Below are 56,608 nucleotides of genomic sequence, written 5' to 3'. Positions count from 1 at the left end.
CAGGCCATAAACGATTTCCTGAAATGCCGGATCGTCCTTGAAGCAGGACAGAATGCGCCCGATCGAAAACTTGCTGCTCAGGTCTTCCAGTGCGGCGATGTCCGCGGCCTCGGCGTCCTTGAGGCGCTTGAGCTCGCCCATCAGCTCGTACGCCTTGTCGTCATCGAAGCTGTCATGCGCCTGACGGATCGCCGCACGCAATTCGCGGATCTGGTCGCTTTCGCGGGTCGACTGGAACGCGTCCAGGACCATCTCGCTGATGATTTTCGCTTGTGGCAAATGTTGTGAAAGATTGATGGAGTTTTCGTATTCCGCTTTGGACGACTGGGTGACTACGGATTCAGCGGTGTTGAAATCGGACATTGAAATTTCACTACTTTTTTAACTTGAGTTGAGACGAGAAAGCACGAGGTCTTTTTCAGGCCGACTAATTTAGGGGAGCGGGGCAGCGTTGTCACGGAGCAACGGGCTGGCGGTCGGGTTTTTTCCCGAAGCGTGCTATTTCAGACGCGGACGCTCCATGGCAATCACCGACGTCTCGAAGCCCAGGCTGGCGAAAAAAGCTTCAGCACCCTCGCGTCCAGCGCGCAGCACCCAAGTGATATCAGGGTTGTCGCCCATCACATGCTCGACAAGTGCGCGGCCGATTCCCTTGCGCCGATGCTGGTCATCGACCACAACCATCGACAGATAGCCGTTGGAGACCTCATCGGTAATCGCTCGAGCGAAACCGACAATCTGCCCGCCCACCAGGGCAACAGCCGTGCGCTGCGAATTTTGCACCAACCGCGCAAATGACTCGGCACCACCGGTGCGATGGCCCCAGCCATGCTGGCCGAGAAACAGCCTCGCTACCTCTGTTTCGCTGGGGTGCAAGTCGCGCACGGTCAGGGTGTCGTTCATGGGAGGTACAAGTCCTTGTTCAGTTTTCAATCGTGAATGATTACGTCCGACCGACGTCAGGTTTGCCCCACGTACGCATCGCAAACTCGACAAAGCGTCTGAGCTTCGGCAATCGATAACGATCCTGCGCATACAGCAGATGCATCGGCCGGCTCGGCGGTTGGTAATCCGTCATTACCCTGATCAGTTTGCCGTCGCGCAGATCCTGTTCGACCAGCGCATCGGGCAGCATCATGATGCCCATGCCGTTGCGCGCTGCCTGATGCAATCCGGCGGAGCTGTTGATCAGCATCGGTCCGCTCACGTCGACGAGGACTTCGCCTTCCGGCCCGCTCAGACGCCAGCGTTTTTCAACCGATTGCCAATCATCGCCGGCCGGGTAGGCGAAGGACAGGCAATCGTGCTGCTGCAAGTCCTGTGGCGTGTGTGGCATACCGCGTCGCGCCAGGTAATCCGGCGACGCGCAGACCGTCAGGGTGTAGTCGATCAAGGGGCGAGCGATCAGGTTGGATTGATCGAAACTGCCCAACCTGAAGGCGACATCGAGTCCGTTCTCCAGCAGGTCAGGACGGCCGTTGGTCAGCACCACGTCGAGTTTCACTTGCGGATACAGCAAAGAATATTCGCTGAGTGCCGGAGTCAGCCGTTCAACGCCAAAGGTCAGCGGTGCAGCAATACGCAGCAAGCCGCGCGGCTCGTCCGAAGCTTGTTCGGCAAGGCGTTCCGAGTCGGCCACCAGGCCAAGAACTTCGAGGCAACGTTGATAATAGAGGCTACCGAACTCGGTCAGTCGCTGACGCCGCGTGGTGCGTTGCAGCAGTTGCACACCGAGGCGTTGCTCCAGCGCGCGCAGGTGGTTGCCCACCATGGTTGTCGACATTTCGCACTGCAATGCGGCTGCCGTCATGCTCCCGGTTTCCACCACTTTGACGTAGACGCCCATCGACTGGAACAAATCCATTATCAAGCTCAGCTTTTAAATGATTGAAGTTTTTCCGAGTTTATCCAGCTCAGGTGGCTAACCATACTGCAAACATCCCGCCCTGTAATGGAGTTCCACGTCATGACCGCCGCCCTGATGAACACCTACCAACCACTGGCCCTGAGTTTTACAAAAGGCCTGGGCACGCGCCTGTGGGATCAGGCGGGGCGCGAGTATCTGGATGCCGTTGCCGGAGTGGCAGTGACCAACGTCGGCCATTCGCATCCGCGCATTGTTTCGGCGATCAGTGAGCAGGCAGGATTGTTGTTGCACACCTCCAATCTGTACTGCATCGACTGGCAGCAACAACTGGCGAAGCGCCTGACTGCTTTGTCCGGGATGGAGCGGGCGTTCTTCAACAACTCCGGCGCCGAAGCGAACGAAACGGCGCTGAAACTGGCGCGTCTGTACGGCTGGCGCAAAGGCATCGAGCAACCGCTGGTGGTGGTCATGGCCAACGCTTTTCATGGCCGTACCCTTGGCACTCTGTCCGCCAGCGATGGCCCGGCAGTGCGGCTGGGCTTCAACGAGCTGCCGGGGGATTTCGTCAAGGTGCCGTTCGGCGATCTCGCGGCGCTGGAGCAAATACAACGCAAACACGGCGCGCGCATCGTCGCGATTCTGGTGGAACCGATCCAGGGCGAAAGCGGCGTACAAGTCGCACCGCCGGGTTATCTCAAGGCCCTGCGCGCCCTGTGCAACAGCCACGCTTGGCTGCTGATGCTCGATGAAATCCAGACCGGCATCGGTCGCACCGGGCAATGGTTCGCCTTTCAACACGAAGGCATCGTGCCCGACGTCATGACGCTGGCCAAAGGCTTGGGCAACGGCGTGCCGATCGGTGCGTGTCTGGGCCGCGGGCGAGCGGCGGACCTGTTCACCCCAGGCAGTCATGGCAGCACCTTCGGCGGCAACCCGCTGGCCTGCCGGGTTGGCTGCACCGTGCTGGACATCATCGATGAGCAAGGGCTGTTGGAAAATACGCGGGTGCAAGGCGCACGGTTGCTGGAGCGCCTGCGCGCCGAACTGGCAGACAATCCGAATGTGCTGGCGATTCGTGGGCAGGGCCTGATGATCGGCGTCGAGCTCAAACAACCGGTGCGCGACCTGACGCTGATTGCGGCGCGGGACCATGGCTTGTTGATCAACGTGACTCGTGGCAAGACCATCCGGCTGCTGCCGCCGCTGACGATTGATGAGCGCGAGGTGGGGATGATTGTCAGAGGGGTTGGGCGGGCTCTGGCCGCACATTGATTGGGCTGCGCAAAACCTTGTGGGAGCGAGCCTGCTCGCGAAAGCGGTCGATTATTCAAAGTAGATGTCGACTGATATTGCGCCTTCGCGAGCAGGCTCGCTCCCACAGGTCAGCGCATAGATTTAGTCCGGCGCATCTTCTAACTCCGGCGCCAGCATCCTCGTCTTCTCCGCCCCATTCGAGTTGTGCTGAACAATCTCGCTCGGCTGCCCCAGTTCATTGAAAAACACCTGTCCAATACCCGCCGAATTCCACAGCCGTTCCCCGGCCTCGGCGTGTTCCGGCGTGTACGGGACGATGCGCATCAGGCGGCGTTTGGTAAACCAGTTCAACGGCGAGCGCGGTGAGTAGAGCCAGCGGTTGAGGCGGTCGAACCATTCCAGCAGGGTCGGTGGAAACTCATTCTTGATGCCGCTGCTGGTGATCTGCCAGATCCGTGGGCCGGCCTTACGGTGACGGATCAAGACTTCGTAGACGAAGGAATAATGCACATCGCCGGACAGCACCACGTAGTTCCCCGGTGTGCGCGAGTGTCGGAAAATGTTCAGGATCACCTGCGCCGCGCCGCGATGGGCCATCCAGTTTTCCGCGTCGACCAGCAGCGGATAACCGCACCAGCTGAACACCTTCTGCACGGTTTCAATCAGCTTCACGCCGAAGATCGGCGCTGGGGAAACGATGATCGCTGACGGATGATCGAGCAGTTCCTGCTGCAGCTCGCTCAACGCTTCCCAGTCGAGCAGCCCCGACGGTTGCTTGAGGGCCATCTCGCTGCGCCACCGCCGCGTCCGCGTATCGAGCACTACCAGCGCCGGACTGCTCGGCAGCACGAAGTGCCATTGCTGAAAACGCAGCAACTGATCGATCAGATCGTCCTGCACCGGCATGTCCAGATAGCCGTCATCACCGCTGGCGCTCAGTTGCGCAGTTTTCTCCAGCATGCCCTGGAAGGCATTCGGATTATTGCCCCAACCCTGGCACAGCATGTAAGCAATCAGCGCGTTGCCGATGATGCGCTTGGAGAACGGATGGCCGTAGGCAGTTTCTTCCCACTGCGCAGAAAGATTCCAGTCGTCGGTGATGTCGTGATCATCAAAGATCATCAGGCTCGGCAGATGCGCCAGCGCCCGCGCGATATTGCCCAAGCCAGCCTTGAAGGCATCGATGCGCGTCTGTTCCACGCTGTAACGCTTGCGGCGTTCAGGCGTCAGCGTCGGCGCGCTCGGATCGATCAGTGACCACGGCGTCGGCGACCACACCAGCATGTACATCGCCATGACTTCGGCAAATGTCACCAGATGATTGTCCGCGCTGCTGCTGGTGAAAATCGGCTTACGCGCACCGCCGAAAAATCGCTCGCGCAACGTCTCGTTGCTCTCAAGCGCCGGTAACAAATCCGCGCGGTGGTAGTAACTGGCCGGGTGCTCGTAGAGTCTGGCGCTGTCGCTGACCACGGCACCGTCCAGGTGCTCATCGAACAGGCCCAGGCGCCCGATCAAGGCATGAATCGCCCGCAGCGTGGGCCCGGCGACGTCGTCGGCGTAAACCTGATCGCCGCTCATCATCAGCAACGCCGGGCGTTGTTGCGCGTCGGTTTCTTCGGCCAGCAATTGATCGACGCAGAGCAAACCATCGGTTGCCGGATGATGCGGCTTGCGGCAAGAGCCGTGGAGGAGTTGGTCGATTCGCGAACGCACCACGAGGTTCGCGCAGGCGCCGTCGGCGTACAGCAGATGCGGCGCCCATTCGGCGATACCGCGGGTGCCGTCAATCAGCAGGTCATAGTCGATGCGCGTGTCGCAGGGCAGGGCGTTTTCAAGTGGAACATCAATCAGATGTACGAACGCATGTCGACCTACGGCAATGACCGTGCATTTCTCGCTATCGAGCGGAATCTCTCCTACACCCTGCAGGCGCAAGGTCAGCGACAATTCACGCGTCCCCACCAGCCACAGCACCACGCGCTTCGGCTCCAGCCTTCGCAACAGCGGGCCGGTAACAACGGCGGGCAATGGGGTCATGTCATCTAATGTTCGGGGCATCCGCTTCATAGCTCAGGGCGCACAGCCGGCGATGATAACGCAGCTGGCGTTGTGAACGCTTAAGCGAGGCTTAAGCCGAGAGGTCCAACGTCAACAGTCGCCGCCCGCCAGATGACGTCTGGTTCCGCACCAGGCAGTCGAAACGCTTTGCCATCGACTTCGCCCCGATAAGACAATAAAAGGCTATGCCCGATAACGCCGCAGTAGACTGCGCCACGGTCGAATCGAGTGAATAATTCATGAACATGAGAGAGCGAAGCATGGAAGCCGAAATCAGCGTATACGAGCACTATTGCGAGCAGGTCAGACATCATCAAGACGAGCGCCGCGCAATAGCGAATACATTGACGGTCGTCATTGGAGCGTTGATTGCGGTGATGGCTATTGATCAACGGCTGGACGAGCAAGACAGCTGGCTTGTCTACGCGCTGATGGTTGTTGGTGTTCTGGGCTCGGTGTGTATGGTCAAGTGCCATGGACTGATCAGGTTTTACAAGGCCATGTCTGAAACCATGGCACTGCGTATCGGATACCGCACGCCAGGCCCGTTTGATGTGAAAGTGCTGGAAGAAACCGTAATGCTTGCCCAGTCCGAGTTCTGGCAAGCAGTGGGTAAGATCAGGCTGTGGAAATTGTGGTTGGCATTTTTCATATTCGTCATTATTGCGGCCATTTCACTGTATTTCTCTCTGCCGGCAAGTGGCTGGATTCCGCTGAATAACGCACCAGGCTCATGATCGGTTGAAAGGGAAATAACCTTTTTGGCTAGAGGACATCTTTCAGATATCCCTTCAGCGCGAGGAGCGGCTGATCCAGTTGCTCCAGCGATTGCGCCTGAGCGAGCTCTTCCGACAACTTGCGCAGCTCCCGCCCCAACGGCTTCTCGACCCCGCCCAGCGCATCCAGCGCCAGGTTCAGGCATTCGTTCATCTTGAACTGAATGGAGTGCATATCGCCACGCTTCACCAGTAGCTCGAAAACGTCTTTCTGGTAATCGCCCATGACCATGTCATCGCGCAGGATCGGGCTCAGGCCTTCTTCTTCATAAGCGAGTTTGAGAGAGAAGAGGGCGACGGTTTCCAGTGAAGTTTCCATGGGGTGTCTGTCCTTTGGAGTGGAGGACTTGAAGGCAGCGCGCAAAATACCAGCGGAGGTCTGTGGTGCGGGCGTGATTATACGGGCGGTGGTCGCATTCGGGGCAACGCTCCGGTGAACAGGAACAAATCGATCTGGTCGACGGAGTAAGTGTTGGAGCGGGGGCGGCAGATTGTTGAACGAATGTTTGGAGAAGCGGTGCAGGGTGGGTGCGTTTGTGATCATGAAACATGAGTTTGTGCCGAGGTGGTAAACGGCAGCTAAGTACCCACCATATCAACCGGAACAACAAGAAGGCCGGCGCGCTATCCGAGCGCTTTTTTGAATGATAGGTTTACCTCTCGAAAAGGATTTTTTGACAGGAGTCATCCATGGCTAACCCAGCCGCTCGTAAAAGCGATCCCTCCAGCTGTCCTGTGCCTGGGCACGGAACAAATCCCATCGCGACAGGTTCGCCTGACGTGTTTTTCGATGGTTTGCCCGCCGCTCGCCAAGGTGATTCATGCACCTGCGGCAGTGCGCTCTCTTCGGGGCTTTCCTCAACCGTTTTCATAAATGGCAAAAACGCTGCCACGATCAATACGGGCGGTACGCACGGCAGCATCGTAATAGGCGGGTCGAGCACAATCATCATCGGTGATACGCACACCCCTTGCGCCTTTGTTCCACCGGAACCTTTAATCGGACAAGCCAGATGGATTGGCTTCAAAATCCCTGCTGAGGAAAGCTATGAGGGACTGTCTTGCGTGGCGCACTTTGATGATGGTTCATCATTACCGGGCGTCTTCAACAAGGACAACACGGTTAAATTCGCAAATCCATCCGGCAAGACCTGCTTGATGCTCAAATTCGAGGAAGAACAGCCCGCAGAAGGCTCGTCTCTTACTGAAAGCCTTTTGAGCAAAATATTGGGATAAGGACCATCCTATGACCGAGCCGTACATTGTGACAGGCAGCTATGTAGTCCAGCGCGAGCACGCCCTGCAAGACTCGCCGCTCGACAGGGCGTTAGAGCTGATGGAGGGCACTGCGCTGAGGTTTTCACTGGATGCGATCTCTGATGAAAAGATAAGGGCGAGCTATCTCAGAAATATCAAACGCATGTCTCTACAAACGATAGAGGATGTTAAAGCGGGAAAGATTACCGCTCAAGAAGGGGTCGCGTTCAGTCATGAGATGCGAAACAAAATCTTGATCGAACACCGCAAATTGACGTCTGCGCAGGGCTTGGCGGTGGTTCAAAGGAAGAAGCAAGATGGCAGGACGCTGAAGTGGCTACTGGATCGCTACTCAAATGATCTCTTCAAAAAAAGTTACGAGACCCTTTCAGCGGCAGAGCAGCAGAAGGTTCATTACACCATTCTGGAAGCTGCCGGTCGGGATGATGCCAAATTCACCAAGGGCACAAAAAAAATGGTGATTATGGGCAAGCTTGGCGTTCTCGTGACCGCCGCCTTGGCGACTTATCAAATCCTGGAAGCTGATAACAAACCTAAAGAAGCGGCTCGGCAAGGGATGATCGTGGGCGGCGGCGCCGCAGGCGGCCTCCTCGCTGGCGCAGGAGTCATCGCATTGTGTGGTCCCGGCGCTCCTATATGCGCAATTGCGGTGGTATTGGTCGGATCTGTCGCCGGCGGAGTTGCTGGAGGACTGGTCGCGGACTCGCTGGATGAAGAACTGGAGGAGTTTTCTCATTGGGACATCTTCTGACTGAACCACAACTGACAAACGTCAGAGCCGCACTTTCAGAGCCTTTTAACCATTTTCCTACTGATTACGACTATGTCGCTCGTCAGCTCAAAGGCGTTGATCCAGCGGTGCTCTACAAGATTTTTTTTTCAGAAGTAGCGCCAGTGTGCTTCACAAACATTGCGGCAGTCCTGCCGACTGTGTGGACTGGATTCGACCCGAATTGGCTCAGGGCCGAAATAGAGGAAAGGCTCGCGGCGAGACGGCGCAATTGGTTTCGCAGGCAGTACGACAAATTATTGGTACGTTGGTTGGAGTACAACTATGACTACATGTGGAAGGAAATAGCCTCTAGGCTGTGAGGTCGGGGTCACGCGTTAGGTAGGTAACGTTTGGTGTCCCGCGACTGGGGGGAAGCAGCATCTGAGGTGTCTGCGATGCAGTGATTCCGACTGCTTCAACTGCTCCCAGTCAGTACGGGGCTTAAATGATCAGCGTTGCACCAACCACTTTCCTCCAGACGAAAAAAAGGCCCTGCTTTCGCAAGACCTTTTTCTCTGTGTTGGTGCCCAGAGGGAGACTGTAGTGTTCCAGTAAACTCAAGGCCTCCAGAGAGGTTTGCTATCTCGGGATACATGTAGGGATACATGATCGCGTTTGCTGGCCAAGTATGAAGAGTCTTTACGGCATCATGCAAACCCTTAGTAAGCTTGGCGTCGTTCGTCTCTCTTTAAGGGGCGATACTAAGTATCGTTAGCCCAGAGAGCGGAGATCTGCTTCGAACGTCTCATAAAAATCCCATCCCAGCAAAGTCACGACCTCAAATGCAAGATTCTGAGTTTTGTAGGGGGCGAACTGTTCGCCAGCTTCTGCAATGAGCAGATCGAAACAAGTCGTAACCGCTTTGTGAGGCTTACCTTCCTCCCAGTGTATGGATTGATTCCTACCCTGCCAGATCACTTGCTTCAACACTTGGGTGCCGATAGCGTAACCGTCAGGACAAGCATCTAGGCTCGATTGAGCGATCGAAATTCCCTGTTTTGCATATTGCAAAAGGCTGGCGGCCATTGAAGATCGTGAAAATGCTCGCGCGGCGAGCTGGTCGTGCGCCTGGGTTAGACGATCCGTCACACCGTGACGCTGTTTATCTGGGCCAAAGTAGGTTCCCCACTGAATCCCTGCTCCCGCCATGACATCGTCAGGGTCTTCAGAATCCTTCCAAGCTGCGGCTCTTCGATAGCCATCACGAGCTTCAGCGTTGAGCTTCTCAACTTGGGCTCGAAGCTCTTCAACCTGTCGATGCTCCTCCCAGAGAAGGCCTATAACCGAGCGAGCAGCGTGCTCAATTTCTGAAAGGTAAGAATTGATGTTCATTGTTCTCGTTTCTTTCGAGGTTTCCGGCGAGCCAATTTTCGAGCCGCTAGCTGCCGGATAAGTGAGGAAGGCACTGAGAGCACATCGCTAGCTCTCAGAGCGAGATCGCAGTGCTTTGCGGAAAGCTACGGTTTTTCTGACCGAGTGTCTATCGACAGCTCTGCGCACGAGGTCGCTCTGCACTCTTCAGGTTTGTAACGGGTTTGGGCACTCAGCGTGAAGGATAGGGGTGGCAAATTCTGCCGGGGCCCCTGAGGAGTTCTAACCAATACGGGGTCGGAAACCCGCGGGCCTTGGTTAGTGGAAGGTTTTCAAAGTTACTGAAATTTCAGTCATTGAAATCGATAGAATTCTGCTGAAAAGAGGCCATCGTTACCGCATTGGTAACGATGGCCTTTTGTGTTGATGATTATGGAAACCTTGGGCCGTCAACCGAGTCAACCTGTCAACCAATGTAGAAAAATCAGCCACTACCAAGATCGCGCGGGTTTTGTGCCCCGTGTCGTTCAGAAATGCTCAGGGTCCCCCGGCGACCTCCCATCATCTTGTGCAATTGCACAGGTGAACTGTGTGTTCACCCAGTTCACCTGTTCACTAAGCTGGGTACCTGTCCGCTAACAAGGTCCGGCGGATTTCCTACCCCGTGGGGGGCATATTCCCTCAGGGGCCCCGCCCCCGCTCTCGCTGAAGTGTTCATCGCGGTGGGAGCTTTGATTGTGGGGGGCGGGGGCGGATACCTAACAAATGTCGTGTTACAGGTGTTACTGGTGTAGCAAGCGGTCTCAACCTATTGAATTTAAACGATAAATTATGAGTAACACTGGTCAGGAGCAATCCCGGTATTCGGTGTAACAACGCGGATCGGTGTAACATATCGGTCGATAGCAGAGAGGAACAAAGCTCGACTTTTTATGGGCTTCCGATCAGCGATATGCGCTCACCTCCAACGGCCGTTGATAAGGTGACGACCGAGCGTCCAACCCTCACCGATGATAGGATGCGTTCCTAAATGGCGGCTCTGACTACATCGAGCCTTGCTAAGCGTATTTTACAAACGATCAAACAAACGGAAAAAACCTTGCCAGCTTCTTTTGAGTGCTTCGCTAGAGCAAACGGGAATGAATAAATTCGTCCAGTGGCGAGGTAAGGGGTATCCGTTCTCCACTGATGCCATCCTTGACAGCTTACTTGCCAACTTCAAAAATTCGGGAGAGACTCAGGAGGTGTCCTTCCGAGAGCTCGTGCCATGGATGAAGGTGGGAGAGCGTGCGACGCACTACATTCATAGTTACCCAGCGAAGCTCTTGCCGCACATTGCGCATTTCTTCTTGGCGTCAGATCGAGTCTGCCCCCTAGCAGGTCGGGTGCTTGACCCTTTCTCAGGTACAGGAACAGTTGCGTTAGAGGCAATGCTATCCGGTCGTGAAGCGTTCTATGCGGATGCTAATCCATTAGCGCGTTTGATAACCTCAGCAAAGACGACCCTTGTAAGTGAAGAAAATCTTAACGAGGCGTTCAAACAGTGCCTTTCAGACTTCAAAAAAAATCGTACACGGTCTCATCCTGAAATCGTGAATATCGAGCACTGGTACACTCCTGAAACCATCAAGCATCTTAGTCGACTTAAAGCAGCTATAGGCCATCAACCTAATGGCATAATTAAAGACTTTCTTCTGGTCACGTTTTCATCGGTTACAAGAAAAAGCAGTTTGGCGGATCCACGATTATCCGTCCCAGTAAAAATCAAAGACTATCCAGGTCGAAGGGATCGTAAATCTACAAGCGTAATTGATCTTTTCTCGGAACAGTTCGAATCAAACCTAAAACGCATGCGCGAATTGTCCGCCATGGACAGCGGCACGCATAGACCCTGTCTGGCGGGAAGAGACGCGCGCAGATTAGTTGTTGAGTCGGGACAGCCCTTAGCTTCTAGCTCTATAGACCTAGTGATAACTTCTCCGCCGTATGCGGGAGCGCAGAAGTACATTAGGGCGACTAGTCTTAACTTAGGCTGGCTAGAATTTGCGAAGCCTTGCGAGCTTCGCGGTCTTGAAGACCAAAATATTGGAAGAGAGCACATACCAAAACAGAAATACGTTAGCTTTTCGAGTACCGGCATAAAAGAAGCTGATAAAATCTTAAAAAATGTATACGAAGTAAACCCGCTGCGAGCATCTATCGCCTCCACCTATTTGATCGAGATGCGACAGGCTCTGACAGAAGTATTTAGAGTTTTAAAGCCAGGCGGACAACTTGTCTTGGTGATTGGGAATAATATTGTATGCGGGCATGAGTTTATGTCTTCAAACTATTTGCTAGAGATTTGTGAAAGTTTGGGTATGGAGCTAAGGCTGAAGCTGATCGACTCGATCAAATCAAGAGGTTTGATGACCAAGCGTAACAAAACCGCCAGCCTTATAACTCGTGAGTGGGTCTTGGTTTTGAGGAAGATTGTTTAATGGAACTAAAAGACATACTAAAGCGTAAGATTGAAATTCTTTCTCAGCAAGCTTGGGACTCTCGGCTCACTTGGCCCGATGTTGAAGCTTGGCTAGAAAATTTTAATGGCCAGTTCAAAGATGAAAGTAATGAGAAGTTGCACGCATTACACCTGCTTTCACAAGTTAACTATTTTGGGCTTGATCTGCTTAGGGAGATGCTTAAGTGTGTATACCAAACACTCTACCGGCACCCAATAATATCTGAAATACGTCGTGCTAATAACGATACTTTAGATCCCGAAATTATCGAGCCCCTTTTTTTAGAAGAGCGCCTCAAAACTCGATTCGTCGGGGTAGGCAATCCTTCTGAAAGCGGCCCTCATCTTCTTTACTATTTCAGACAGATAAATAATCTCGGGAAGGATTTGTTTATTGATAGCGGTGATATCTTTAAATTATCCCGTGACACTCAAGGGCAAATTCAAATTTCGCAGCACGATAAAAATATAAAGCGGTATGTATTTATTGATGATTTGCTAGGATCTGGCTCGCAAATTGAAGAATATCTCTCGCACAAACTTGAAGAGATTCGCCGCTTTCCAGGTGTCGAATGTCACTACTATGCCTTATTTGCTACGACTAAAGGTTTGAAGACCGCAAGAAAACCAGAATACTTTGGGGATAACGTTTCTTGCGTGTTTGAATTGGATGAAACATTTAAATGTTTTTCACCCAATGCAAGAGCATTTGCTAACCTTCCCAATGGTCTAGACAAGCAAAGTGCGCAAGATGTCGCTGCTGGATACGGCGCTAAGCTACTCCCTAGCGATCATGTTTTAGGCTATAAAAATGGTCAGCTGCTACTCTCATTCTTGCACAACACCCCCGATAATTCTTTACCAATTATGTGGTTCGATAATCCACTATCAACCTCTTGGGTGCCGATTTTCAAACGATTCGATAAAAAATACGGAGTGTGATCTTGGAAAATAATACTAATCCATTTGATCTTATTCGGGCTGCTGACTATTCCGACCTCCAGATAAAAGATTTTTGGGTTGATTTTAAAGGGCAAGAGCTACAGGCTTTGCTCGAGCCAACTTCGATTACGTCAATGCATATTCTCGGAGGTAAGGGGAGCGGTAAGACTCACCTGATGCGATATTGCTCCTACCCCGTGCAAAAACTCCGATTTCCTGATAATTCGATAAAAGGTCTGATAAGCGAAGGCTATATCGGGATTTTCCTCCGTGCTAACACTCTAGATACGGGGAAGTTCTCCGGGAAAGGCCAGGACGGAGAAAAGTGGGGGACGCTGTTTAATTATTATTTTGAGCTAAGATTGGTTGAGAACTTGGTACTTACCTTGATAGATATATCAAAGTTCGATAACAAATTAATGCTTGAGCTCAACTCCTTGGTCGGCGATGTGTTGTTGCTGCTGGACGAGCAGCCAGCCCAAGAACCAGATACCCTAATTGGTCTTTTGGATTTTATAGTTTCACTTCGGAAAGCTGTCGACCTGAGTGTAAATAACTGTGTATTCACTAGATCGCTCAATGTAAATATACTGCTAAGTCCTGGCTCTTTACTCTTTGGTGTGCCGGCGCTCGTAACGAAGCGAATAAAAATATTCGAGAAGCTTCGATTTATATATTTGGTAGATGAGGTTGAGAACTTAACCGAAGATCAACAAAAGTTTTTGAATACGCTAATTCGTCATTCAATGGACCCCTGCAGCTTTAGACTTGGTGCTCGATTGTATGGTATCAAAACCCTTGCTAATTACGGTACTGATGAGGAAAACAAAGAAGGCTCAGAGTTTAAAGCGTTGTATTTGGATCAAATTCTGAGGTCTAAAGGGGAGGCGTTCAAGGAGTTTTCAAGAGAGTTGTGCGCCAAGCGTTTAGAGGACGGCGGTTTCGCGAACAAACCGGGTGAACAAAAACTTAAGGGCGTGCTGCAGAGTCTTTTTGAAGCGTATAGTTCGGACGATTACTATCGTAGCCACACTAAAGAGCTAGTCGGAATAGCCAAGTCATCCGACCGTCCGTACTTTAAGAGGCTTCGTGATCAGCTTCATTCAAAAGGTACAAATAATGCCGTGGCAACTGCTTCTGACGCTAAAAGAATAATCTCTTTGCTCAGCATCTATGAGCATCCCCTGGTTGAGAAAGTTAACATTTTTATGCTTTACCAAGACTGGTATCGCGGAAAAGACCTGATTAAGTCAGCGGAATTAATTTCCGAAGAATGCAAAGGTTTTCTTGCTGGTGAGCCCGGTCGGCACAAAACTTTATACGGGCACTTCGCTATAGATTTGTTGGCTCAGTTATATCGAGATTACAAACAGTCACCGACTCCAATGTATGCTGGGTTCGACTCGTTCGTCAGGATGTCAGCCTGTGTCCCAAGAAATCTGTTGGTAATACTGCAAAATGTTTACAAATGGGCATCGTTCAATGGTGATCGCCCATTCCGAGAGGGGCCTATTCCAATCCTCACTCAAGCCGAAGCTGTCATACAAAGTGCCGGGTTTTTCTTTGATGAAGACGCTAGGCCAGGTGCGGACGTTCCTAACGTTCAGCGTGCAGTAGAACGTTTGGCCGAATATCTCCGCGAGGTCCGCTTCTCCTCCAAACCAGTTGAGGTATCTCCATTAGCCTTCAGTTTGGATGTGTCTAAGCTGTCAGAAGCCGCCAAATACAATCTCAAGCGAGCAGAGAATTGGTCATATATTTTCCGCCATCCTAAAGGCCGTCCCAACGCAAACTCCAAGCGCGTCGATGAAAAATATCAACTCAACCCTATGCTGTCGCCGAAGTGGGATCTACCCGTATCTGTTCGCGGAGATGTCCGCTTGCCCCACAGCGTAGCGGAAGCCATATTCGGTACGCTTGACAGCTCAGGCTTTCAAAAAGAGTTGAACGAGGCAACCTTAGGCATGAAGGCTCCTAATTTTGGCAAGTCGAGAGCTCAGCTAAATCGTCCGCATATGGAAGAGCTATCCACCAACGGTACTCTTTCACTGAATTTTGGTGACGATGATGCGATTTGATTACTTTTATAAAACTCGCTTGCCCCTAGAAGGAAGCTGGCCGCTCGACGCCCAGTATGATGTATTCATTTCTGCATATAATTTGAGCGATCGAATTGGAGTCGTGTTCGATAAATGTCAAGCGCCGCTAAAGCTATGGCTAATTTTTCCACAATACCAATTTAACGAATCTGAGTACCCCGAAAGCGGAGAGGTGTTCTATTCGTCGCAGATGGAAGAGTCTGAGTTTTTAAACGAGTTTTTTCAGAAGTATGCTGAGTCTCTGGCAGGCAAGCGATTGTGCATTGATATAACCGGATTTATGCGGCCGCACTTATTGTTTTTGATCAAGTTGCTACAATATTATGGTCTTCTGAAATTTGACGCAATTTATTCTGAGCCTGTTCGATATCAGAAAAAAGACGATACCAATTTTTCTGCGGGTCCTGTAACGCTAGTTCGATCAATAGCCGGATTTGAAGGTGAGCCAAACAATGAAAGCTCAAACGATATTCTACTCCTCGGTATTGGCTATGATCATGAACTGCTCAAGCAAGTGGCTGAGCATAAAGACTTCGCAAATATAGTTACATTGTGGGGGTTTCCTTCTCTTAGAGCAGATATGTATCAGGAAAGTGTTGTTCGGGCTAGCAAGGCTCCAGAAGCAGCATTTCCGACTGGGAGAGGTAAGCAGCGATATTATGCTCCCGTTAACGATCCATTTTCTACCGCTGAGCGAATCCATGAAGTAGTGCAAGCGGAATCATTAAAAAAGCCTATCACGAATTTGTATTTGAGCCCTCTTTCCACTAAGGCGCAAGCACTAGGCTTTGCTTTATATTACCTCTATGCAAAAAATAACGCTTCGAGCATAGTATTCCCTTTTGCGAATGGCTATGAACAAGAAACATCTATAGGTACCGCGGAAATATGGAAATATTCAATAGAGCTACCAGCATGGACGATTTAAGATGAGTTAGCGGTGGCAGTACTGAGGTTCCGATGAAGGTTGCAGGGGCTGCCATAACTGGTTTTTTTAAGAAAGAGGGAGCTAATCTGGTGTTCTGAGGGTGTCCGCGTCACTTCGAAAAAGGGCCCCGCATGGGCCCTTTTTTAGGCGAAGCAGATTTACTTTTTCAGCCATCCTTCGACAACGTCGGTACCGTGTTTGGCTTTCCAATTTTTCAAGGCTTTGTGATTTCCTCCCTTCGTTTCGATCATTTCACCGGTATTCGGATTTTTGTAGACCTTGAGTTCGCGTGGTTTGCGTGTTCTGGCGGCCGGAGCTGCGCCTTGACGCTTCGCCGTGGTCTGCGGCTCTAGAATGTTGACGATGTGCTTCAGGCTAAACCCATACTGTCCGAGTAGCTTGCGCAGCTTCGTTTCGAACTCGATTTCTTTCTTCAGCCCATCATCACTTTTTAGAGCTTCCAGTGCCTGGAGTTGCTCGGCGAGGTGTTTTTCCAGCTGACGGTATTCTGCGAGTTTGGACATTGTCTTTCTCTTTACGAAGTGGTCGTGCTTAGTTATTAAGATAAAACGAGCTGGTTATAGTTCAGCGCTATTTTCGACGGCTCAGTTGGCTGTCAATGTGCGTCATTTCCGATTTGATCGCGTTAATCGTCAGCGTTTGTATCGGGCTAGCTTTTCCCGGCCCTGCGTTGATGGTTTTCAGCAGGGCATTGAGGTGGGCCTGCCGAGTTTTGAGCGTTTCAGACCACCTGGCGCTGTTCTGCATTGGCTTGTTCATTACCTTCATCCTTGCATTGTTCTTGAGTGCTCACTTCTTCGGATCGTTGAGGGCTTAGCAGACCGTCAAGCTGCACCAAGTCGAGTGCGCTGTATTTACGGGCACGGTCGGACAGTTCACGCCACGTCCAATTGCCGAAGCGTTCACCTTCTTCGGGAACCGTCAGCTTCATCAGGTTCACTTGATCCAATCCGAGTAAGTTGTAGTTCGCCCACAGCTTTCCGCCTACCTCAAATAACGCTTTTGCGGCCTCATTCCACTTCTCTTCCAGCACCGTGTAAGAGAGCCACAGGGCGGTTCGTTCGATCTCTTTATACTTTTCCTGTGCTTCGGTGATGTATTTATCTACTGTCACCAGCTCCTGCTCTAACGCTGCCATGATCAGGGTTTGCCGACGGTTATGTTCGGTGGCGGCTGTCAGGTTCTTCGCGGCCTTTTGTGCGTCGGCGTTCGCGGTCTTCTCGCCTTCGGTGTCACCCCAGGCGACTGCCTGCGCGTATGCCGTGGCAGCGTCTGTTTCGGCCTGACGTGCCTTGGCCATGTCTTCAGCCGCTTGTTGTTGAATCTGCTCAAGGCGGGTGCTGAGGCTACGACGCTTTTCGTTCAGCTCCTGCTCATCCGCTTTCCAGTTGTTCATCGCCTCGACGTAATCCGCCATCAGCGAATCGCAATTCGCGAGGTCTTCACGGCGAATGATCTTCCGATTTATTAAGTCGGCATTGTGCTTGCGCGAGTGAAATTTACTTTTCACCTCGCTGTACTTCTCCCGTAATTCGCGTTTGCGGTCTGGTTCAATGAGTTCTTCACTTTCCAGCGCCGACTCAAGTGGCAACATTTCGGCTTGTAGTCGCTCTGCCTCGCTCAGCAGTTCGTCACGGCGGTCTTTCAGTTCTTGAATCTCGTTCATGTGTTTGGTCTCTGTTCAATTCGATTGTGGGTTGGTTGAGTGGCTGGCGAGGCCGGGAATGAGCCGGTGCTACCTCGATCAGCAAAGATGCCCTCAGGCAGCCCGAGCCTCGCTCTCATCCATTCCTGGAATCGTCTTAACGATGTAGCAACGTTGCGTGCCGAGACCGGGTAACCGGATCAGGCTCGACGCCTTACCGTCCTTCCCGGGTTCCAGAACACCGCGCTGCAGCAGCTCCTTGTTCACCGCGTTGATGTTCATGCCTCGGAAGATCTCCGAGCGCCATAACTCGGGGAGCACGTAGTAGGTGTTGGTGGTGTGCAGGGCATCGCCTAGACCGTGCTCCAACGTCTTACGAAAACCGAGTCGGTCGATGGTGCGCGGCCCGTGCTCATCGATTTTTGCCGCCGCCGATTCCCAGCGCGTGAAGCGGCTTTCACCGAAGCGCTCGATGACCTGGCGCAGCCGCGCCAAGATCGCATCGCCCTCGAAGTTGCCTGCGCCGCCGCGCTCGTTCATCCATGCATTGAGACACACTCGAGCAGCGGTGGTGGCAGTGCCGTCGGGCCAGCCTGTGATGCCCATCGCCGTGGCCAGCTCGCCCGCTGCTGCGGCGAGACCGAAGCGAGCGGCGGCACGGTGCGCTTGTCCACTGGCCGATGCTGGTAAAGACTGGGCAATAAAGCCTTCCAGCGTGCGGCGCAGGATGGCGGACCATCCGTGACGCTTACCGGGTTGACACAGCGCCGTCAGGAAGACCGTGAGCGGCGTGCCGTAGTACTTCGCTACGCGTGCCTTGAGCGCGTCGGACAGTGCCGCCGCATCCTCAAAACCGTTAAGCACATCGAACATGCCAATGCCTTTGCTGGCATCGGCCGGGGCAGCGAGCATGCGCACTTCCATACCCGCTTTCAGTTCCTTGTTCGCTTCGGCCATGTGCTGGGCCAGCGTCTTCTCGCCAGTGGAGAGAAACAGCAGGCGCCACTCCTGTACCTATCGGCCAGCTTGGCCTCGATCGTTGGCGCGTGCCTTGCCTGTGCCGTTGCCGAGCATGTACACCGTCTCGCCGATGATGCGCGGGTCGCACATGCCGATTTCGTCCAAGACCAGAAGGCCGTCGGAATGGGCGGCGGCGATGGATTCGAGCGCGTTGTCGGTTGACCGCCACGAACGCACCAGACGCGGTCCGCCGTAGATCGAGGCGGCGACCTGCAAATGGGTGGTCTTGCCACCGGAGCTGTCGCCGTACAAGTGGAAGCCACCCGACTCGTGGCCGAGCATGTGCAGCAGCGGTCCCGCGAAAGCCACGCCGACGACAAACGCCAAACGGTGATTGCCGATGCACAGCGCGCCGATCTGCTCCTGCCATTGCTCAAGCGTGCCCGCTTCGCTGATTGGCGGAAGTTGCGAACCGGCTTCGTAGAAGTGCAGGTGCTCGCTGTGCGCGCCGACCTGCTGCTCGGGCAGAAGAAACGCGGTGTCATGCCAACCCAAGCGCGTGACCAATCGAGCCCGTTGCGCGCTGTAGAAGCCGCCGAGATAACTCTGCAGGTCATTGCGTGCATTGCGTCCTGAACGACTTCCTGCAAGCCGCAGGCCCATATCTACCAGCGGGCCGAGTACGTCTTTGCCGAAGTCACCCGTCATGGTGCGCGCCGGGATGTTCCAGCGTTTCTTGACGCCCTCGGGTCGTCCAACTCGACCAGTTTTGTGAGGACAGCTTGGCTTCTGCTTCAGGCTTGGGTTGGCACTCAGGCGGCGGGCCAGCTTCTGGCGAGCGCGGGGGGAGATAGGGGAGTAGCAGGTAAACAGACAGGCACAAAAAAACCGGCCAAGTGGCCGGTTTCTCTGGGTCTGAGAGGCTGGTAGAGACTCTCAGATACTGCTATGTGGTGCCCCGAGGGAGACTCGAACTCCCACTCCTTTCGAAAACGGATTTTGAATCCGCCGCGTCTACCAATTCCGCCATCAGGGCTCAATGGCGGCGAAGTATAGAGAGGTGATTACCGTTGGTCAATCACGTTTCATGGTCAATTTTCGATAATTCCGCTAGACTTTCCGGCCCTGCTAGACGAACCCCATCATGCGCGTTGCTGACTTTACTTTCGAGCTCCCTGATTCGCTGATCGCCCGCCACCCGTTGGCCGAGCGTCGCGCTAGTCGCCTGCTGACCCTCGATGGGCCGAGCGGCGCCCTGGCACACCGTCAATTCACTGATTTGCTTGAGCATTTGCGCCCGGGCGATTTGATGGTGTTCAACAATACCCGGGTGATTCCGGCGCGGCTGTTCGGGCAGAAAGCGTCCGGCGGCAAGCTGGAAATTCTCATCGAGCGCGTGCTCGATGCGCACCGCGTACTGGCGCATGTGCGCTCCAGCAAGTCGCCGAAACCGGGTTCGAAGATCCTTATCGACGGCGGTGGCGAGGCCGAGATGCTCGCGCGTCATGACGCGTTGTTCGAGCTGGGTTTTGCCGAGGAAGTGTTGCCGCTGCTCGACCGCGTCGGGCACATGCCGTTGCCTCCTTATATAGACCGCCCGGATGAAGGCTCGGATCGCGAGCGTTATCAGACTGTTTATGCCCAGCGCTTGGGCGCGGTGGCGGCGCCGACGGCGGGGCTGCATTTCGATGAGCCGCTGATGCAGGCGATTGCCGCCAAGGGCGTCGAAACTGCGTTCGTTACATTGCACGTGGGCGCGGGGACGTTTCAGCCGGTGCGCGTGGAGAAGATCGAAGACCACCACATGCACAGCGAGTGGCTGGAAGTCGGCCAGGACGTGGTCGATGCGGTTGCTGCCTGTCGTGCGCGTGGTGGTCGGGTGATTGCTGTCGGCACAACCAGTGTGCGGTCGCTGGAAAGTGCGGCGCGCGATGGTGTGCTCAAGCCGTTCAGTGGCGACACCGATATCTTTATCTACCCGGGCCGGCCATTTCATGTGGTCGATGCCCTGGTGACCAATTTCCATTTGCCGGAATCCACGCTGTTGATGCTGGTTTCCGCGTTTGCCGGTTATCCCGAAACCATGGCCGCCTACAAAGCTGCTGTCGACAACGGTTACCGCTTTTTCAGCTACGGTGATGCGATGTTCATCACCCGCAATCCCGCTCCAACTGCCCCTGAACAGTCGGGCCCAGAGGAAACAGAATGAGTCGCGAATGCCGAATGTCCTTTGAGCTGTTGGCCACCGATGGCAAGGCTCGCCGTGGTCGCCTGACCTTCCCCCGTGGCACCGTCGAGACCCCGGCGTTCATGCCGGTCGGCACCTACGGCACGGTCAAGGGCATGTTGCCGCGTGACATCGTCGCCACGGGTGCGGAGATCATTCTGGGCAACACCTTTCACCTGTGGCTGCGCCCCGGCACTCAGGTGATCAAGGAGCACGGCGATCTGCACGATTTCATGCAGTGGAAAGGCCCGATCCTCACCGACTCCGGTGGCTTCCAGGTGTTCAGCCTCGGCGCGATGCGCAAGATCAAGGAGGAGGGCGTGACCTTCGCTTCTCCGGTCGACGGCGCCAAAGTGTTCATGGGCCCGGAAGAATCGATGCAAGTGCAGCGCGATCTCGGTTCCGACATCGTGATGATCTTCGACGAATGCACGCCGTACCCGGCTGACGAAGACGTCGCGCGGGTATCGATGGAGCTGTCGTTGCGTTGGGCGCAGCGTTCGAAGAATGCCCACGGCGACAACACCGCAGCACTGTTCGGCATCGTTCAGGGCGGCATGCATGAAAACCTGCGCATGCGCTCGCTCGAAGGCCTCGACAAGATCGGCTTCGACGGCCTCGCCATCGGCGGTCTGTCGGTGGGCGAACCGAAGCACGAAATGATCAAGGTGCTGGATTATCTGCCGGGCCAGATGCCCGCTGACAAACCTCGTTACCTTATGGGCGTTGGCAAACCGGAAGATCTGGTTGAGGGTGTGCGCCGCGGGGTGGACATGTTCGATTGCGTGATGCCAACCCGTAATGCCCGCAATGGGCATCTGTTCATCGATACCGGTGTGCTGAAGATCCGTAACGCGTTCCATCGCCATGATGAATCGCCGCTGGATCCGACCTGCGATTGCTACACCTGCCAGAACTTCTCGCGCGCTTATCTGCATCACCTGGACAAGTGCGGCGAAATGCTCGGCAGCATGCTCAATACCATCCATAACTTGCGCCATTATCAGGTGCTGATGGCTGGTTTGCGCGAGGCTATTCAACAGGGTACATTGGCCGCCTTTGTCGATGCCTTCTACGCCAAACGCGGACTTCCCGTCCCGCCTTTGGACTGAGTTTTCTGACCCCAAGATTCAACATTTGCAACTGGAGTGCTAAATGAGCTTTTTTATCTCTAACGCCATGGCTGACGCAGCTGCACCGGCTGCTGCGAGCCCAATGGGCGGCGGCTTCGAGTGGATTTTCCTGGTCGGCTTCCTGGTCATCTTCTACCTGATGATCTGGCGTCCACAGGCCAAGCGCGCCAAAGAGCAGAAGAACCTGCTGAGCAGCCTGCAGAAAGGCGACGAAGTCGTGACCACTGGCGGCATCGCCGGCAAGATCACCAAAGTTGCCGATGACTTCGTGGTTCTGGAAGTCTCCGACACCGTGGAAATGAAGTTCCAGAAAGGCGCCATCGCCGCCACGCTGCCAAAAGGCACGCTGAAAGCGATCTAAGAGCAACAACTTCTACTCAATCGACGGGGCGCGCAAGGCGCCCCGCGTTCATAACGGGCGGCGTGATGCTGAACAAATACCCTCTGTGGAAATACATTCTGATCCTGGCGGTGCTGGCGATCGGTCTGATTTATTCCGCTCCCAATCTTTACCCCGATGACCCGGCCATTCAGATCAGCGGCGCCAGCACGGCTCTGCAGGTCAATGACGCCGATCTGGCTCGCGTCAGCACAGCGCTGAAAGAGTCCGGCATCAACGTCAAGGCGGCCACGCTGACGGCGGGCGGCAAGGGCGGTCTGATCCGTCTGAGCAAGGCTGAAGATCAGCTGCCAGCCAAGGACGTTGTGCGCAAGGCGTTGGGTGATGACTACGTCGTCGCGCTGAACCTGGCACAGACCACTCCGCAATGGCTGCGCAACCTCGGTGCGCACCCGATGAAGCTGGGTCTGGACTTGTCCGGTGGTGTGCACTTCCTGCTCGAAGTGGACATGGACAAAGCCCTCGATGCGCGCCTGAAAGTCTACGAAGGCGACGTCAAGAGCCTGCTGCGCAAAGAGAAGCTGCGCTATCGCAGCCTGCCGCAACTGGGCGGTGCCATTCAGTTGGGCTTCAGTGATGAAGACTCCCGCGAACAGGCCCGTGCGCTGATCCGCAAGAACTTCAATGATTTCGACATTGTTCCGGCCGACCTCAACGGTCAACCGGTGCTGCGTCTGGCGATGACCCCGGCCAAGCTGGCGGAAATCCGTGAATACTCCATCAAGCAGAACCTGACCACGGTGCGTAACCGCGTCAACGAGCTGGGTGTTGCCGAACCGATCGTTCAACGTCAGGGCGCCAACCGCATCGTGGTTGAACTGCCGGGCGTGCAGGACACTGCCGAAGCCAAGCGTATTCTCGGCAAGACGGCCAACCTTGAGTTCCGCCTGGCCGCCGAGCCGGGCGCTTCGAAAGCCACTTCCGAATCGTTCGAATTCCGTGAAGGCAACCGTCCTCCAGCGCAGATCGAGCGTGGTCTGATCATTACCGGTGACCAGGTCACCGACGCCAAGGCCGGTTTCGGCGAACACGGTACGCCTGAAGTGAACATCCGCCTGGATGGCCACGGTGGTGAGCTGATGAGCCGCGCGACCCGTTCCAACGTTGGTCGCAGCATGGCGGTGATCTTCATCGAACAGCGTCCGGTCACCACTTACACCAAGCAAGTGGTTGATGGCGCCGAGAAAGACGTTGCAGTGCAGACCTTCAAGGAAGAGAAAAAGATCATCAGTCTGGCGACCATCCAGTCGCCGCTGGGTGCGCAGTTCCGCATCACTGGCCTGAACGGTCAGGGCGAGTCGTCCGAACTGGCGCTGCTGCTGCGTGCCGGTGGTCTGGCGGCGCCGATGTACTTCGCCGAAGAGCGCACAATCGGTCCGAGCCTGGGTGCTGACAACATCACCAAGGGTATCGATGCGTCGCTGTGGGGCATGCTGTTCGTGTCGCTGTTCATCATCGCCATCTACCGCTTCTTCGGCGTCATTGCCACCGTCGCGCTGGCGGTGAACATGGTGCTGCTGCTGGCCCTGATGTCGCTACTGGGCGCCACGCTGACCCTGCCGGGCATCGCCGGTATCGTCTTGACCATGGGTATGGCGGTCGACGCCAACGTACTGATCTTCTCGCGGATTCGTGAAGAGATCGCCGCTGGCATGACTGTGCAGCGGGCAATCAACGAAGGCTTCGGCCGGGCATTCACCGCGATTCTCGATGCCAACCTGACCACCTTGCTGGTCGGCGGCATTCTCTTCGCCATGGGCACCGGCCCGGTGAAGGGCTTCGCAGTGACCATGTCCCTCGGGATCTTTACCTCGATGTTCACGGCCATCATGGTGACCCGCGCAATGGTCAACCTGATCTTTGGCGGACGTGACTTCAAGAAGTTGTGGATTTAAGGGGCTGCCATGTTACGTACAATCAACTTCATGGGCGTTCGCAACTTCGCGTTCGGCGTCACCGTGTTGCTTACCGTCATTGCCTTGTTCAGTGTCGCCACCAAGGGCATGAACTGGGGTCTGGACTTCACCGGCGGTACGCTCATCGAGCTGACCTACGAGCGTCCGGCCGATGTCACCAAGGTGCGCGAGCAGCTGGCGACTTCCGGTTATCACGAAGCCGTGGTGCAGAATTTCGGCGCCACCACCGATCTGTTGGTGCGCATGCCGGGTGAAGACCCGCAGCTGGGCCATCAGGTGGCCGAAGCGCTGCAGAAGATCGGCGGCGACAACCCGGCGACGGTCAAGCGTGTCGAGTTCGTCGGCCCGCAGGTCGGTGAAGAGCTGCGCGACCAGGGCGGCCTCGGCATGCTGCTGGCGCTCGGCGGCATCCTGATCTACCTGGCGTTCCGCTTTCAGTGGAAGTTTGCGGTCGGCGCGATTGTGTCGCTGATCCACGACGTGATCGTGACCGTAGGTATCCTCTCGTACTTCCAGATCACCTTCGATCTGACCGTATTGGCGGCGGTGCTGGCGATCATCGGTTACTCGTTGAACGACACCATCGTCGTGTTCGACCGGGTACGTGAGAACTTCCGCGTGCTGCGCAAGGCGTCGCTGATCGAGAACATCAACATCTCGACCACCCAGACCCTGCTGCGCACCATGGCGACGTCGATCTCGACTCTGCTGGCAATCGCGGCGCTGCTGTTCTTCGGCGGCGACAACCTGTTCGGCTTCTCCATCGCACTGTTCATCGGTGTACTGGCGGGTACCTACTCGTCGATCTACATCGCCAACGTGGTACTGATCTGGCTGAACCTGACCACCGAGGATCTGATTCCTCCGGCCAACACCGAAAAGGAAGTCGACGACCGTCCATAACGGCCAGCGATTTTCCGGCCGTCAGGCTACAAAAGGCGCGAGTTGAACTCGCGCCTTTTTTTGTGCTCCAAGGCTGGGAGAAGCGCGGGCGCGTCCCGCATGTGATGGTCAGGAGGTTCATGTGAACAAGTCGTTGCTGGTTGGTGCGGTATTGGGTGCTGTCGGTGTCACAGCCGGGGGTGCTGTTGCCACCTACAGCCTGGTTAAAAGCGGCCCTGAGTATGCGCAAGTATTAGCCGTTGAGCCGGTCAAGACACAGATCAAGACTCCACGTGAAGTTTGCAAGGATGTAACGGTGACCCGTCAGGCGCCGGTCAAGGATCAACACCAGATCGCCGGTACGGTGGTGGGGGCGCTGGCCGGTGGCTTGTTGGGTAATCAGATTGGTGGCGGCACCGGCAAGAAGATTGCCACGGTCGCCGGTGCGGTCGGTGGCGGTTATGCCGGCAACAAGGTGCAGGAGGGCATGCAGCAGCGTGACACCTACACCACCACGCAAACACGCTGCAACACGGTCAATGACATCAGCGACAAGGTCGTTGGCTACGACGTGCGTTACTCGCTCGATGGCAAGGAAGGCAAAGTGCGGATGGATCGCGATCCGGGCAACCAGATCCCGGTCGACAAGGAAGGCAAGCTGATCCTTTCGCAGAATGAGCCGGGTCAGTAAGGCTCGAACGTTTTAAAAGAAGCACCCTGCGGGGTGCTTTTTTTTGCCCGTAATATTGCAGGCGCCCGGTCTCCTGCTGATTCAGCCGATTACCCCTGTAGGAGCTGCCGAAGGCTGCGATCTTTAGATCTTGCTGAAAAGATCAAAAGATCGCAGCCTTCGGCAGCTCCTACAGGGGCGATGTCGAATTTCAGGCATAAAAAAAGCACCCCGAAGGGTGCTTTTTTGGTTTCGCGGAGAGCTTAGCGCTTCAGCGAAGCCGGCAGGTGCGGCTGGATCGCCGTCAGCACTGCCTTGAAGCATTTGGTGTTGCCGGCAACGATGTGGCCCTTCTCAAGGAAGTCGTGACCGCCGGTGAAGTCACTCACCAGACCGCCGGCCTCCTGGATCAGCAGGGCGCCTGCAGCCATATCCCACTCGGACAGGCCCGACTCCCAGAACGCATCGAAACGACCGGCGGCCACGTAGGCCAGATCCAGGCTCGCCGAACCGGCGCGGCGGATGCCGGCAGTCTGGCCAACCAGGGCGCGGAACATGCCCAGGTAGTTGTCGAGATTGTCCATCTGATCGTCACGGAACGGGAAGCCGGTGCCGAGCAGGGCGCCGTCGAGACTGGTGCGACCGCTGACGCGCAGACGACGACCGTTCAGTTGGGCGCCGCGACCACGGCTGGCGGTGAATTCTTCCTGGCGAACCGGGTCCAGAACCACTGCGTGTTCCAGGCGGCCACGGTATTTGCAGGCGATGCTGACTGCGAAATGAGGAATGCCACGCAGGAAGTTGGTGGTGCCATCGAGCGGATCGATGATCCACAGGTACTCTTCGCCTTCGATGCCGGTGCCGGCGTGCAGGCCGGTTTCTTCGCCCTGGATCGAGTGATTCGGGTAAGCCTTGCGCAGGGCATCGATGATTTTCTGTTCAGCGGCGCGATCAACCTCGGATACATAATCCTTGGCGTCTTTTTCGTCGACCTTGATGGTATCCAGGCGCTCGATGGAGCGGAAGATCAGTTCACTGGCGCTGCGGGCGGCGCGCAGCGCGATATTCAGCATGGGCTGCATGGATGTGTCACCTAAGGTTGTTAAAGAAAGCCGCGCATTCTATCAGAACTTTTCTTCAGGTGAAGGACACTGTTCGCTTTCATAGCTTAACGGTAGGCTGTTCTGTAAGATTTGCCCCCCTTTCCTGTGTCCGAGAGCGCCTCCCTTGCTGCAGAACATTCGTGTCGTCCTGGTCAATACCAGCCACCCCGGCAACATCGGCGGGGCCGCGCGCGCCATGAAAAACATGGGTCTGTCGCGGCTGGTGCTGGTCGAACCGCGGGTCTTTCCGCACCACGAGGCCGATGCCCGCGCCTCCGGTGCCGGGGACATCCTTGAAAGCGCGCAAGTCGTCGCCACTTTGGAAGATGCCTTGGTCGGCTGCAATCTGGTGCTCGGCACCAGCGCCCGTGATCGTCGTATCCCTTGGCCGCTGCTGGATCCGCGCGAGTGCGGCAGCAAAGTGGTAGAGGAAGCCGGGCAGGGCGCTCAGATCGCTTTGGTGTTCGGTCGTGAAGACTCCGGCCTGACCAATGATGAGCTGCAGCGATGTCACTTTCACGTGCATATCCCCTCCGACCCGACGTTCAGTTCGCTGAACCTCGGCGCGGCGGTGCAGGTGTTGAGTTATGAAGTGCGCATGGCCTGGCTGGCCGCACAGGGTCAGCCGAGCAAGGTCGAGAAGGAGGAAGTGGCCTCGGTGAAAAGCGCTGAGCTCGCGACCATGGATGAGCTGGAGCGGTTCTATGAGCATCTGCAGCAGACGCTGGTCGCCATCGAATTCCTCGACCCGGAAAAACCACGGCACTTGATGGCACGCTTGCGCCGGTTGTACGGACGCAGCTCGGTCAGCCGGGCGGAAATGAATATATTGCGTGGCATCCTCACGGAAACCCAAAAAGCGGCCCGTGGCGAGCTTCTGAAGCGGAAGGATTGAATGATGTTCGAGCGTTTGCGTGAAGATATCCAAAGCGTATTCCATCGAGACCCGGCGGCGCGTAACGCTTTTGAAGTCCTGACTTGCTATCCCGGTATGCATGCCATCTGGATTCATCGTCTGGCCGGCATGCTCTGGCGCAACGAACTGAAATGGCTGGCGCGACTGGTGTCGAACTTCGGTCGCTGGCTGACCGGAATCGAAATTCACCCGGGCGCCAAGGTTGGACGCCGGTTCTTCATCGACCACGGCATGGGCATTGTCATTGGTGAAACCGCGGAGATCGGCGACGATGTGACCATCTATCAAGGTGTGACCCTCGGCGGCACCAGCTGGAACAAAGGCAAGCGCCACCCGACTCTGGGTGACGGCGTGGTGGTCGGTGCCGGTGCCAAGGTGCTTGGTCCGTTCATGGTAGGCGCCGGCGCCAAGGTTGGCTCCAATGCCGTGGTGACCAAAGAAGTGCCGCCGGGCGCCACTGTGGTCGGGATTCCGGGGCGGATCATCATCAAGACCGATGAAGAGCAGGATGCCAAGCGCAAGGCTATGGCAGAGAAGATCGGTTTCGATGCCTACGGCGTCGGCGAAGACATGCCTGACCCGGTGGCTCGCGCCATTGGCCAGTTGCTCGATCATCTGCAGGCTGTTGATGGACGTCTGGAAGGCATGTGCGGCGCGCTGAAGGATCTGGGCAGCAATTACTGTGCGAAAGATCTGCCTGAGCTGCGTGAAGAAGACTTCGCCTGCGTCAAAGGCAAAGATGAATCGAAAGCCGGCTGAAGCGCAGCGCTTTTCGCGAGCAGGCTCGCTCCCACATTGAAATGAGTCTTCCCTGTGGGAGCGAGCCTGCTCGCGAAGAACGATCACGCGGTTGCGCTGGCTGTCCACAACCCGTCTTTGCTATAGTGCGCGCGCTCTTTTGCGGGTAAACCCGACTAAAGCACTAGGTCTTATAGTTGACTTAAATGCTCGGGAATTGCATACTCCCGCCCATTCCGAACTCCGTGGTAACTGTCCATGCGACTGACTACAAAAGGCCGATACGCCGTGACCGCCATGCTTGACCTGGCGTTGCACGCGCAGCACGGGCCGGTGTCTCTGGCCGATATCTCCGAGCGCCAAGGCATCTCCCTGTCCTACCTCGAACAGCTGTTCGCCAAACTGCGCCGCAGCAACCTGGTTTCCAGCGTTCGCGGTCCGGGCGGTGGCTACCAGTTGTCCCGCGACATGCAGGGCATCCAGGTCGCCCAGGTGATCGATGCGGTGAACGAATCGGTCGATGCCACCAAGTGCCAGGGCCAGGGCGATTGCCATTCCGGCGATACCTGCCTGACCCATCACCTGTGGTGCGACTTGAGCCTGCAGATTCACGAATTTCTGAGCGGTATCAGCTTGGCCGACCTTGTGACTCGCCGTGAGGTACAGGAAGTGGCCCAGCGTCAGGACCAGCGCCGTTGCAACAGCAAGGCGCCACGCCTGGACAAGATTGAAGCGTCCGCCGTCGAATGACAGCCGAAGAGCTACCCGCGGCACGCCAGCCCTGATTTAGGAGATAGTCCATGAAATTGCCGATTTACCTTGATTACTCTGCAACTACCCCGGTCGATCCGCGTGTTGCGCAAAAAATGAGTGAATGCCTGCTGGTCGACGGAAACTTCGGTAACCCGGCGTCCCGCTCCCACGTGTTCGGCTGGAAGGCTGAAGAGTCCGTCGAAAACGCTCGTCGTCAGGTGGCCGATCTGGTCAATGCCGACCCGCGCGAAATCGTCTGGACCTCCGGTGCGACCGAATCCGACAACCTGGCTATCAAGGGCGCGGCACATTTCTACGCCTCCAAGGGCAAACACCTGATCACCAGCAAGATTGAGCACAAGGCTGTCCTCGATACCATGCGCCAGCTGGAGCGTGAAGGTTTCGAAGTGACCTATCTCGAGCCTACCGAAGATGGTCTGATCACCCCGGCAATGATCGACGCAGCCCTGCGCGAAGACACCATTCTGGTGTCGGTGATGCACGTCAACAACGAAATCGGCACCATCAACGACATTGCCGCCATCGGCGAGATGCTGCGCGCCAAAGGCGTGCTGTTCCACGTCGACGCTGCTCAGTCTACCGGCAAGGTCGAGATCGATCTGCAGAAGCTGAAAGTCGACATGATGTCGTTCTCTGCCCACAAGACTTATGGTCCTAAAGGCATCGGCGCGCTGTACGTCAGCCGCAAGCCGCGTGTGCGCATCGAAGCGACCATGCACGGCGGCGGTCACGAGCGCGGCATGCGCTCCGGCACCCTGGCGACCCACCAGATCGTCGGCATGGGCGAAGCGTTCCGCGTGGCCAAGGAAGACATGGCTGGCGAGAATGTGCGCATCAAAGCCTTGAGCGATCGCTTCTACAAGCAGGTCGAACATCTGGAAGAGCTGTACGTCAACGGCAGCCTGTCCGCCCGCGTTCCGCACAACCTGAACCTGAGCTTCAACTACGTTGAAGGCGAGTCGCTGATCATGGCGCTCAAGGATCTGGCGGTATCGTCCGGTTCGGCGTGCACCTCGGCGTCGCTGGAGCCTTCGTACGTACTGCGCGCCCTGGGCCGCAACGACGAACTGGCACACAGCTCGATCCGCTTTACCTTCGGCCGTTTCACCACCGAAGAAGAAATCGACTACGCCGCGCAGAAAGTCTGCGAGGCCGTTACCAAGCTGCGCGCTCTGTCGCCGCTGTGGGACATGTACAAAGACGGCGTCGATATCTCGAAAATCGAGTGGGCGGCACACTAACTATAGAAGCCGCCGGATATGGATCCTGTAGCGACGCGGCGGTTTACGCAGCGCAGTTGCAGGGTCTCAAGAGCGGCCCTGATGAGTGAGGATTGAGAATCATGGCTTACAGCGAAAAGGTCATCGACCACTACGAAAACCCGCGCAACGTCGGCAAGATGAACGCGGAAGATCCTGATGTCGGCACCGGCATGGTCGGCGCTCCGGCGTGCGGCGACGTGATGCGTCTGCAGATCAAGGTCAACGATCAGGGCGTTATCGAAGACGCCAAGTTCAAGACCTACGGTTGCGGTTCGGCGATCGCCTCCAGCTCCCTCGCTACCGAGTGGATGAAGGGCAAGACCCTGGACGAAGCCGAAACCATCAAGAACACCCAGCTGGCCGAAGAACTGGCCCTGCCGCCAGTGAAAATTCACTGCTCCGTGCTCGCTGAAGACGCTATCAAGGCGGCTGTTCGCGACTACAAGCAGAAGAAAGGCTTGATCTAAGCATTGGGCGACGAGTAAGGAGTCAACGATGGCTATCAGCATGACAGAAGCGGCTGCTCGACACGTGCGGCGCTCCCTCGACGGGCGCGGCAAAGGTGAAGGGATTCGTCTGGGTGTTCGCACCACAGGCTGTTCCGGCCTTGCCTACGTGCTGGAGTTTGTCGACGAGGTAGTGGCAGAGGATCAGGTGTTCGAGAGTCACGGCGAAAAAGTGATCATCGACCCGAAAAGCCTGGCCTACCTGGACGGCACCGAGCTTGATTTCGTCAAGGAAGGGTTGAACGAAGGCTTCAAGTTCAACAACCCCAACGTGCGCGGTGAATGTGGCTGCGGCGAAAGCTTCAACATCTGAGGCTCGTCGTGGGTATTCCTTGTCATTTCGCTTTATTCGAGCTGCAACCGAGCTTCCGCCTGGATCTCGAGCAGTTGGCCACGCGCTATCGTGAGTTGGCGCGCGGCGTTCATCCTGACCGCTTTGCCGACGCTTCCGAGCGCGAGCAGCGCTCGGCGCTCGAGCAATCGGCGCGGCTCAATGACGCTTACCAGACGCTCAAGAGCCCGGCCCAGCGTGCGCGCTACCTACTGAAAATCAGCGGGCATGAAGTGCCGATGGAAGTCACGGTTCATGATCCCGAGTTTCTTCTGCAGCAGATGCAATGGCGCGAAGAGCTTGAAGACCTGCAGGACAGTGCCGATCTCGACGGTGTCGCGGTGTTCAAGCGTCGCCTCAAGGCTGCTCAGGAACAACTCAACGAAAGCTTCGCAGCCTGTTGGGATGACGCGGCGCAACGCGAGCAGGCCGAACGCCTGATGCGGCGCATGCAGTTCCTCGACAAGCTCACCTACGAAGTGCGCCAGCTGGAAGAGCGCCTCGACGATTAACCCAGCGCTGCCCTGATTGCACGCTGACAGACAGACAAGACCTGATCACCATGGCTCTACTGCAGATCGCCGAACCCGGCCAAAGTCCTCAACCGCACCAGCGCCGTCTGGCTGTGGGGATCGACTTGGGTACTACCAATTCGCTGGTCGCTGCGCTGCGCAGTGGTCTTTCCGAGCCGCTGGCCGACGCCAACGGGCAGGTCATCCTGCCGTCCGCCGTGCGTTATCACGCCGACCGCGTCGAAGTCGGTGAGTCGGCCAAGCTCGCCGCATCCTCCGATCCTTTGAATACTGTGCTGTCGGTCAAGCGCTTGATGGGTCGCGGTCTGTCCGACGTCAAGCAATTGGGCGAACAACTGCCGTACCGCTTTGTCGGTGGCGAATCGCACATGCCGTTCATCGACACCGTGCAAGGTCCGAAAAGCCCGGTAGAAGTCTCCGCCGATATCCTCAGGGTCCTGCGTCAGCGGGCTGAAGCGACCTTGGGGGGCGAACTGGTTGGCGCGGTGATCACCGTTCCTGCCTATTTCGACGATGCTCAGCGTCAGGCCACTAAAGACGCGGCCAAGCTCGCCGGGCTGAACGTATTGCGTCTGCTCAACGAGCCGACTGCTGCTGCCGTGGCTTACGGTCTGGATCAGCACGCTGAAGGCCTGGTTGCGATTTATGACCTGGGCGGCGGCACTTTCGATATTTCCATTCTGCGTCTGACTGGCGGCGTGTTTGAAGTGTTGGCCACTGGCGGCGACAGCGCGTTGGGCGGCGATGACTTCGATCACGCGATTGCCGGCTGGATCATCGAGAGCGCGGGTCTGTCCGCCGATCTCGATCCGGGCGCGCAACGCAATCTGCTGCAGACCGCCTGTGCGGCCAAAGAAGCCCTGACCGACGCGGCCAGTGTGGAAGTGGCTTACGGCGACTGGAAAGCACAACTGACCCGTGAAGCCTTCGATGCGCTGATCGAGCCGATGGTCGCGCGCAGCCTGAAAGCCTGCCGCCGTGCTGTTCGCGATTCCGGTATCGAGCTGGAAGACGTCCACGCAGTAGTCATGGTCGGCGGTTCGACCCGCGTCCCACGTGTACGCGAAGCCGTTGCCGAAGCCTTCGGTCGTCAGCCATTGACGGAAATCGACCCGGATCAAGTGGTGGCCATCGGGGCCGCGATCCAGGCCGATACCCTGGCGGGCAACAAGCGCGATGGCGGCGAACTGCTGCTGCTTGACGTGATTCCGCTGTCCCTGGGGCTGGAAACCATGGGCGGCCTGATGGAGAAGGTGATTGCGCGCAACACCACCATTCCCGTCGCTCGCGCTCAGGATTTCACTACTTATAAAGACGGCCAGTCGGCCATGGCCATCCATGTGTTGCAGGGCGAGCGCGAGCTGATCAGCGATTGCCGCTCTCTGGCCCGCTTCGAATTGCGCGGCATCCCGGCGATGGTCGCCGGTGCAGCGAAGATTCGTGTGACCTTCCAGGTCGACGCCGACGGTCTGCTCAGCGTCTCTGCCCGTGAGCTGGGTTCGGGCGTTGAAGCGAGCATTCAGGTCAAGCCGTCCTACGGCCTGACCGATGGCGAAATCGCCAAGATGCTCAAAGACTCCTTCCAGCATGCCAATGACGACAAGGTCGCCCGCGTTCTGCGTGAGCAGCAAGTCGATGCCCAGCGCCTGCTCGAAGCGGTGCAGGGCGCGCTGGAGGCCGATGGCGAGCGATTGCTGGACGCCGAAGAGCGCATGGTCATCGAACTGCAAATGCAGGAACTGGCCGAACTGATGAAAGGTACCGATGGCTACGCCATCGAGCAGCAGACCAAGCGTCTGTCGCAAGTGACCGATGCCTTTGCTGCCCGCCGCATGGATCTGACGGTGAAAGCCGCTCTGTCGGGGCGCAATCTGAATGAAATTGAGGATATCTGATGCCGCAGGTCATTTTTCTGCCCCACGAGAAGTTCTGTCCTGAAGGCATGGTGGTCGAGGCTGCGCCCGGCACATCGATTCTCGAACTGGCCCACGAACACCATATCGAGATGGAAAGCGCTTGCGGCGGCGTCTGCGCGTGCACCACTTGTCACTGCATCATCCGCGAGGGTTTCGACTCGCTGGAAGAGGCCGACGAGCTGGAAGAAGACTTCCTCGATCGGGCCTGGGGCCTGGAAGCACAATCGCGCCTGGCCTGCCAGGCCATCGTCGGTGAAGAAGACCTCACCGTTGAAATTCCGAAATATTCGCTTAACCATGCGGCCGAAGCGCCGCACTGACTGGTAAGACTGTCATGAGCTACGGTTGGAATGATGTTCAACGCATTGCAGAAGAGCTGGCCGAGGCCCACCCGGATCTCGATCCGTACTCGGTAGGCTTTGTCCGTTTGCAGCTGATGATCGAGGGACTGCCTGACTTCGATAAGACTTCTGGCCGTGTTGGTGAGAAGGTGCTGGAAGCGGTTCAGACTCTCTGGGCCGCAGAATTGGACTGATCGTCTCGCAGGTTAGGCAATACCCAAGAACCCGCGTATAATTCGCGGGTTTAATTTTTCGCACATTACCGTTTCTGGAGTTACACCATGGCTGTTCAACGTACTTTCTCCATCATCAAGCCTGACGCCGTTGCTAAAAACGTGATCGGCAAGATCACCACTCGCTTCGAAGACGCTGGCCTGCGCGTTGTAGCTTCGAAACTGAAGCAACTGTCCAAAGCCGAAGCCGAAGGCTTCTACGCTGAGCACAGCGAGCGCGGTTTCTTCGGTGACCTGGTTGCTTTCATGACTTCCGGCCCGGTTGTCGTTCAGGTTCTGGAAGGCGAAAACGCTATCGCTCGCAACCGTGAGCTGATGGGCGCTACCAACCCTAAGGAAGCTGCTCCAGGCACCATCCGTGCTGACTTCGCTGAATCGATCGACGCCAACGCCGTTCACGGTTCGGACTCCGAAGCTGCTGCCGCTCGCGAAATCGCTTACTTCTTCGCAGCTACTGAAGTAACCACTCGCTAAGCATTGCTTGCAGAGTGAAGGTGAATCCATGACTACATCGACTGTTAAAACAAACCTGCTGGGTCTGACCCAGCCGGAAATGGAAAAATTCTTCGACTCAATCGGGGAGAAGCGTTTCCGTGCCGGTCAGGTAATGAAATGGATTCACCACTTTGGCGTCGATGATTTCGACGCCATGACGAACGTCAGCAAAGCCTTGCGCGACAAGCTCAAGGCCATTGCTGAAGTGCGTGGTCCGGAAGTGGTCAGCGAGGACATCTCCAGCGACGGCACCCGTAAATGGGTGGTGCGCGTGGCGTCCGGCAGTTGCGTCGAGACCGTGTACATTCCCCAGGGCAAACGCGGCACCTTGTGCGTTTCGTCCCAGGCAGGCTGTGCCCTGGATTGCAGTTTCTGCTCCACCGGCAAGCAAGGCTTCAACAGCAACCTCACCGCCGCCGAAGTCATCGGTCAGGTGTGGATTGCCAACAAATCTTTCGGCAGCGTCCCGGCCACCATCGACCGCGCCATCACCAACGTGGTGATGATGGGCATGGGCGAGCCGTTGCTGAATTTCGATAACGTCGTCGCCGCCATGCATCTGATGATGGATGACCTCGGCTACGGGATCTCCAAGCGCCGCGTGACCCTGTCCACCTCGGGTGTGGTGCCGATGATCGATGAGCTGGCCAAGCACATCGACGTATCCCTGGCGTTGTCCCTGCACGCACCGAATGACGCATTGCGTAACCAATTGGTGCCGATCAACAAGAAATATCCGCTTAAGATGCTGCTCGAGTCGTGCCAGCGCTACATGTCCGCCCTTGGCGAGAAACGTGTGCTGACCATCGAGTACACCTTGCTCAAGGACGTCAACGACAAGCTTGAGCACGCGGTTGAAATGATCGAGTTGCTTAAAGATATCCCGTGCAAGATCAACCTGATTCCATTCAACCCGTTCCCGCACTCCGGGTACGAGCGGCCGAGCAACAATGCCATCCGCCGCTTCCAGGATCAGTTGCATCAGGCCGGTTTCAACGTCACTGTGCGCACCACTCGTGGTGAAGACATCGACGCCGCATGTGGTCAATTGGTAGGGCAGGTGCTGGATCGCACCCGTCGCAGCGAACGTTACATCGCCGTGCGCGAGTTGAGCGCCGACAGCGATCTGGCACAGAACGCCGCGAACACTAACTAAGAGAGGATCTCTATGTCCCTGCGCTTTGCGCTGCTGTTGCTGTTGGCCAGCCTGTGCGCTGGCTGTGTCCTGTCGGGTGACTACAACCCGATGAAGACCAGCAAGGGCCGCGATGAAGCGCGGGCTGCCTACGTGCAGCTGGGGCTGGGCTACCTGCAGCAGGGCATGACCGAGCGCGCCAAGGTGCCGTTGAAAAAAGCACTGGAGCTTGACGATTCGGATCCTGACGCCAATGCCGCCCTTGGCCTGGTATTCCAGGCCGAGATGGAGCCTGCACTCGCCGACGAGCACTTTCGCAAGGCCTTGTCCTCACGTCCCGCCGATGCGCGCATCCTCAACAACTACGGCAGTTTTCTTTACGAACAACAGCGCTACAAGGAAGCCTACGAGCGTTTTGAACAAGCGGCCGCCGATACCCTGTATCCTGAGCGTTCGCGGGTCTTCGAAAACCTCGGCATGACGGCCGCCAAGCTTGGCCAGCGCGAGCTGGCGCAGCAACAGCTGGAAAAAGCCCTGCGCCTGAACCGCCAACAACCGCGCGCATTGCTGGAAATGGCTGAGTTGTCCTTCGAAGACAGGCATTATGTGCCCGCGCGGGACTATTACGACCGTTTCAGCCAGTTGACCGAACAAAATGCACGTAGTCTATTGCTCGGCGTTCGGCTGGCAAAAGTGTTTGAAGATCGCGACAAGGCAGCCAGTTACGGTCTGCAATTAAAACGACTCTATCCCGGTACGCCGGAATATCAGCAATACCTGTCGGAGCAATGATGAAAGCGGCGCATCCCGAAGTTGTAGCAGCGAATCGCGTAAACCCCGGTGAGACCCTGCGCCAGGCCCGCGAAAGCAATGGCTGGTCGCTGGCCGAAGTGGCCCTCAAGCTCAACCTCACCGTGACGTCCCTGAGCAATCTTGAAGCCGGCGCGTTCGACAAGCTGCCGGGGCATACCTTCGCTCGCGGTTACATTCGCGCCTATGCCAAGTTGCTCGGCATGGACCAGACCGTTCTGGTTCAGCAATTCGACCAGTCCACCGGTACCGACTCCCAGGGCAGCAGCGTTCACGCCCTCGGTCGAATCGAAGAGCCGGTACGCGTATCCCACACTATTTTGCGTATCGTCAGCCTGCTGTTGCTGATCGCGGTGATCGGCGGCGGTTTCGTCTGGTGGCAGGATCAGACCTCCCAGCGCACTCGCGATCTGACCACCCTGGCGCCGGAACACGTCGAAGTCGAAGGCGCTGACGGCACCACGCAGATTCACCCGATCGACGAGCCGGAAGATCAGGCGGTCGCCGAGAATCAGGCCGACAACTCCACCTCACTTGCCTTGCCGCAGGCGGAAACCAGCGCTGAATCGACCGGCGCCGAATCCGCTGCTCCAGTGACCGAGCCGGCCGCTCCAGCCGTTACACCAAGCGTACCGGCCCACACGGCGGCGCCAGTGGTTGCTGCGCCGGCCACTCCAGCCCCGAATGTGCCTGCAACACCGGCCCCGACGGCTCCGGCGCCAACCGCTGAAGCGGTCGCTCCGGTTGCCGGCGAAGGTCAGGTACAGATGCAGTTCACCGGCGATTGCTGGGCACAGGTGACCGATGGCCGTGGCAAAGTGATTTTCAGTGGTCTGAAGCACAAAGGCGACAGCGTGACCGTTTCCGGCAAACTGCCGCTCGCCGTGCGCCTGGGCGTTGCCCGCGCGGCACAGGTCAGCTACAACGGCCAGCCGGTCGATATCGCTCCGTTCACCAGTGGCGAAACTGCTCGCCTGAAGTTGGGTCAATAAGTCATGCACGGCGAATCTCCAATCAAACGTCGCGAATCGCGCAAGATCTGGGTCGGCAACGTACCGGTGGGCGGCGACGCGCCGATCGCGGTGCAGAGCATGACCAACAGCGACACCAATGACGTCGCCGCGACCGTGGCGCAGATCAATCGTCTGGAAGCCGCCGGCGTCGACATCGTCCGCGTCTCGGTGCCGGACATGGACGCCGCCGAGGCGTTCGGCAAGATCAAGCAATTGGTCAAAGTGCCGTTGGTGGCTGACATTCACTTCGATTACAGGATCGCTTTGCGCGTAGCCGAGCTGGGTGTGGATTGCCTGCGCATCAACCCGGGCAACATCGGTCGTGAAGACCGGGTGCGTGCAGTGGTCGATGCCGCCCGTGATCGCGGCATTCCGATCCGCATCGGTGTCAACGCCGGGTCCCTGGAAAAAGACCTGCAGAAGAAATACGGCGAGCCGACCCCGGCCGCTCTGGTCGAATCGGCTTTGCGTCACGTCGAGCACCTCGAGCGCCTGAATTTCCAGGACTTCAAGGTCAGCGTAAAGGCCTCCGACGTGTTCATGGCCGTCGAAGCCTACCGCTTGCTGGCCAAAGAAATCGTCCAGCCGCTGCACCTTGGTATCACCGAAGCCGGCGGATTGCGTTCGGGCACGGTGAAATCCGCCGTAGGCCTAGGTATGCTGCTCGCCGAAGGGATTGGCGATACTATCCGCATCTCGCTGGCGGCCGACCCGGTCGAGGAAGTGAAGGTCGGTTACGACATTCTCAAGTCTTTACATCTGCGTTCCCGTGGCATCAACTTCATCGCCTGCCCGAGCTGCTCGCGGCAGAATTTCGATGTGGTCAAGACCATGAACGAGCTGGAAGGGCGCCTTGAAGACCTGCTGGTGCCGCTGGATGTCGCGGTGATCGGCTGTGTGGTCAACGGCCCCGGCGAAGCCAAGGAAGCTCATATCGGCTTGACCGGCGGCACGCCAAACCTGATTTACATCGACGGCAAGCCGTCGCAGAAGCTGACGAATGACAATCTGGTGGACGAGCTGGAAAAGCTGATCCGCCAGAAAGCGGCCGAAAAGGTCGAAGCTGACGCTGCCGTTATCGCGCGCGGCTGATCGAACGAATTAAGGAAATTTTGTGAGCAAGTCTCTGCAAGCCATTCGTGGCATGAACGACATCCTGCCCGAACAGACACCGTTGTGGCGTTATTTCGAAGGCACTGTGGCGCGCCTGCTGGATAACTACGGTTACAAGCAGATCCGCATGCCGATCGTCGAGTTCACCGAGCTGTTCAAACGCTCGATCGGCGAAGTCACCGATATCGTCGAAAAAGAGATGTACACCTTCGAAGACCGCAACGGCGACTCCCTGACTTTGCGTCCGGAAGGCACCGCGGCCTGCGTGCGTGCAGTGCTTGAACACGGCATCACCGGCGGTGGTCAGGTGCAGAAACTCTGGTACATCGGCCCGATGTTCCGCCATGAGCGCCCGCAAAAGGGCCGCTATCGCCAGTTCCACCAGATCGGTCTTGAGGTGTTCAACCTCGACGGTCCGGACATCGACGCCGAACTGATCATCATGACCTGGCGCCTGTGGGGCGAGCTGGGCATTCGTGATGCGGTCAAGCTCGAACTGAACAGTCTTGGCACCAGCGAGTCCCGTGGTCGCTATCGTGAAGCGCTGGTCGAGTACCTCTCGGCGCACCACGACAAGCTCGACGAAGACAGCCAGCGCCGCCTGAAAACCAACCCGCTGCGCGTGCTCGACACGAAAAATGCCGACACCCAGGCCGTGCTGGTCGATGCGCCGAAAATGGCCGATTACCTGGACGACGAATCCCGGGCTCACTTCGAAGGCCTGAAAGCGCGTCTGGACGCCGTGGGCATTCCTTACGTGCTCAACCCGAAATTGGTGCGCGGCCTCGATTACTACAGCAAAACCGTTTTCGAATGGGTCACCGACAAGCTTGGCGCCCAAGGCACCGTGTGCGCGGGCGGCCGTTACGACGGACTGGTCGAGCAGATGGGCGGCAAGCCAACCCCTGGTGTCGGTTTCGCCATGGGCATTGAACGTCTCGTGCTGATGCTCGAAACCCTTGAGCAGATCCCGGCGCAAATCTCCCGACAGGTCGACGTTTACCTCTGCGCCTTCGGCGAGGCGGCCGAACTGGCCGGTCTGGCGCTGGCCGAACGGGTTCGCGATCAACTTCCAAACCTGCGCCTGCAAGTCAATGCTGGCGCCGGCAGCTTCAAAAGCCAGTTCAAGAAGGCCGACAAGAGCGGTGCGCTGTACGCATTGATCCTCGGTGACGACGAAATGGCCCAGCAAGTGGTAGGTTTCAAACCCCTGCGTGGCCAGGGCGAACAACAAAGCATTGCCTGGGATGCGCTCGCCGCTCACCTGGCCACCTGCGTCGTGCAGGGTTGAAGCTGTCTTAACAGCCGATTTAGCGATTAAGGAGTATTGGGGTGTCGAGTACCGAAGACGAACAGTTGGCGGATTTGAAGGACTGGTGGACACGCAACGGCAAACCTCTGGTCACCGGCGGCCTGTTGGCGCTGGTCATCGTGTTCGGCTGGCAGGCTTATCACAAATACCAGAGCAACCAGTCGCAAGGCGCCTCGGTGCTCTATCAGCAATTGCTGGAAACCACGCTGACGCCTGACGGCAAGCCTGACGCCGCCCGTGTTGCGGATCTGGCCGGCAAGCTCAACAGTGAATACGGCGGTTCTGCCTACGCGCAGTACGGCAGCCTGTTCGTCGCCAAAGTAGCGGTCGACAGCGGCAAGCTGGACGACGCGGCGACCGAGCTGAAAGCCGTCGTCGACAAACCGGCCAACCCGGCGCTGGGCGAAATCGCCCGTCAGCGTCTGGCGCAGGTGCTGGGCGCGCAGGACAAGGCTGAAGACGCCCTGAAACTGCTCGACGGCGATGCCGACAAAGCGTTCCTGGCCACTCGCGAAGAACTCAAGGGCGACCTGCTGGTGCGCTTGGGCCGTACCGATGACGCGAACAAGGCGTATCAAAAAGCCAAGGCGGCACTGTCGGATGAAGCGGCGGTCGGTGGCCTTCAAATCAAGCTCGACGACCTGGCCAAAGGGGATGCGTGACGTGATCCGTTGGAAGCATGCAGCATTGCTGGCTCTGGCCCTTCTGGCCGCGGGTTGCAGCAGCAACAGCAAGAAAGAATTGCCACCGGCCGAACTGACCGACTTCAAAGAAGAAGTGGTTCTGCACAAGCAGTGGAGTCGTTCGATCGGTGACGGTCAGGGCGAAACCTACAACATGCTGGTGCCGGCGATCGACGGCGACACCATCTACGCCGCCGATGTCACCGGTGTGGTGATGGCGCTGGATCGCAGCAATGGCGACGTGAAGTGGGATCAGGACCTTGAACTGCCTGTCTCCGGCGCCGTTGGCGTGGGTTACGGCCTGGTGCTGATCGGTACGCTGCGTGGCGAAGTCGTCGCTCTGGACACCAGCAACGGTGAAGAGAAGTGGCGTGCACGCGTCAACAGTGAAGTCCTCGCGCCGCCGGCCAACAACGGCGACGTGGTCGTGGTGCAGACCCAGGACGATCGTCTGATCGGTCTGGACGCCGCCACCGGCAACCAGCGCTGGGTGTATGACAGCACCCCGGCGGTACTGACCCTGCGTGGCACCAGTGCTCCGCTGGTCACCAACCGTCTCGCGGTGGCTGGTCTGTCGACCGGTAAAGTGGTCGCTCTGGACATTTCCAACGGCGTGCCGGTGTGGGAACAACGCATCGCCATTCCACAGGGTCGTTCGGAACTGGAGCGTGTGGTCGACATCGACGGCGGCCTGCTGCTGTCCGGCGGTACGCTGTACGTGGCCAGCTATCAGGGTCGCGTCGCGGCGCTGGATCTGGAAAGCGGTCGTCAACTCTGGCAGCGCGATGCGTCGAGCTACGCCGGTATCGCCCAGGGTTTCGGCAGCGTCTATGTGAGCCTGTCTTCGGGCACCGTCGAAGGCGTCGACGAGCGTTCCACCACCGCACTGTGGAGCAACGATTCGCTGGCTCGCCGTCAACTGTCGGCACCGGAAGTGTTCTCCAGCTACGTAGCTGTGGGTGACCTGGAAGGTTATCTGCATCTGCTGAGTCAGGTCGACGGTCGTTTCGTCGGCCGTGAGCGCATCGACAGCGACGGCCTGCGCGCCCGTCCGCTGGTGGTGGGCGACACGATTTATGTGTATGGCAACAGCGGCAAACTGGAAGCCCTGACCATCAAGTAACAACTATGCTTGGGGTTGATCCCCAAGCGGCCCTGCATCAGCAGGGTTTGCAGCACCCTTGGGTGTTGCCCCGAGCACCAGCCGCTGCCTCGCAGCGGCTTTTGTATTTTCTGAAATAACGCAGTGGAGAGCCGCATGGTTCCCGTAATCGCCCTGGTGGGCCGACCGAACGTCGGCAAGTCCACCTTGTTCAACCGCCTGACCAGGACTCGTGACGCCATCGTCGGCGACTTGTCCGGTCTGACCCGTGATCGCCAGTACGGTGAGGCCAAGTGGCAAGGGCGTTCCTACATTCTGATCGACACCGGCGGTATCTCCGGTGACGAACATGGTATGGACGAAAAAATGGCCGAGCAGTCGCTGCTGGCCATCGAAGAAGCCGATGTGGTGCTGTTTCTGGTAGATGCCAAGGCCGGTTTTACCGCTGCCGACCAGATGATCGCCGAGCATCTGCGCAAACGTAACAAGCGTTCCCACGTGGTTGCCAACAAGGTCGACAACATCGATCCGGAAATGGCCCGCGCCGAATTCGCCCCGCTGGGCATGGGCCACGCGATCCCGATCGCCGGCGCCCACGGCCGTGGCATCACGCAACTGCTGGAAGCCGCCCTGAGCGAATTCCCGCGCGATGATGACGAGCCGGCTGAAGGTGAAGAGGAAGAAGTCGTCGCTGAAGGCGAGGAAGCCAAGCGCATTCCTGGCCCGAGTGAAAAAGACGGCATCAAGATCGCCATCATCGGTCGTCCTAACGTCGGCAAGTCGACCCTGGTCAACCGCATGCTCGGTGAAGACCGCGTCATCGTCTACGACCAGCCAGGCACCACCCGCGACAGTATCTACATCCCGTTCGAGCGTAACGACGAGAAGTACACGCTGATCGACACCGCCGGTGTGCGCAAGCGCGGCAAGATTCACGAAGAAGTCGAAAAGTTCTCCGTGGTCAAAACCCTGCAGGCGATCAAAGACGCCAACGTAGTGATCTTCGTGATGGACGCCCGCGAGGGCGTGGTCGACCACGACCTCAACCTGCTGGGCTTTGCCCTGGAAGCCGGGCGTGCGTTGGTCATTGCGATCAACAAGTGGGACGGCATGACGCCGAGCGAGCGCGATTTCGTCAAGGTCGAACTGCAACGTCGACTGTTCTTCGTTGACTTCGCCGACATCCACTTCATCTCGGCGTTGCACGGTACGGGCGTGGGCAACCTCTACGCTTCGGTGCAGAACTCGTTCAAGTCGGCGGTCACCCGCTGGCCGACCAGTCGCCTGACCCAGATCCTCGAAGACGCGGTCACCGAGCACCAGCCGCCGATGGTCAACAGCCGCCGGATCAAGTTGCGTTACGCTCACCTGGGTGGCGCCAACCCGCCGATCATCGTGATTCACGGTAACCAGATCGACAAAGTGCCGAAGTCGTATGTGCGTTATCTGGAAAACACTTATCGCCGTGTACTCAAGCTGGTCGGTACGCCGATCCGCATCGAGTTCAAGGGCGGCGAAAACCCGTACGAAGGCAACAAGAACACGCTGACCGACCGCCAGGTCAACAAGAAGCGTCGCTTGATGTCGCACAACAAGAAAGCCAGCAAGAAACGCCGCGACAAGAAGTGATTTATCACTTCGTGTAGGAGCTGCCGAAGGCTGCGATCTTTTGATCCTGCTTTTACGACAAGATCAAAAGATCGCAGCCTTCGGCAGCTCCTACAGGGTTCAGCGATAAGAAGGGTGCTCACCAGAGCGCCCTTTTTTTATGGGCGCCGGATGGGCTATCCTCGGGCTCTCCCGCGCCGTCGTCAGAGCCGGGTGTTGAGCAGAGAACCCCCGATGATCACCAGCAAGCTGCCGAATGTCGGCATCACTATTTTCACGCAGATGTCTCAGCTCGCGGCACAGGCCGGCGCGATCAACCTGTCCCAGGGTTTTCCCGATTTCGACGGCCCGCAGTCGTTGCGTGACGCGGTCGGTCGGCACATCGCCGCTGGCCATAACCAGTATTCGCCAATGACCGGATTGCCGGCGTTGCGTCAGCAGATCGCGGCCAAGATCGCGCGCAGCTATGGCGTGACTGTGGATGCCGATCATGAAGTGACGGTAACGCCCGGTGCGACTCAGGCAATCTTCTGCGCGATTCAGGCAGTGATTCACAGCGGCGATGAGGTCATCGTGTTCGATCCGTGCTACGACAGCTACGCACCGGCGACGGAATTGGCGGGTGGTCGTTGTGTGCATGTGCAGCTGAATCCGGACGACTTCTCCATCGACTTTGAGCAGCTCGCCGCGGCCTTGAGTCCACGCACGAAAATGATCGTCATCAACACTCCGCACAATCCCAGCGGCGCGCTGATCAGTCGGGCTGAACTGGATCAACTGGCGGCGTTGATCCGTGATCGCGACATCTATCTGATCAGCGACGAAGTCTACGAACACCTGGTGTTCGACGGCGTGCCGCATGTCAGCGTGCTGGCCCATGAAGAGCTGTATCAGCGCGCGTTTGTGGTCAGCTCGTTCGGCAAGACTTACCACGTCACCGGCTGGAAAACCGGCTACGTCGTAGCACCGCCAGCCCTGACGGCCGAGCTGCGCAAGGTGCATCAGTACGTCAGTTTCTGTGGTGTCACGCCGTTGCAATACGCGCTGGCCGATTACATGGCCGAGCACCCGGAACACGTCGAAGAGTTGCCAGGTTTCTATCAGGCCAAACGCGACCTGTTCTGTGATCTGCTGGCGTCTTCGGGGTTCAGCTTCACCCGGGTTACCGGCACCTATTTCCAGTTGGTCGATTATTCGCAGATCCGTCCTGATCTCAATGATGTCGACATGGCCATGTGGATGACTCGCGAGCACGGTGTTGCGAGCATTCCGGTGTCGGTGTTCTACCAGAATCCACCGCAAGGCCAGCGCCTGATACGCCTGTGCTTTGCCAAACGCGAGGAGACGCTGCGTGAAGCAGCGGCGAAACTATGCGTGATCTGAGTGCGTTGCCAGACCTGACCCTGGCGCTGATCCAGACCAGTCTCGTGTGGCATGACCGCCAGGCCAATCTCGAGCATTTCGAGCTGTTGCTGGAGCAGGCCCGGGGTGCCGACCTGATCATCCTGCCGGAGATGTTCACCACCGGGTTTTCCATGGAATCGGCAACTCTTGCCGAAGCCGAAAATGGCCCGACCAGCCAATGGCTGCGGGCGCAGGCGGCGACGTTCGATGCGGTCATCACCGGCAGCGTGATCATTCAGGCCGCTGACGGCAGCCATCGCAACCGCCTGCTTTGGGCGCGGCCGGATGGCGAAGTGCTGCACTACGACAAGCGACACCTGTTCCGCATGGCTGGCGAGCACAATCACTACACGCCCGGCGAGCGTCAGGTGCAGTTCGAGCTCAAGGGCTGGCGGATACGTCCGCTGATTTGCTACGACCTGCGTTTCCCGGTGTGGAGCCGCGACGCGCAGGACACTGATCTGCTGTTGTACACCGCCAACTGGCCGGGCGCACGACGTTTGCACTGGAATCGCCTGCTGCCGGCGCGAGCGATTGAAAACCTCTGCTATGTGGCGGCGGTGAACCGGGTTGGCAGCGATGGCAAGGGCTTCGCGTATACCGGTGACAGTCAGGTGCTGGATTTCCAGGGCGAGACGTTGCTGGCGGCGGGGGAGGCGGATGGCGTGTTCAAGGTAGTGCTGGAGGCAGCGCCGTTGGCTGCGTATCGCGAGCGCTTCCCGGCGAACCTGGATGCCGACACCTTCGAGTTCACCTGAAAAGAAAAAGATCGCAGCCTTCGGCAGCTCCTACAGGATGTACGTCGTCCCAATGTAGGAGCTGCCGAAGGCTGCGATCTTTTGATCTTCAACAAAAAGGCCCCGGAGTTTGCACTCCGGGGCCTTGCACATTTCAGCAGTCAATCAGGCCGCTTTCGCCTCTGGCTGGCTCAGCGAGCGATTCAGCGCGCTGAACAGCGCCTTGAAGCTGGCGGTGGTGATGTTTTCATCGATACCCACGCCGTGCACCGCACGCTCACCGTTCACCCGCAGTTCGATGTAGGCCGCCGCTTTGGCGTTGGTGCCCGCGCCGATCGCGTGTTCGTTGTAGTCCATGATTTCCACCGGAATGGGCAGGCCGGCGACCAGTGCTTCCAGCGCGCCGTTGCCCTTGCCGCGCCAGTGCAGGTTGGTTTCGCCCTGACCTTTGCTCGCGACTTCCACCTCCACGGCGCTGTTGCCGTTTTCTTCCTGCAGACGATGGCTGACCAGCGCGTAAGGGGTATTGGCTTGCAGGTATTCGCTGATCAACAGTGAGTGAATCTGCTTGGCGGTCATCTCCAGGCCCAGGCGATCGGTTTCACGCTGCACGACCTGGCTGAATTCGATCTGCATGCGCCGTGGCAGGCTGATGCCGTATTCCTGCTCCAGCAGGTAAGCGATGCCGCCCTTGCCCGACTGGCTGTTGACGCGGATCACCGCCTCGTAGCTGCGACCGATGTCGGCCGGGTCGATCGGCAGGTACGGCACTTCCCACAGGGTGTCGGGTTTCTGCTGGGCGAAGCCTTTGCGAATCGCGTCCTGGTGCGAGCCGGAGAACGCGGTGTGCACGAGATCGCCAACGTACGGGTGACGCGGGTGCACCTGGATCTGATTGCACTCTTCGACGACTTTGCGTACGCCGTCGATGTCGGAGAAGTCCAGCTCAGGGTCGACGCCCTGGGTGTACATGTTCAGCGCGACAGTGACGAGGTCGACGTTACCGGTGCGTTCGCCATTGCCGAACAGGCAGCCTTCGACACGATCGGCACCGGCCATCAGGCCCAGCTCGGTGGCGGCCACGCCGGTGCCACGGTCGTTGTGGGTGTGCAGGCTGATGATCACGCTGTCACGACGGTTGATGTTGCGGCCGAACCACTCGATCTGGTCGGCGTAGACATTCGGTGTGGCGCATTCGACGGTGGCCGGCAGGTTGAGGATCATTTTGTGCTCAGGCGTCGGGTTCCACACCTCGATCACCGCGTCGCAGACTTCCTTGGCGAATTCCAGCTCGGTGGCGCTGAAGGTTTCCGGCGAGTATTCGAAGGTCCACTCGGTCTCCGGCTGCATCGCCGCGTATTTGACGAACAGTTTGGCAGCGTTTACCGCGATGGCCTTGATGCCGTCCTTGTCCTGATTGAAGACGATGCGACGGAAAGAAGGCGAGGTGGCGTTGTACAAGTGAACGATGGCTTTCTTCGCCCCGCGCAGGGATTCGAAGGTGCGTTCGATCAAGTCTTCGCGGCCCTGGGTCAGCACCTGAATGGTGGTGTCGTCCGGAATGTGGCCTTCTTCGATCAGCGTACGTACGAAGTCGAAATCGGTTTGCGAAGCGGCCGGGAACGACGCTTCGATTTCCTTCACGCCCACCTGCACCAGGGTTTTCCAGAAGCGCAGCTTCTTCGCCGCGTCCATTGGCTCGATCAGCGACTGGTTGCCGTCACGCAGGTCGGAGCTGCACCAGATCGGCGCAGCGTCGATGGTTTTCGACGGCCAGGTGCGATCCGGCAGATTGATGACGGGAAACGCGCGGTATTTCGAAGACGGGTCTTTGAGCATGCTCATCGGGAAATTCCTTGTTGTAAGGGCCGAAAAGAGGCGGCCTGCCGGTTGAACGAATGTGCTTGGAAAAGCGTGGGACGAGGCGCAGCGATTCAGCCTGGCAGTCGTGCGCTGACGAGGCACAGGCTGCGGTGCTGGCGAAGCTGAATAAGGGTGTGAGAGGTTTTCATGGCTTCAACCCTAACCGCGAGGGGAAAGGATGGCAAGCAGTCGAAAAAAATTGAGAGGAATATCCGGAAAGCGGGATTTTGCAGAAATTTATTGCGCTTAAGGCGATGGAAGTTGCTGATGTTTGCGTAAGGCTAGATTGGCGCGCAATTGAGTTTTTGAAGATTCATTGAGTATGGCGATGCTTTATAGGCCGCCTTCGCGAGCAGGCTCGCTCCCACACTGGACCTTATTCACAACAAAGATCCCTTGTGGGAGCGAGCCTGCTCGCGAAGAGGCCGGTCGCCTCAACACATATTCAAGGTTGGAAAGCCCCAATGAAAATCGCCGGATCCACCCGCGCATCATTCAGGCTGACATTCCAGTGCATATGCGGCCCGGTCGCCCGGCCGGTCGCGCCGACCTTGCCCACCACCGCGCCACGGGCCAGTTGCTGGCCGTTTTTCACGTCGATCTTCGACATGTGGCAAAACATGCTGATAAAGCCCTGGCCATGGTCGACGAATACCGTGTTGCCATTGAAGAAGTAGTTGCCGATCAAAATCACCTTGCCGGCCGCCGGGCTCTTTATCGGCGTGCCCGCCGGCACCGCGAAATCGAGGCCGGCGTGGGGATTGCGCTCTTCGCCATTGAAGAAACGGCGCACACCGAACTTGCTCGACAGCGGCCCGTTGACCGGTTTGTCCAACAGCAGATTGCTCGGCGTGTTCGGACTGAAGCTGCGGTAAGCGGCGATCTGTTCCGCCAGCTCACCTTCGATGCGCTTGAGGTTGTCGGCGTCCGGATTGACCTGCTGTTTGTTCTTCAGGGTGATGTGCTGTTCCGGGTATTTCTTGCTGCCGACGGTGAACGGCAGAGTGCGCCCGCCAGTGCTGATCTGCTGTGCGCCGGGTTTGACCGTAAGCGGTACGCCGACAATTGCCAGCCAGTTGTTCTGCTCCTTGACCACCAGCACCGGTTTGCCTTGATAGGTGCCTTTCGGCGCCTGCGCGGCAGCGCCCAAATCCACCACGGCGACGCCGCCCGGCACCGGTTTGTTCAGCAGCCGGGTGATGTAACTGTCAGCGTGGGCGTTGAGGGTCAGGCAGAGCAAAAACAGCGGAGCGAGAAAACGCGGCATGGATCAGTCCAGTAACGAGAGGGTGACGGGCGTCAGGTGATTGTCCTCGACGCGCACTTGCAGTTCGCCTTCGCCCAGTTTTGCTTTCAGACGCTGGCCGGTATGGGTCTGCGCAGCGTTGCGGATCGCGTGGCCGCGTTCGTCGAGCAAAATGCTGTAACCACGACCGAGGGTCGCCAACGGGCTGACCACATGCAGGGTCTGCATCTGACTGTGCAATAGCTGACGACGCTGTTTCAGACCATCGCGCATGGCTCGGGGCAGACGTTCGGCGAGGCTGTCGAGACGCTGGCGGAGCATGGCCAGTTGGCGCCCCGGATGTTGCCCGGCGAGACGTGTTTCCAGACGGATCAGGCGTTCGCGGCGGGTGTTGAGGCTGCGCTCGAAAGCCCGACGCATGCGCATGTCCAGATCATCCAGGCGCTGCGCCTGTTGCCGCAGCCGCTCACCGGGATGGCGCAAGCGTCGCGCCATGCCTTCCAGCCGCAGGCGATCACGCATCAAGCGATCACGCATGCGCATCACCAAACGACGATGCAGGCTCTCGACCTGACGGATCAGATGGCTGGAATCCGGGGCGAGCAATTCGGCCGCCGCCGACGGCGTTGGTGCGCGCACGTCGGCGACGAAGTCGCTGATCGAGACATCGGTTTCGTGGCCGACGGCGCTGACGATCGGTGTGACACAAGCATCGACCGCGCGGGCCACGGCTTCTTCGTTGAAACACCAGAGATCTTCCAGCGAGCCGCCGCCACGGGCGAGGATCAGCGCATCAAAGCCACGGGCGTCGGCCATTTTCAGCGCGCGGACGATCTGCGCGGTGGCCTCGCGGCCCTGCACGGCGGTCGGAATCAAGGTCAGTTGCACCTGCGGCGCACGCCGGCGGAACACGCTGATGATGTCGCGAATCACCGCGCCGGTCGGCGAACTGATGATGCCGATGCGTTGCGGGTGCGCTGGCAGCGGCACTTTGCGTTCGGCACTGAACAGGCCTTCGGCGCTGAGCTTTTCCTTCAATGCATCGAAGGCCAGGCGCAGTGCGCCGTCGCCAGCCGGCTCCACGGTGTCGAGAATCAGCTGGTAGTCGCCACGGCCTTCGAACAGCGAAACCTTGCCCCGCACCTTGACCGCCAGACCGTCCTTAAGCGCCTGACGCACCCGCGCCGCGTTCTGTCGGAACAACGCGCAACGCACCTGCGCGCCGCTGTCCTTGAGGGTGAAATAGACGTGGCCGGACGCCGGGCGCGCGAGATTGGAGATTTCGCCCTCGACCCAGATGTTGCTGAACACGTCTTCGAGCAACACCCGCGCGCGGCCGTTGAGCTGGCTGACGGTCAGGACTTCACGGTCCAGGCCAAGTCTTGCAAAGGGATCTTTAATCATGGGGTGCAGTTTAAAGGCATTCTTCTACTCATTGCACGAACCCTGTAGGAGCTGTCGAGTGCAACGAGGCTGCGATCCTTTGATCTTGTTTTTTCAGGATCAAGATCAAAAGATCGCAGCCTTCGGCAGCTCCTACAGGGGAGTATTGGCGACTCAATAAGGGAATGCATTGATGAGCATGATGGAGCTGTTGGGCGCGTGGTCGTGGGGTGCTGGCGGTTGGGCGGCGATCGGGTTGGGCGTCGCGCTGGCTTACATCGTGTTCGGCATCGCCGGTTTCGGCACGGCGCTGGTCGCGGGGCCGATTCTGATTCTGTTCATGCCGTTGTCGAAGATTGTGCCGTTGTTGGTATTGCTGGATTTCGTCGCGGCGTTCGGCAATCTGCTGCCGTCGCGGCGCGATGTAGCCAGGCCCGAATTGCTCAGACTGCTGCCGTGCATGGCGCTCGGTTGCACGCTGGGGGTGGTCTTTCTGCTCAACCTGAAATCCGATCTGTTGCTGTTGTTGATGGGGCTGTTTATCAGCGCCTATGGGATTTACAGCCTGTGGGTCAAAACGCGGCCGGCACAGCTGTCAGCGGCGTGGGCTGTGCCGATGGGCACGGTGGGCGGCTTGTTCGGTGCGCTGTTTGGCAGTGGCGGGTTTCTCTATGCAATCTATTTGAACAGCCGTCTGCCCAAGGAAGCGGCCCGGGCCACGCAAAGCGCGTTGATCAGTTGCAGTACCGTGGTGCGATTGAGCCTGTTCGTTATTGCCGGGGTGTATGCCGAGCTACCCTTGTTGATGCTGGCGCTGTGTCTGTTGCCGGCCATGGCCCTTGGTCTGTGGATTGGTCGGCGGCTGACCATGAAGTTGTCGCGCGAGGCGTTTGTGCGATTGGTGACATGGCTGGTGCTGGCCAGCGGGATTGCCCTGATCGTGCGCTATTTCAGCACTTGACCGGATTTCGTCAGGGATTAAGCTGCCGGCCTTCAGGGCGCCTTCGCGAGCAGGCTCGCTCCCACAGGGGATTGCATTCCAATGTGGGAGCGAGCCTGCTCGCGAAGGCGTCAGACGCCATACCGCAGGACTTGCCATGAACACGCAAAGCATCATCGTCCCGAAAATCTCCACCCTGCCGGTGCACGAGCCCCGGGCGCGGGCGATCGTGCGCTGGCTGGTGCGCAAGAACATCGTCGAAGAACAGCTGACCACTTGCGGTCGCACCGGCAATCGCATGGCGCACGCCATCGCCGATGGCGCCCGCGCCGTGGTTCTGCATCCTGAAGCGCTGCCGTTCGGCGAGCCGGTCAATGGCCTGGAAATTATCACCAAGCGCTGCATCTACACCCCGGCCAAGGGTTTTCTCGAAGAGGCCGGTTGCGCTGAATGTCGGCGTGAAGTGGGGGAGGCGTTGTTCGAAAGTCTTGAAGAGTGGATGCCCGGCCGCACCGACAATTTCACCTGCCCCGAATGCGGACATGAAGATGACATCAACGGCTTTCTGTTTTTGCAGGAATGCGCGTTTTCCAACCTCGGCTTCATTTTCAACAATTGGCTGGAGGCGGGGTTCAAGCAGAGTTTCATCGACGAGTTCGCCGATTGGCTCGATCAACCCGTAAGTTGGGTGAAGGTCGAACTTTAACCCCTGTAGGAGCTGCCGAAGGCTGCGATCTTTTGATCTTGCCTTTGAAAAGCGAAGTCAAAAGATCGCAGCCTTCGGCAGCTCCTACAAAAAGCGGGGTTTTCCATCTATCAATTAGGCTGAGTTTTACATTGAACAGCAGGGGGTGTCTGACTATAATGGCGCGCTTCCATTTTCCCGCTCGGGAGCCCCCGCGATGCTGCGTATCAGCCAAGAAGCTCTGACATTCGACGACATTCTCCTAGTGCCCGGTTATTCCGAGGTGCTTCCCAACGAAGTCAGTCTGAAGACCCGTCTTACCCGTGGCATCGAACTGAATATTCCTCTGGTTTCTGCCGCCATGGACACCGTTACTGAAGCCCGTCTGGCAATCGCCATGGCTCAGGAAGGTGGCATCGGCATTATCCACAAGAACATGACCATCGAGCAGCAAGCTGCCGAAGTGCGCAAGGTCAAGAAGTTCGAAGCCGGTGTGGTCAAGGATCCCATCACCATCGAGGCCGATGCCACGGTGCGTGATCTGTTCGAACTGACCCGTCTGCACAACATTTCCGGCGTTCCGGTGCTGCATGATGGCGACCTGGTCGGCATCGTCACCTCCCGCGACGTACGTTTCGAAAACCGTCTGGAAGCCACTGTCCGCGAAGTGATGACGCCTAAAGAGCGTCTGGTCACGGTCAAGGAAGGCGCCGACAAGAACGACGTCCGCGAACTGCTGCACAAGCACCGCATCGAGCGCGTGCTGATCGTCGACGAAAAATTCGCCCTCAAAGGCATGATGACCGTCAACGACATCGAAAAAGCCAAAGCCTACCCGCTGGCCAGCAAGGACGATCAAGGTCGTCTGCGCGTTGGCGCTGCGGTCGGCACCGGCAAAGACACCGGTGATCGCGTGACTGCACTGGTCAATGCCGGCGTGGACGTGGTGGTGGTCGACACCGCACACGGCCACTCCAAAGGTGTGATCGACCGCGTACGCTGGGTCAAAGAGAATTTCCCTGAAGTGCAGGTGATCGGCGGCAACATCGCCACCGGCGCTGCCGCCAAGGCCTTGGCCGAAGCGGGCGCCGATGCAGTCAAGGTCGGTATCGGCCCGGGCTCGATCTGCACCACTCGTATCGTCGCCGGTGTCGGCGTGCCGCAAATCAGCGCCATCGCCAACGTCGCCGCTGCCCTTGAAGGCACCGGCGTGCCGTTGATCGCCGACGGCGGTATCCGTTTCTCCGGTGACCTGTCCAAGGCCATCGTGGCCGGTGCCTCCTGCGTGATGATGGGCTCGATGTTCGCCGGTACCGAAGAAGCCCCGGGCGAGATCGAACTGTTCCAGGGCCGCTCGTACAAGGCCTATCGCGGCATGGGGTCGCTGGGCGCCATGTCCCAGGCGCAAGGCTCGTCCGACCGGTACTTCCAGGACTCCTCGGCAGGTGCCGAGAAACTGGTTCCGGAAGGCATCGAAGGCCGTGTGCCGTACAAGGGCACCCTGAGCGCGATCATTCACCAGTTGATGGGCGGCCTGCGTTCCTCGATGGGTTACACCGGCAGCGCCAACATCGAAGAGATGCGCACCAAGCCCGAGTTCGTGCGGATCACCGGTGCCGGTATGGCCGAATCCCACGTTCACGACGTGCAGATCACCAAGGAAGCGCCGAACTACCGCGTAGGTTGAGGCTTCCAGCAAAACGTTAAATCACCGGGGCTGTTCATTCAGCCCCGAGTTGTTTCTGATTCACTACATGAGAATGAGTCATGGCCCTCGACATTCACGCTCACCGCATCCTGATCCTCGACTTCGGTTCGCAATACACCCAGCTGATTGCCCGCCGCGTGCGCGAGATCGGCGTGTACTGCGAACTGCACCCGTTCGACATGGACGAAGATGCGATCCGCGAATTCGCCCCTAAAGGCGTCATCCTCGCCGGCGGCCCCGAATCGGTGCACGAAGCCAACAGTCCGCGCTGCCCGCAAGCCGTGTTCGACCTGGGCGTTCCGGTCTTCGGCATCTGCTATGGCATGCAGACCATGGCCGAGCAACTGGGCGGCAAGGTTGAAGGTTCCGAACTGCGTGAGTTCGGCTACGCCCGTGTTGACGTGGTCGGCAAGAGCCGCCTGCTCGACGGTATCGAAGATCACATCGACGCCGACGGCCTGTTCGGCCTCGACGTGTGGATGAGCCACGGCGACAAAGTCACGAAGATGCCGGAAGACTTCCACATCCTCGCCAGCACTCCGAGCTGCCCGATCGCCGGTATGTTCAACGACGACCGCGCTTACTACGGCGTGCAGTTCCACCCGGAAGTGACTCACACCAAGCAGGGCGGGCGCATCCTTTCGCGCTTCGTGCTCGACATCTGCGGCTGTGAAGCCCTGTGGACCCCGTCGAAGATCGCTGAAGACGCCATCGCCAACATCCGCGCCCAGGTCGGCACCGACAACGTCCTGCTGGGCCTGTCCGGCGGCGTTGACTCTTCGGTGGTTGCCGCGCTGCTGCACAAAGCCATCGGCGATCAACTGACCTGCGTTTTCGTCGACAACGGCCTGCTGCGTCTGCACGAAGGCGAGCAAGTGATGGCCATGTTCGCCGAGAACATGGGCGTCAAGGTGATCCGCGCCAACGCTGAAGAGCAGTTCCTCAACAACCTGGCTGGCGAAGCCGACCCGGAGAAGAAGCGCAAGATCATCGGCCGCACTTTCATCGACGTGTTCGATGCCGAATCCTGCAAGCTGGACAACATCAAGTACCTGGCCCAAGGCACCATCTACCCGGACGTGATCGAATCGGCAGGCGCGAAAAGCGGCAAGGCCCACGTGATCAAGTCGCACCACAACGTGGGCGGCCTGCCGGAAGAGATGAACCTGAAACTGGTCGAGCCACTGCGCGAACTGTTCAAGGACGAAGTCCGTCGTCTGGGCCTGGAACTGGGCCTGCCGTACGACATGGTCTACCGTCACCCGTTCCCGGGCCCGGGCCTGGGCGTGCGCATCCTCGGTGAAGTGAAAAAGGAATACGCCGACCTGCTGCGTCGCGCCGACCACATCTTTATCGAAGAACTGCGCAAGGCCGACTGGTACCACAAGGTCAGCCAGGCATTCGTGGTGTTCCAGCCAGTCAAATCGGTCGGCGTGGTCGGCGACGGCCGTCGTTACGCCTGGGTCGTGGCCCTGCGCGCAGTGGAAACCATCGACTTCATGACCGCACGTTGGGCACACCTGCCTTACGAACTGCTGGAAACCGTGTCCGGCCGTATCATCAACGAAATCGAAGGCATCTCGCGCGTTACCTACGACGTATCGAGCAAGCCACCGGCGACGATTGAGTGGGAGTGATCCTGCAACTGCTAAAAAGCCTGTAACTTAGAAAGCCCGCTGTATTGCGGGCTTTCGCTTTTTTGCGTTTCGCCTTCCGTGACAATATTTTATGACAAGCCATGCGAGTGCAGCGCTGTGGATGGCTCGGTGTGTCTTGCCTCTTCTTCGTGTGCTGCCTTGTGAGCAGAAATTGATCAATACGTTTGGGGTACTCGGTCCATGAACCACAAGCTGAATACCTATGGGGTATCCATAGTAGATAGGCCTAAAATCAAAGCCACCAAGAAGCTGGATTTGGGTGGCGACCAAGGTAAGCAGATCGTTTTTTCAGAAACGAAGCTCGTTCTCAGAACTCATCAAAAAACTTTCAAGAAGCTGGCTGACATGTAATGGAATTGATCCAATTTCCATTTGAGCGAGTGATTGAAATAATTACTCCCTCGTTCGGTTAACCGTAGTTCAGTCAGGTGATGGGATTGATTTTTACAGTCTTCCGTTTTCTCTTCTTAACTGAGTGGAAGTGATCCTGCTGCGGATCGATTGAACAAAAAAACCTTGGCCTCAGCCAAGGGTTTTTTCGTTCATGGGCTAGCCGATCGGTCAGGTGGGCAAGCTACTTTGCAGGGGCAGGCCGATCTCTATCAGGCGTTCGGCCTGCGCAGCGATGTCCAGGAACATGAGGTTGATGCGAGGGATCGCTTGAGCCCAGATGTAGAATTCGCCGTTCGATCCGCCATTCACCATTGTTCAAACAGTGCTGGCGCGGTCACAACGGACCAGTACGCGAACCCACATATATTGAAATGGGCTCGCCTGTCAGCGCCGCGCCACATCCGAAAAATAGAACTTGTCCAGCGTATGCCGCGATTCGGTGTATTCGAACTGGCGGCCGTCCTGCAGGAAGGTCTGGTTGCTGACCACGATGACATGGCTCTGGCCGTCGAGGTCCAGATGCTGCTGGTCGTCGTTGCTGCACGGCACCGCTTCGATGGTGCGCTGGGCGTAGGCGATCTGCAGTTGCAGGGTCTGTTCGATGTGAGCGTAGATCGAGTGCTCGGCGATGTCGGCAGACAGGTCGGGAATCACTGCGCTGACGAAGTGGTTGATGTCGAGGATGACGCGTTTGCCGTCGATGCGTCGCACCCGTTTGATCCGCGTGATCGAAGCGCCGGGTTCGGCATTGATGTGTTCGAGCAGCGCACCTTCCAGCGGAACCTGGCACATCTCGACCACTTCGGTGCTGACGTCGTTGCCTAGGCGCGGGTGGGTCTCCTGAAAACTGACGATGCCGCCGAGCTGGAATTCGATCGGATTGGTCGACAGCACGAAGGCGCCTTTGCCGTGGATCTTCTGGGCGAAACCGCGGTCCTGCAACTGGTCGATGGCTTTGCGCACCGTGCCGCGGCTGGCCTGATAGGTGTCCATCAGTTCGGTTTCTGAAGGCAGCCGGGCGCCGC

At 57.6% G+C, this 56,608-nt stretch carries 54 protein-coding genes, 1 tRNA gene and 1 pseudogene (2 of these 56 cut by a window edge); 40 read left to right on the top strand and 16 right to left on the bottom strand.

The window, feature by feature from the left end; all coding sequences use genetic code 11:
- From VNV36_RS10320 to VNV36_RS10310, 3 genes are all read right to left on the bottom strand, one after another.
- Positions 1–363, bottom strand: the 5' portion of a protein-coding gene (locus VNV36_RS10320) for a hypothetical protein (RefSeq protein WP_325717672.1). Its footprint begins 339 nt before the window's first position; only the first 363 of its 702 coding nucleotides appear in the window; it begins with the start codon at positions 361–363; its stop codon lies beyond the left edge, outside the window.
- Between the two features lie 135 nt (positions 364–498).
- Complete coding sequence (locus tag VNV36_RS10315; RefSeq protein ID WP_325717671.1) at positions 499–903, bottom strand: GNAT family N-acetyltransferase; 405 nt, start codon at positions 901–903, stop codon at positions 499–501.
- A 40-nt stretch (positions 904–943) separates the two neighbouring features.
- The gene (locus tag VNV36_RS10310) at positions 944–1,864 is read right to left on the bottom strand and encodes a LysR family transcriptional regulator (RefSeq protein ID WP_325717670.1); all 921 of its coding nucleotides are present in this window, start codon (positions 1,862–1,864) and stop codon (positions 944–946) included.
- Between the two features lie 102 nt (positions 1,865–1,966).
- Here VNV36_RS10310 and VNV36_RS10305 point away from each other — a divergent pair, with 102 nt between their 5' ends.
- A complete protein-coding gene (locus VNV36_RS10305; RefSeq protein WP_325717669.1) occupies positions 1,967–3,139 on the top strand; it encodes an aspartate aminotransferase family protein in 1,173 nt (390 codons plus the stop codon).
- Between the two features lie 123 nt (positions 3,140–3,262).
- Here VNV36_RS10305 and VNV36_RS10300 read toward each other — a convergent pair whose 3' ends face one another.
- Positions 3,263–5,182, bottom strand: a complete 1,920-nt coding sequence (locus VNV36_RS10300; RefSeq protein ID WP_325717668.1) for an alkaline phosphatase D family protein — start codon at positions 5,180–5,182, stop codon at positions 3,263–3,265.
- Positions 5,183–5,442: 260 nt separating this feature from the next.
- Between VNV36_RS10300 and VNV36_RS10295 the strand changes: the two genes are divergently transcribed.
- Positions 5,443–5,919, top strand: a complete 477-nt coding sequence (locus VNV36_RS10295; RefSeq protein WP_325717667.1) for a hypothetical protein — start codon at positions 5,443–5,445, stop codon at positions 5,917–5,919.
- A 28-nt stretch (positions 5,920–5,947) separates the two neighbouring features.
- Here VNV36_RS10295 and VNV36_RS10290 read toward each other — a convergent pair whose 3' ends face one another.
- Positions 5,948–6,277 carry a hypothetical protein gene (locus VNV36_RS10290; RefSeq protein ID WP_325717666.1) on the bottom strand — a complete coding sequence of 110 codons (330 nt, stop codon included), beginning with the start codon at positions 6,275–6,277 and terminating at the stop codon, positions 5,948–5,950.
- A 371-nt stretch (positions 6,278–6,648) separates the two neighbouring features.
- On the opposite strand from VNV36_RS10290, the gene VNV36_RS10285 reads away from it, so the two are divergent.
- Genes VNV36_RS10285 through VNV36_RS10275 form a run of 3 tightly spaced genes read left to right on the top strand, consistent with a single transcriptional unit; the run spans position 6,649 to position 8,328 of the window.
- Positions 6,649–7,194, top strand: a complete 546-nt coding sequence (locus VNV36_RS10285; protein WP_325717665.1) for a PAAR domain-containing protein — start codon at positions 6,649–6,651, stop codon at positions 7,192–7,194.
- A 10-nt stretch (positions 7,195–7,204) separates the two neighbouring features.
- Entirely contained in the window at positions 7,205–7,987 is a 783-nt protein-coding gene (locus VNV36_RS10280; RefSeq protein WP_325717664.1) for a hypothetical protein, read from the top strand.
- Complete coding sequence (locus tag VNV36_RS10275) at positions 7,972–8,328, top strand: DUF7079 family protein (RefSeq protein WP_325717663.1); 357 nt, start codon at positions 7,972–7,974, stop codon at positions 8,326–8,328. Before VNV36_RS10280 ends, VNV36_RS10275 begins: the two co-directional genes overlap by 16 nt.
- 391 nt (positions 8,329–8,719) lie before the next feature.
- Here VNV36_RS10275 and VNV36_RS10270 read toward each other — a convergent pair whose 3' ends face one another.
- Positions 8,720–9,340 (bottom strand): hypothetical protein, encoded by a 621-nt coding sequence (locus tag VNV36_RS10270; RefSeq protein WP_325717662.1) that lies wholly within the window; start codon positions 9,338–9,340, stop codon positions 8,720–8,722.
- Positions 9,341–10,458: 1,118 nt separating this feature from the next.
- On the opposite strand from VNV36_RS10270, the gene VNV36_RS10265 reads away from it, so the two are divergent.
- From VNV36_RS10265 to VNV36_RS10250, 4 genes are read left to right on the top strand one after another with little or no spacing between them, the layout of a single operon-like run.
- The gene (locus VNV36_RS10265; protein ID WP_325717661.1) at positions 10,459–11,799 is read left to right on the top strand and encodes a hypothetical protein; all 1,341 of its coding nucleotides are present in this window, start codon (positions 10,459–10,461) and stop codon (positions 11,797–11,799) included.
- Positions 11,799–12,761: a phosphoribosyltransferase-like protein gene (locus VNV36_RS10260; protein ID WP_325717660.1), complete on the top strand. Its 963-nt coding sequence runs from the start codon at positions 11,799–11,801 to the stop codon at positions 12,759–12,761. Before VNV36_RS10265 ends, VNV36_RS10260 begins: the two co-directional genes overlap by 1 nt.
- Before the next feature lie 2 nt (positions 12,762–12,763).
- Positions 12,764–14,839, top strand: coding sequence for an ORC-CDC6 family AAA ATPase (locus VNV36_RS10255; protein ID WP_325717659.1), 2,076 nt, complete (start codon positions 12,764–12,766; stop codon positions 14,837–14,839).
- Positions 14,829–15,788, top strand: a complete 960-nt coding sequence (locus VNV36_RS10250; RefSeq protein WP_325717658.1) for a hypothetical protein — start codon at positions 14,829–14,831, stop codon at positions 15,786–15,788. The genes VNV36_RS10255 and VNV36_RS10250 overlap by 11 nt, the downstream gene beginning before the upstream one ends.
- Before the next feature lie 158 nt (positions 15,789–15,946).
- On the opposite strand, the gene VNV36_RS10245 is transcribed toward VNV36_RS10250, so the two are convergent.
- The 5 genes and pseudogenes from VNV36_RS10245 to VNV36_RS10225 form a co-directional block, all read right to left on the bottom strand.
- Positions 15,947–16,312, bottom strand: a complete 366-nt coding sequence (locus tag VNV36_RS10245) for a histone-like nucleoid-structuring protein, MvaT/MvaU family (protein ID WP_325717657.1) — start codon at positions 16,310–16,312, stop codon at positions 15,947–15,949.
- A 67-nt stretch (positions 16,313–16,379) separates the two neighbouring features.
- Entirely contained in the window at positions 16,380–16,568 is a 189-nt protein-coding gene (locus tag VNV36_RS10240; RefSeq protein WP_325717656.1) for a hypothetical protein, read from the bottom strand.
- Positions 16,531–17,475: a chromosome segregation protein SMC gene (locus VNV36_RS10235; RefSeq protein ID WP_325717655.1), complete on the bottom strand. Its 945-nt coding sequence runs from the start codon at positions 17,473–17,475 to the stop codon at positions 16,531–16,533. Before VNV36_RS10235 ends, VNV36_RS10240 begins: the two co-directional genes overlap by 38 nt.
- A 93-nt stretch (positions 17,476–17,568) precedes the next feature.
- Positions 17,569–19,164 (bottom strand): annotated as a pseudogene (locus VNV36_RS10230) (DUF927 domain-containing protein); the annotation flags it as partial.
- 201 nt (positions 19,165–19,365) lie between these two features.
- Positions 19,366–19,450: transfer RNA gene (locus VNV36_RS10225), tRNA-Leu, on the bottom strand.
- A 108-nt stretch (positions 19,451–19,558) separates the two neighbouring features.
- Between VNV36_RS10225 and queA the strand changes: the two genes are divergently transcribed.
- The 6 genes from queA (at position 19,559) to VNV36_RS10195 (ending at position 25,663) form a co-directional block, all read left to right on the top strand.
- Positions 19,559–20,623: a tRNA preQ1(34) S-adenosylmethionine ribosyltransferase-isomerase QueA gene (gene queA, locus VNV36_RS10220; RefSeq protein WP_325717654.1), complete on the top strand. Its 1,065-nt coding sequence runs from the start codon at positions 19,559–19,561 to the stop codon at positions 20,621–20,623.
- Positions 20,624–20,637: 14 nt separating this feature from the next.
- On the top strand, positions 20,638–21,753 hold the full coding sequence (gene tgt, locus VNV36_RS10215; RefSeq protein ID WP_160768392.1) for a tRNA guanosine(34) transglycosylase Tgt: 1,116 nt from the start codon (positions 20,638–20,640) through the stop codon (positions 21,751–21,753).
- 43 nt (positions 21,754–21,796) lie between these two features.
- Positions 21,797–22,135, top strand: a complete 339-nt coding sequence (gene yajC, locus VNV36_RS10210; RefSeq protein WP_016773317.1) for a preprotein translocase subunit YajC — start codon at positions 21,797–21,799, stop codon at positions 22,133–22,135.
- Positions 22,136–22,200: 65 nt separating this feature from the next.
- On the top strand, positions 22,201–24,069 hold the full coding sequence (secD, locus tag VNV36_RS10205) for a protein translocase subunit SecD (protein ID WP_325717653.1): 1,869 nt from the start codon (positions 22,201–22,203) through the stop codon (positions 24,067–24,069).
- Between the two features lie 9 nt (positions 24,070–24,078).
- The gene (gene secF, locus VNV36_RS10200) at positions 24,079–24,993 is read left to right on the top strand and encodes a protein translocase subunit SecF (protein WP_325717652.1); all 915 of its coding nucleotides are present in this window, start codon (positions 24,079–24,081) and stop codon (positions 24,991–24,993) included.
- A gap of 121 nt (positions 24,994–25,114) precedes the next feature.
- Positions 25,115–25,663 (top strand): glycine zipper 2TM domain-containing protein, encoded by a 549-nt coding sequence (locus VNV36_RS10195; protein ID WP_325717651.1) that lies wholly within the window; start codon positions 25,115–25,117, stop codon positions 25,661–25,663.
- Positions 25,664–25,905: 242 nt separating this feature from the next.
- Here the strand turns inward: VNV36_RS10195 and suhB are convergent, their stop codons facing one another.
- Positions 25,906–26,724: a type III secretion system regulator SuhB gene (gene suhB, locus VNV36_RS10190; RefSeq protein ID WP_016773320.1), complete on the bottom strand. Its 819-nt coding sequence runs from the start codon at positions 26,722–26,724 to the stop codon at positions 25,906–25,908.
- A gap of 145 nt (positions 26,725–26,869) precedes the next feature.
- On the opposite strand from suhB, the gene trmJ reads away from it, so the two are divergent.
- The 21 genes from trmJ to VNV36_RS10085 all read left to right on the top strand — a co-directional run bounded on the left by trmJ (position 26,870) and on the right by VNV36_RS10085 (position 45,728).
- Positions 26,870–27,640: a tRNA (cytosine(32)/uridine(32)-2'-O)-methyltransferase TrmJ gene (gene trmJ / locus VNV36_RS10185; RefSeq protein ID WP_325717650.1), complete on the top strand. Its 771-nt coding sequence runs from the start codon at positions 26,870–26,872 to the stop codon at positions 27,638–27,640.
- A 3-nt stretch (positions 27,641–27,643) separates the two neighbouring features.
- Positions 27,644–28,420: a serine O-acetyltransferase gene (gene cysE, locus VNV36_RS10180; RefSeq protein ID WP_325717649.1), complete on the top strand. Its 777-nt coding sequence runs from the start codon at positions 27,644–27,646 to the stop codon at positions 28,418–28,420.
- 237 nt (positions 28,421–28,657) lie between these two features.
- Positions 28,658–29,149, top strand: coding sequence for a Fe-S cluster assembly transcriptional regulator IscR (gene iscR, locus VNV36_RS10175; RefSeq protein WP_003227911.1), 492 nt, complete (start codon positions 28,658–28,660; stop codon positions 29,147–29,149).
- Positions 29,150–29,199: 50 nt separating this feature from the next.
- Entirely contained in the window at positions 29,200–30,414 is a 1,215-nt protein-coding gene (locus VNV36_RS10170; RefSeq protein WP_325717648.1) for an IscS subfamily cysteine desulfurase, read from the top strand.
- Between the two features lie 101 nt (positions 30,415–30,515).
- Positions 30,516–30,902: a Fe-S cluster assembly scaffold IscU gene (iscU, locus tag VNV36_RS10165; RefSeq protein WP_003227907.1), complete on the top strand. Its 387-nt coding sequence runs from the start codon at positions 30,516–30,518 to the stop codon at positions 30,900–30,902.
- Between the two features lie 28 nt (positions 30,903–30,930).
- Positions 30,931–31,254: an iron-sulfur cluster assembly protein IscA gene (gene iscA, locus VNV36_RS10160; protein WP_003227904.1), complete on the top strand. Its 324-nt coding sequence runs from the start codon at positions 30,931–30,933 to the stop codon at positions 31,252–31,254.
- 8 nt (positions 31,255–31,262) lie between these two features.
- Positions 31,263–31,784 (top strand): co-chaperone HscB, encoded by a 522-nt coding sequence (gene hscB, locus VNV36_RS10155; protein WP_016773325.1) that lies wholly within the window; start codon positions 31,263–31,265, stop codon positions 31,782–31,784.
- Between the two features lie 50 nt (positions 31,785–31,834).
- On the top strand, positions 31,835–33,700 hold the full coding sequence (hscA, locus tag VNV36_RS10150; RefSeq protein WP_325717647.1) for a Fe-S protein assembly chaperone HscA: 1,866 nt from the start codon (positions 31,835–31,837) through the stop codon (positions 33,698–33,700).
- On the top strand, positions 33,700–34,041 hold the full coding sequence (gene fdx, locus VNV36_RS10145; protein WP_016773327.1) for an ISC system 2Fe-2S type ferredoxin: 342 nt from the start codon (positions 33,700–33,702) through the stop codon (positions 34,039–34,041). Before hscA ends, fdx begins: the two co-directional genes overlap by 1 nt.
- Positions 34,042–34,055: 14 nt before the next feature.
- Positions 34,056–34,256 (top strand): Fe-S cluster assembly protein IscX, encoded by a 201-nt coding sequence (iscX, locus tag VNV36_RS10140; RefSeq protein ID WP_325717646.1) that lies wholly within the window; start codon positions 34,056–34,058, stop codon positions 34,254–34,256.
- A gap of 87 nt (positions 34,257–34,343) precedes the next feature.
- A complete protein-coding gene (gene ndk, locus VNV36_RS10135; RefSeq protein WP_016773329.1) occupies positions 34,344–34,769 on the top strand; it encodes a nucleoside-diphosphate kinase in 426 nt (141 codons plus the stop codon).
- Positions 34,770–34,797: 28 nt separating this feature from the next.
- Complete coding sequence (gene rlmN, locus VNV36_RS10130; RefSeq protein ID WP_003227893.1) at positions 34,798–35,946, top strand: dual-specificity RNA methyltransferase RlmN; 1,149 nt, start codon at positions 34,798–34,800, stop codon at positions 35,944–35,946.
- Positions 35,947–35,958: 12 nt separating this feature from the next.
- Positions 35,959–36,717, top strand: coding sequence for a type IV pilus biogenesis/stability protein PilW (pilW, locus tag VNV36_RS10125; RefSeq protein ID WP_325717645.1), 759 nt, complete (start codon positions 35,959–35,961; stop codon positions 36,715–36,717).
- The gene (locus VNV36_RS10120; protein ID WP_325717644.1) at positions 36,717–37,727 is read left to right on the top strand and encodes a RodZ domain-containing protein; all 1,011 of its coding nucleotides are present in this window, start codon (positions 36,717–36,719) and stop codon (positions 37,725–37,727) included. Before pilW ends, VNV36_RS10120 begins: the two co-directional genes overlap by 1 nt.
- A 3-nt stretch (positions 37,728–37,730) precedes the next feature.
- On the top strand, positions 37,731–38,840 hold the full coding sequence (gene ispG / locus VNV36_RS10115) for a flavodoxin-dependent (E)-4-hydroxy-3-methylbut-2-enyl-diphosphate synthase (RefSeq protein ID WP_325717643.1): 1,110 nt from the start codon (positions 37,731–37,733) through the stop codon (positions 38,838–38,840).
- A gap of 22 nt (positions 38,841–38,862) precedes the next feature.
- On the top strand, positions 38,863–40,152 hold the full coding sequence (gene hisS / locus VNV36_RS10110; RefSeq protein WP_325717642.1) for a histidine--tRNA ligase: 1,290 nt from the start codon (positions 38,863–38,865) through the stop codon (positions 40,150–40,152).
- A gap of 41 nt (positions 40,153–40,193) precedes the next feature.
- Positions 40,194–40,835: a tetratricopeptide repeat protein gene (locus VNV36_RS10105; RefSeq protein WP_325717641.1), complete on the top strand. Its 642-nt coding sequence runs from the start codon at positions 40,194–40,196 to the stop codon at positions 40,833–40,835.
- Complete coding sequence (gene bamB / locus VNV36_RS10100) at positions 40,828–41,979, top strand: outer membrane protein assembly factor BamB (RefSeq protein ID WP_039761439.1); 1,152 nt, start codon at positions 40,828–40,830, stop codon at positions 41,977–41,979. Before VNV36_RS10105 ends, bamB begins: the two co-directional genes overlap by 8 nt.
- A gap of 135 nt (positions 41,980–42,114) precedes the next feature.
- Positions 42,115–43,587 (top strand): ribosome biogenesis GTPase Der, encoded by a 1,473-nt coding sequence (gene der / locus VNV36_RS10095; RefSeq protein ID WP_325717640.1) that lies wholly within the window; start codon positions 42,115–42,117, stop codon positions 43,585–43,587.
- 213 nt (positions 43,588–43,800) lie between these two features.
- On the top strand, positions 43,801–44,949 hold the full coding sequence (locus VNV36_RS10090; protein ID WP_325717639.1) for a pyridoxal phosphate-dependent aminotransferase: 1,149 nt from the start codon (positions 43,801–43,803) through the stop codon (positions 44,947–44,949).
- On the top strand, positions 44,937–45,728 hold the full coding sequence (locus VNV36_RS10085; RefSeq protein WP_325717638.1) for an amidohydrolase: 792 nt from the start codon (positions 44,937–44,939) through the stop codon (positions 45,726–45,728). The genes VNV36_RS10090 and VNV36_RS10085 overlap by 13 nt, the downstream gene beginning before the upstream one ends.
- 144 nt (positions 45,729–45,872) lie before the next feature.
- Here the strand turns inward: VNV36_RS10085 and leuA are convergent, their stop codons facing one another.
- The 3 genes from leuA to xseA all read right to left on the bottom strand — a co-directional run bounded on the left by leuA (position 45,873) and on the right by xseA (position 50,220).
- A complete protein-coding gene (gene leuA, locus VNV36_RS10080) occupies positions 45,873–47,552 on the bottom strand; it encodes a 2-isopropylmalate synthase (protein WP_016773339.1) in 1,680 nt (559 codons plus the stop codon).
- Positions 47,553–48,015: 463 nt separating this feature from the next.
- Entirely contained in the window at positions 48,016–48,837 is an 822-nt protein-coding gene (locus VNV36_RS10075) for a M23 family metallopeptidase (RefSeq protein WP_325717637.1), read from the bottom strand.
- A 3-nt stretch (positions 48,838–48,840) separates the two neighbouring features.
- On the bottom strand, positions 48,841–50,220 hold the full coding sequence (xseA, locus tag VNV36_RS10070; RefSeq protein WP_122752267.1) for an exodeoxyribonuclease VII large subunit: 1,380 nt from the start codon (positions 50,218–50,220) through the stop codon (positions 48,841–48,843).
- Positions 50,221–50,392: 172 nt separating this feature from the next.
- On the opposite strand from xseA, the gene VNV36_RS10065 reads away from it, so the two are divergent.
- The 4 genes from VNV36_RS10065 to guaA all read left to right on the top strand — a co-directional run bounded on the left by VNV36_RS10065 (position 50,393) and on the right by guaA (position 55,169).
- On the top strand, positions 50,393–51,160 hold the full coding sequence (locus tag VNV36_RS10065) for a sulfite exporter TauE/SafE family protein (protein WP_325717636.1): 768 nt from the start codon (positions 50,393–50,395) through the stop codon (positions 51,158–51,160).
- A 136-nt stretch (positions 51,161–51,296) separates the two neighbouring features.
- Complete coding sequence (locus tag VNV36_RS10060; RefSeq protein ID WP_325717635.1) at positions 51,297–51,845, top strand: sugar ABC transporter ATPase; 549 nt, start codon at positions 51,297–51,299, stop codon at positions 51,843–51,845.
- Positions 51,846–52,041: 196 nt separating this feature from the next.
- On the top strand, positions 52,042–53,511 hold the full coding sequence (gene guaB, locus VNV36_RS10055; protein ID WP_325717634.1) for an IMP dehydrogenase: 1,470 nt from the start codon (positions 52,042–52,044) through the stop codon (positions 53,509–53,511).
- 80 nt (positions 53,512–53,591) lie between these two features.
- Positions 53,592–55,169, top strand: a complete 1,578-nt coding sequence (guaA, locus tag VNV36_RS10050) for a glutamine-hydrolyzing GMP synthase (RefSeq protein WP_016773344.1) — start codon at positions 53,592–53,594, stop codon at positions 55,167–55,169.
- Between the two features lie 798 nt (positions 55,170–55,967).
- Here the strand turns inward: guaA and treR are convergent.
- On the bottom strand, positions 55,968–56,608 hold the 3' portion of the coding sequence (gene treR, locus VNV36_RS10040; RefSeq protein ID WP_325717632.1) for a trehalose operon repressor. Its footprint extends 64 nt past the window's final position; 641 of the gene's 705 nt are visible here — the last part of the coding sequence; its start codon lies beyond the right edge, outside the window; it ends in the stop codon at positions 55,968–55,970.

It is taken from the genome of Pseudomonas sp., from assembly GCF_035554175.1.
In the GTDB taxonomy this organism is placed as follows: Bacteria; Pseudomonadota; Gammaproteobacteria; order Pseudomonadales; family Pseudomonadaceae; genus Aquipseudomonas.
Note: the sequence above shows the minus strand (reverse complement) of the source record. Positions and strands in the feature narration are given on the sequence as shown.

Bases quoted from the DNA above. Each gene is read 5' to 3' on its own strand.
- VNV36_RS10170 (WP_325717648.1), top strand. From the start codon at position 29,200: ATGAAATTGCCGATTTACCTTGATTACTCTGCAACTACCCCGGTCGAT.
- VNV36_RS10120 (WP_325717644.1), top strand. From the start codon at position 36,717: ATGAAAGCGGCGCATCCCGAAGTTGTAGCAGCGAATCGCGTAAACCCC.
- iscA (WP_003227904.1), top strand. From the start codon at position 30,931: ATGGCTATCAGCATGACAGAAGCGGCTGCTCGACACGTGCGGCGCTCC.
- guaA (WP_016773344.1), top strand. From the start codon at position 53,592: ATGGCCCTCGACATTCACGCTCACCGCATCCTGATCCTCGACTTCGGT.
- yajC (WP_016773317.1), top strand. From the start codon at position 21,797: ATGAGCTTTTTTATCTCTAACGCCATGGCTGACGCAGCTGCACCGGCT.
- leuA (WP_016773339.1), bottom strand. From the start codon at position 47,552: ATGAGCATGCTCAAAGACCCGTCTTCGAAATACCGCGCGTTTCCCGTC.
- suhB (WP_016773320.1), bottom strand. From the start codon at position 26,724: ATGCAGCCCATGCTGAATATCGCGCTGCGCGCCGCCCGCAGCGCCAGT.
- VNV36_RS10235 (WP_325717655.1), bottom strand. From the start codon at position 17,475: ATGAACGAGATTCAAGAACTGAAAGACCGCCGTGACGAACTGCTGAGC.
- VNV36_RS10065 (WP_325717636.1), top strand. From the start codon at position 50,393: ATGAGCATGATGGAGCTGTTGGGCGCGTGGTCGTGGGGTGCTGGCGGT.
- ndk (WP_016773329.1), top strand. From the start codon at position 34,344: ATGGCTGTTCAACGTACTTTCTCCATCATCAAGCCTGACGCCGTTGCT.
- rlmN (WP_003227893.1), top strand. From the start codon at position 34,798: ATGACTACATCGACTGTTAAAACAAACCTGCTGGGTCTGACCCAGCCG.
- iscU (WP_003227907.1), top strand. From the start codon at position 30,516: ATGGCTTACAGCGAAAAGGTCATCGACCACTACGAAAACCCGCGCAAC.
- hscA (WP_325717647.1), top strand. From the start codon at position 31,835: ATGGCTCTACTGCAGATCGCCGAACCCGGCCAAAGTCCTCAACCGCAC.
- VNV36_RS10250 (WP_325717658.1), top strand. From the start codon at position 14,829: ATGCGATTTGATTACTTTTATAAAACTCGCTTGCCCCTAGAAGGAAGC.
- VNV36_RS10265 (WP_325717661.1), top strand. From the start codon at position 10,459: ATGAATAAATTCGTCCAGTGGCGAGGTAAGGGGTATCCGTTCTCCACT.
- VNV36_RS10260 (WP_325717660.1), top strand. From the start codon at position 11,799: ATGGAACTAAAAGACATACTAAAGCGTAAGATTGAAATTCTTTCTCAG.
- VNV36_RS10315 (WP_325717671.1), bottom strand. From the start codon at position 903: ATGAACGACACCCTGACCGTGCGCGACTTGCACCCCAGCGAAACAGAG.
- queA (WP_325717654.1), top strand. From the start codon at position 19,559: ATGCGCGTTGCTGACTTTACTTTCGAGCTCCCTGATTCGCTGATCGCC.
- VNV36_RS10310 (WP_325717670.1), bottom strand. From the start codon at position 1,864: ATGGATTTGTTCCAGTCGATGGGCGTCTACGTCAAAGTGGTGGAAACC.
- VNV36_RS10290 (WP_325717666.1), bottom strand. From the start codon at position 6,277: ATGGAAACTTCACTGGAAACCGTCGCCCTCTTCTCTCTCAAACTCGCT.
- VNV36_RS10075 (WP_325717637.1), bottom strand. From the start codon at position 48,837: ATGCCGCGTTTTCTCGCTCCGCTGTTTTTGCTCTGCCTGACCCTCAAC.
- VNV36_RS10060 (WP_325717635.1), top strand. From the start codon at position 51,297: ATGAACACGCAAAGCATCATCGTCCCGAAAATCTCCACCCTGCCGGTG.
- VNV36_RS10245 (WP_325717657.1), bottom strand. From the start codon at position 16,312: ATGTCCAAACTCGCAGAATACCGTCAGCTGGAAAAACACCTCGCCGAG.
- iscX (WP_325717646.1), top strand. From the start codon at position 34,056: ATGAGCTACGGTTGGAATGATGTTCAACGCATTGCAGAAGAGCTGGCC.
- tgt (WP_160768392.1), top strand. From the start codon at position 20,638: ATGTCCTTTGAGCTGTTGGCCACCGATGGCAAGGCTCGCCGTGGTCGC.
- pilW (WP_325717645.1), top strand. From the start codon at position 35,959: ATGTCCCTGCGCTTTGCGCTGCTGTTGCTGTTGGCCAGCCTGTGCGCT.
- VNV36_RS10305 (WP_325717669.1), top strand. From the start codon at position 1,967: ATGACCGCCGCCCTGATGAACACCTACCAACCACTGGCCCTGAGTTTT.
- secD (WP_325717653.1), top strand. From the start codon at position 22,201: ATGCTGAACAAATACCCTCTGTGGAAATACATTCTGATCCTGGCGGTG.
- VNV36_RS10085 (WP_325717638.1), top strand. From the start codon at position 44,937: ATGCGTGATCTGAGTGCGTTGCCAGACCTGACCCTGGCGCTGATCCAG.
- fdx (WP_016773327.1), top strand. From the start codon at position 33,700: ATGCCGCAGGTCATTTTTCTGCCCCACGAGAAGTTCTGTCCTGAAGGC.
- secF (WP_325717652.1), top strand. From the start codon at position 24,079: ATGTTACGTACAATCAACTTCATGGGCGTTCGCAACTTCGCGTTCGGC.
- VNV36_RS10090 (WP_325717639.1), top strand. From the start codon at position 43,801: ATGATCACCAGCAAGCTGCCGAATGTCGGCATCACTATTTTCACGCAG.
- VNV36_RS10295 (WP_325717667.1), top strand. From the start codon at position 5,443: ATGGAAGCCGAAATCAGCGTATACGAGCACTATTGCGAGCAGGTCAGA.
- VNV36_RS10285 (WP_325717665.1), top strand. From the start codon at position 6,649: ATGGCTAACCCAGCCGCTCGTAAAAGCGATCCCTCCAGCTGTCCTGTG.
- bamB (WP_039761439.1), top strand. From the start codon at position 40,828: ATGCGTGACGTGATCCGTTGGAAGCATGCAGCATTGCTGGCTCTGGCC.
- VNV36_RS10300 (WP_325717668.1), bottom strand. From the start codon at position 5,182: ATGCCCCGAACATTAGATGACATGACCCCATTGCCCGCCGTTGTTACC.
- ispG (WP_325717643.1), top strand. From the start codon at position 37,731: ATGCACGGCGAATCTCCAATCAAACGTCGCGAATCGCGCAAGATCTGG.
- der (WP_325717640.1), top strand. From the start codon at position 42,115: ATGGTTCCCGTAATCGCCCTGGTGGGCCGACCGAACGTCGGCAAGTCC.
- VNV36_RS10280 (WP_325717664.1), top strand. From the start codon at position 7,205: ATGACCGAGCCGTACATTGTGACAGGCAGCTATGTAGTCCAGCGCGAG.
- cysE (WP_325717649.1), top strand. From the start codon at position 27,644: ATGTTCGAGCGTTTGCGTGAAGATATCCAAAGCGTATTCCATCGAGAC.
- VNV36_RS10240 (WP_325717656.1), bottom strand. From the start codon at position 16,568: ATGAACAAGCCAATGCAGAACAGCGCCAGGTGGTCTGAAACGCTCAAA.
- xseA (WP_122752267.1), bottom strand. From the start codon at position 50,220: ATGATTAAAGATCCCTTTGCAAGACTTGGCCTGGACCGTGAAGTCCTG.
- VNV36_RS10270 (WP_325717662.1), bottom strand. From the start codon at position 9,340: ATGAACATCAATTCTTACCTTTCAGAAATTGAGCACGCTGCTCGCTCG.
- guaB (WP_325717634.1), top strand. From the start codon at position 52,042: ATGCTGCGTATCAGCCAAGAAGCTCTGACATTCGACGACATTCTCCTA.
- iscR (WP_003227911.1), top strand. From the start codon at position 28,658: ATGCGACTGACTACAAAAGGCCGATACGCCGTGACCGCCATGCTTGAC.